A 56,089-nucleotide genomic window follows, 5' to 3' on the forward strand; every position below is an offset into this window, starting at 1 on the left:
CTGGTCGTCTTCGCCCCACAGGATTTGCGTCGGGCAACGCATCTGCGAATAACGTGTTTCGACCGCGTCGGTGTAGCGCTGATCCATTTGGGCGATCTGTCGGTAGAACGCGGCTTGTCCCGTTGCGCCGAGCCACGGCGTCACATAAGGCGCGAGTTCCTCATCCGGAATGTCGCGTGCGATGGCGCCGCGCACGTATGCCTTCACCACCGCTTCGTGGATGTACGGCGGCAGCCCGGCGAAGGCCGCGCCGTGTTCGCGCACGTGCTGCACGAACGGCGAACCCCATGGCGCGACGGCAACCGGATCGATCAGCGTGAGGCTGCGATAGTCGCACCCGTCAATGAGATGCGCGCGCAGGGCAGTCGCGCCGCCAAAATCGTGCGCGATGACGTCCGGATTCGTCAGTTGCCAATGCACGAGCAATTCCGCGAGCAACACGTTCTGCACGCCGAGCGAGACGTCCTGAGCGTCGCGTTGCTCGGATTGGCCGTAGCCAAGAAGATCGTAGTAATACACGGTGCGAACTTGCGCGAGATGTGGGGCGATGCGATGCCACACATACGAAGAAAACGGTGTGCCATGAACCAGCACCAGCGGCGGGCCGTTGCCGGTCACGCGAAAACGCACGGTTTGATGACGGAACGTATAGCTTTCGGGAAGCGGCCAGTTTTGCATGGTGATGAGCGTCGCGAGAAAGTCTGCTTACCTTAGCAGGGCGCGCCAAAGCGCGCTGACCGGCTTGTCGTAGCATTCTCAGAAAGCCTCCCGCAAAAGCTCACCTTTGATTTATTCCGCAAAGCCAGGCAAATTCAACAGAGTGTGACTCGCGGCGTCGCCGGATTGAACGGTGAGCTGCGCAGATCGCGCGCACCGTTACGAAACAAGAATAAATCACCTTGAAATAAGGTGTTTTTTTGTTGGCTGGATTCGGGAAGCCTGGTAATCGTAGAGGACGCGTCGATTCGTTATTCAACGAAACGACGCATGATCGACCAAAGCGTGCGCGTGGCAAGGGTGAGCGAATTCGGGAGCCGAAGGCGCAATCAATACCGGATGCCGCGCTCCACCACAGCGACGGCCTCCGGCTAACGCTAACGAAGCGCCAGGCGAAGTCACCGGCCGCCGGCTACTTCGCTTCAGCGCTGCGCAGCAATTGCGAGACCTGCCCGTGGTGGTGCAGGATCGCCGGGTCCGCTTGCAGGAGCGGCAAGTAGCGCGGCAGGAACGCGTTGTCGGGCTGGTCGGGAGAAAAGAGGCCAGTCACGGCTTCGACTGCGGCGAGCCGGTCGGCGGCCTCCGCTTCCTTGTCGTCGAGAATCTCGTCGACATTTGCGATCACCGTGGAGAGCGGTGTGAGCCAGCGGAACGCCGAGCCGTTGATGAGCACTTGCAGGAAGGCCGCCGGCGTCACGGGGCCGAATTCCTTTTCGTACGACGCGCGTTCGTGATCGAGAATCGCCTTATGCAGCGCCAATAGCGGTCTGCGAATCTCCGAGAGGAATTGAGTGCATTGCTGGTCGTTCATCGTGCCGCTCCTTCGGATAGTCATGCCGGATCAAACCGGGCGATCAGGTGAAGCCAGATCCATGCTAACAAAATCGCTCGAGGATGCCTCAATAAGAATGAGGCGGGGACGCGACAGGCGCCGGCTCAAGCCAATACGACAATGGTAACGCATTGATTTGAATATCGTTTCACTTCCAACAAAGGCGGCGCTACGTTTCTTTTCGCGCGGACACGCTGCGGACATGGGCGCGCTGTCAGCGAACTTCTTTATCCACGACTACAATTTCCCGATCCCTTCCAGCGCACTCGCGCTGCGCCTGATCTACTGTAGTCATTGAACTGTAGCCGCATTGCCTATTAGCACGGCTTGTCGAATAAACAGGGCAAGTCTTTGCGTTTTGGTTCGACGTCTCTGTCTAAACAGCCTCACAAACAATAAACCCCACTCGGAGCCGCCCATGACAACGTTCAACATAAACGGCCAGACTCTTACGGTCGACGCGCCGCCGGACATGCCCCTGTTGTGGGTGTTACGCGACCTTGTCGGCTTGACCGGCACCAAGTTCGGTTGCGGCATTGCCCAATGCGGCGCGTGCACCGTGCATCTCGATGGCGTCGCGGTGCGCTCGTGCGTGCTGCCGGCGGCAGCTGTCGGCGACAGGAAAATCACCACCATTGAAGCGGTCGGCAACACGCCGGCCGGCCAGAAGGTGCAGCAGGCGTGGCGTCAACTGGATGTTGTGCAATGCGGCTACTGTCAGTCGGGGCAGGTGATGTCGGCGGCTTCGCTGATCGCGAGCAATCCCAACCCGACTGATGCGGATATCGACGCCGCCATGGCCGGCAACATCTGCCGCTGTGGGACGTACAACCGCATCCGCGCGGCGATCAAGCAAGCCGCGAAGGGGGCCTGACATGTCCCAGGGATTGCTTGATGCACAAAACGGCGCACAGCCGTCGAAGGGCGGTGCAGGGGGTATTTCGCGCCGCACTTTTCTGAAGTTCGGCGTGACGATCGGTGCGGCGGCAGGCGGCGGCTTGCTGCTAGGCTTCAGCATGCCGGCTGTCAGTCAGGACCAGAAGGCCGGCAAATCAGTGATCGGCGGCGATGGGGATGAGGCGCCGCAAACGGGCGTATTCGCGCCGAACGCCTTCATCCAGATCGACACGGCGGGGAAAGTCACGCTGGTGATTCCGAAGGTCGAGATGGGGCAAGGCGTCTATACGTCGATCCCGATGCTGATCGCCGAAGAGCTCGAAGTGCCGCTCGAATCGGTCACGCTCGATCACGCGCCGCCGAACGAAAAGCTCTTCATGGACCCGTTGCTCGGCGGCCAGCTCACCGGCGGTTCGACGTCGATCCGCTACGCCTGGGAGCCGATGCGCCGTGCCGGCGCGACCGCGCGCACCGTACTGATCAGCGCTGCCGCGCAGCAATGGCAAGTCGATCCGGCAAGCTGTCATGCAGAAGCCGGTCAGGTGATTCATGTGGCCAGCAACCGCAGCGTCGGTTACGGACAGTTGGTGAACGCCGCGGCGAAACTGCCCGCGCCGCAGAACGTGCCGTTGAAAGACCCGAAAGACTTCAAGCTGATCGGCACCGCGGTCAAGCGCCTCGATTCGCCGGAGAAAGTGGACGGCACGGCTATGTTCGGACTGGACGTGCGCGTGCCCGACATGGTCTACGCGGCCATCGCGAATTGCCCGGTGTTCGGCGGCACGCTCGCCAGCGTCGACGATACCAACGCGAAGAAGATTCCCGGCGTGCGCCAGGTCGTCAAGCTCGATAACGCCGTCGCCGTGATCGGCGATCACACGTGGGCCGCCAAACGTGGTTTGCAGGCGCTGGATATCAAATGGAACGAAGGCGCGGGCGCGCAGATCGGGATGAAGCAGATCGTCGACGATCTCGCCAATGCGTCGCAGCGCAACGGTGCGGTGGCGCGTAAAGACGGTGACGTGAACAACGCGTTTTCAAACGCGAAGACACGCGTCGACGCGGTCTATCAGCAACCGTTCCTCGCGCACGCCACGATGGAGCCGATCAACTGCACGGTGCACGTGCGGCCCGACGGCTGCGATATCTGGCTTGGCTCGCAAGTGCCGACGCGGGTGGTGGATGCGGCGGTTGCCGTCACCGGTTTGCCCGCTGACAAGATCGTGGTGCACAACCATCTGATTGGCGGTGGCTTTGGCCGGCGGCTCGAGTTCGACATGGTCACGCAGTCGGTCAAGATCGGCAAACAGGTGTCGACGCCGGTGAAGGTGCTGTGGACGCGCGAGGAAGACATCCAGCACGACATGTACCGGCCGTACTACTACGACAAGATCTCCGCCGGACTCGACGCGAACGGCAAACCGATAGCATGGCAGCACCGGATTGTCGGCTCGTCGATCATGGCGCGCTTTGCGCCGCCGGCTTTCCAGCATGGGCTCGACCCCGATGCCGTGGAGGTGGCCGCGGACCTGCCGTACGACCTGCCGAATCAACTGGTCGACTATGTGCGGCAGGAGCCGCATGCGGTTCCCACCGCATTCTGGCGCGGCGTGGGGCCGACGCGCGGGACCTTCGTGGTCGAGAGTTTCATCGACGAACTCGCCGCGCAGGCGAAAGTCGATCCGGTCAAATACCGTCAGGATCTGCTGGGCAAAACGCCGCGCGCGCTGAACGTGCTCAATACCGCCACGCAGGCGGCGAATTGGGGCAGCGCGGTGCCGAAGGGCCAGGGGCGCGGTGTTTCGGTGATGCATGCGTTCGGCAGCTTCTTCTCGATGGTCGTCGACGTGGCGGTCGATCAGGGCGAGGTCGCCGTCAAACGTGTCGTGTGCGCGGTCGATTGCGGGATGGTGGTGAATCCCAACACGATCGAAGCGCAGGTGCAGGGCGGCATCATCTTCGGCATCACGGCTGCGCTCTATAGCGAGATCACGATCAAGGACGGCCGCGTGGAGCAGAACAACTTCACCGACTACCGGATGCTGCGGATCGGTCAAGCACCGCCTATCGAGGTGCATATCGTGAAGAGCAGCGAGGCGCCAGGCGGCATTGGCGAGCCGGGCACGGCGGCGCTCGCGCCCGCGCTGACGAACGCGATTTACGCGGCCACCGGCAAGCGGCTGCGGCAATTGCCGGTCGGCAGCCAACTGCAAACCGCCTGAGCCTGACTGGAGCCCAACATGAACAACACACTCAAGGGATTCGGTGCGGCGCTGTGCGTGGCGTTACCTTTCCTGACGCAAGCCCCGGCGCAAGCAGCGGATCAGGCACTGGTGCAGCGCGGCGCCTATCTGGCGAAGGTCGGCGATTGCGTCGCCTGTCATACGGCGCCGAAGGGCAAACCGTTCGCGGGCGGCCTGCCGATGACCACGCCAATGGGTCAGATCTACACCACCAACATCACGCCGGATCAGCAAACGGGCATCGGCAATTACACGGAAGAGGACTTTGCGACAGCGATGCGCGAAGGCGTCGCGAAAGACGGTCACAACCTGTATCCGGCGATGCCGTATCCGTCGTATGCGAAGGTCAACGACGACGACATGAAGGCGCTGTATGCGTACTTCATGAGCGGCGTGGCGCCGGTGCAGCAGGCGAACCGCGAGCCGGACATCAAATGGCCGTTGAACATGCGCTGGCCGTTGAAGTTCTGGAACATGGTGTTCCTGGAGAAGGGTGTCTATCAGGACAAGCCGGGCAAGGACGTCGCGTGGAATCGTGGTGCGTACCTGATTCAGGGGCTCGGGCACTGCGGCTCGTGTCATACGCCGCGCGGCATCGCGTTCCAGGAGAAGGCGCTGGATGAAAGCGGCAACGCGTTCCTGACTGGCGGACTGCTCGACGGCTGGTTCGCGGCGAACCTGACCGGTGAGCACAACGTCGGGCTGGGGCGCTGGAACGATCAGGACCTGCAGGCGTTCCTGAAAACCGGTGCCAATCGCCATGCTTCGGCATTCGGTTCGATGACCAGCGTGATCAACAACAGCACGCAGGGCATGAACGATACTGACATCGCCGCAATGTCCACGTACCTGAAGTCGCTACCCCCGGCAGGCGGCAGTGGCGCGCCGCCTTATAAATACGATCCACAGGCGACGAAGGTGTCCCTGAACCGTCCCGCGAACGATGCGGGTGCGCGTGTTTATACGGCGTACTGCATGCACTGCCATGGCGTCGACGGACGCGGCTTTGCGCCGATGCTGGCGCCGCTGGCGGGGAATCCGAACGTGCTCCAGAAGGATCCGTCGTCGCTGATTAACGTGACGTTGAACGGCACGGGGGATCTGGTGATCGACGGCATCCCCGCGCCGTATCCGATGCCGAAGTACGCGCTGGTGCTCAACGACCAGCAGATCGCCGATGTTCTGACCTTTGTGCGGGCCGGGTGGAATAACGGTGGGCCGGCAGTCACGCCGGGTGAGGTGGCGACATTGCGGAAGTCGACGCAGGCGGCGAGGTAGTCAAATCGCAGTGGCAATGAAAAAGCGGCAACCGGATGAAACGGTTGCCGCTTTTTTTGGGGGAATGCGTCTGGGCGCTACTCAGCGTTTCCGGAACCGTTCAGTGCGGCAAGGAATCGATCGATCGCAGCAAAGAACAGCCAACGGCAAGTCAGCGGTGCTGCCCCACCTTCGCACGTTTCTCCAGCACGCGCGCATACCAGGTCAACGGGAAACACATCGCGAAGTAAATCATCGCGACCATGCCGTAGATCGGGAACGGGCGGAATGCGGCGTTCGTAATCATCGTGCCGGTCTTGGTCAGTTCCGTGAAGCCGATGATCGACGCGAGCGCCGTGCTTTTCACCACCTGCACGAGGAAGCCGACCGTCGGCGCCACGGCGATCTTCAGCGCCTGCGGCCAGATGATGTAGCGCAATTGCTGGCTGAACGTCATGCCCAGACTCGCCCCCGCGGCCCACTGACCACGCGGCACGGCTTCCACGCAACCGCGCCAGATATCGACCAGATACGCGCTGGTGTAAAGCGTCAGCGTGACAGTTGCCGCAACCCAGGGCGAAACATCGACGCCCAGCAAGGGCAGGCCGAAGAACGCCAGAAAGAGCTGCATCAGCAACGGCGTGCCCTGAAACACTTCCACATACACCACGACGATCCGTCGCAGCCAAGGCAAGGGCGACACGCGCATCGCGAGCAGAATCAGCCCGACAACGCCGCCGCCGGCAAACGCGATCAGCGACAACAACACCGTCCAGCGGGCGGCGAGCAACAGATTGCGGGCGATATCCCACAGCGTGAATTCGACCATGATCAACGCTCCGTCGGCAGAGTGCGGGCGCCGCGCCACATCAGGCGGGTGCGCCAGTTACGCGGCGCGCTGTCGCTGCCGCCGCGAGCCGCGCGACCCGCGAAGAGGTTGCGGCCCAGCCGGTTCATGAGTTGCCGTAACACGATCGACAACACCAGATACGTCGCGGTGATGATCACGTAGCTCTCGAACGAGCGGAAGTTGCGCGACTGGATGAAGTTGGCTGCGTAGGTCAGATCGGGCACCGAGATCTGCGAGACCACCGCCGAGCCGAGCATCACGATCAGCACCTGGCTCAGCAGCGCGGGAAATACGTTGGCGATCGCCTGCGGCAGCACCACGTAGCGAAACACTTGCCGTCCATGCAGGCCGAGTGCTTGCGCCGCCTGCACCTGGCCGCGCGGAATCGAATCGATGCCGGCGCGCACGATCTCGATCGCATAGGCGCCGAGATTGACGGTCATCGCCAGAATCGCGGCCTGTACCTCGTCGATATGAATGCCGAGGCTCGGCAAGCCGAAAAAGATGAAGAACAACTGCACGATGAAGGGCGTGTTGCGGATCAACTCGACGTAAGTCGCGACCACCCAGCGCGCCCACTTCGGTCCGGCCACCGCGATGCTCGCGCCGCCTATGCCGACGAGACCGCCGAGCACGGTGGACACGGCGGTGAGCCCTAGCGTGACGGCGACGCCGCGCGCGAGCAACCCCGCATAGAGGCCGAAGCCGCTGAAATCGAACGCATAAGTCATGGCGTGGCGCTCATCGTGAGGTCAAACTCCGGCGTGGACCGGTCTGCCGGTCCACGCAATAAAGGTTCAGAGGTCGGCCGGCAGCGGCGCACGCAGCCATTTCTGCGAAATCGCGTTCATGGTGCCGTCCTTGCGGGCCTTGGCAATCGTTTCGTCGACTTTCTGCTTCAGACGCGGCTCGTTCTTGTTCAAACCGACGTGGTCCGGTGAGCTGAACAGCGCGAATTTCTGCTCCGGATCGTTCGCCGGATGACGCGCGAGAATGGTTGCGCCGACGTCGTTGCCGACTACCATCAACTGTACCTGACCAGAAAGAAACGCCGAAATTGCGCCGTTAGGATCATCGAACCTTTTGATGTTCGCCGTGGGCGGTGCGATCTTGGTCACGCTCAGGTCTTCCAGCGTGCCGCGTGCGACCGAAATCGACTTGCCGGCGAGGTCGGCGGCGTTCTTCACGGGCAGCGTTTTCGGACCGAAGACGGCGAGGTAGTAGGGCGCGTAAGGCTGCGAGAAGTCGATCACCTTTTCGCGTTCAGGCGTCTGACCGACTGAAAGCAGCATGTCAGCTTTGTGGTCGGCGAGGTAGGCCATGCGGTTGTCGCCGGTCACCTGCACCAGTTCGACCTTGGCGTTGAGCGCCTTGCCGATCAGGTTGGCGACGTCGATGTCGTAGCCCATCGGTTTCATGTCCGGGCCGATCGAGCCGAACGGCGGATAGTCCTCGAATACGCCGATGCGGACCGTGCCGGACTTGGCGATGCTGTCGAGCGCATCGGCATGCGCGGCAGACGGAAAGGCGCACAGTGCGCCGAGGCCGGTGAAGGCGAGCGTCGCGGCGAGGGTGGCAAAGACGCGGCGTGCGTTCGATTGGGCAACGTGGGGTTGATTCATGGTCTTTCCTCTGTCGAAAACTCGGTCTTGGAATAAGGTGCTGCGAGCGCTTTAGTACAGTGCTTCATTGGCGTACCGCAGTGACACGCTTCACGGCGCGTTTCAATGCGCCGCGCGGGCAGCGATCAGTTTGCACGCGTGCGGTGGCAATTCCGCGAGCACCGGCATGCCGAGCGCCAGCCCCGGCGTTTCGCGTGGCGTGGTCGCGGCAGTCAGCGTGAAGCCCGCGCAATCGATCGTCGCTTCGAGCGACGCCCCTACGTCGCGGATAAAAGTCACGGTACCCGCGAGCCGGTTCGGCCCTGCATCGGCAGACGCCGATTTGACGCACACGTCCTCCGGCCGGATGAGCAGACGGATATCGCTGTTGGACTCCGGCATCCGTGCCGGTTGCGCAACGGCAATGCGCCTTCCGCCCGGCAGACTAACGCCGCCCGTGCCGTCGTAGGTGACCGGCAGGATGTTACCGAGCCCGATGAAGTCAGCGACGAATTCGCTGACCGGGTCGCGATAAATATCGAGCGGTTTGCCGACTTGCGCAATCCGGCCTTTCTCCATCACGACGATTTCGTCGGCCATCGTCATCGCTTCGCGCTGGTCGTGCGTGACCATGATCGTCGTGATGCCGAGACGCTGTTGCAGGAGGCGAATCTCGACCTGCATCGCTTCGCGCAGCTTGGCGTCGAGCGCGGAGAGCGGTTCGTCGAGCAGGAGCAGTTTCGGTTGCGATGCGATTGCGCGGGCAATCGCCACGCGTTGCCGCTGGCCGCCGGAGAGTTGCGTGACCGGCCGGTTCGCCATGTGCGGCAACTGGATCAGCTCCAGCAATTCGGCGACGCGACGCGCTTGGGCGTCTTTCGCGGTCTTGCGCAACTTGAGCGGATACGCGACGTTCTGCGCGACCGTCATATGTGGAAACAGCGCGAGCGACTGAAACACCATGCCGAAGTCGCGCTGGTTGGCGGGCAGACGCGTGATGTCGCGGCCAGCGAAGTTGATGCTGCCCGAACTCGGCGTTTCCAGCCCGGCGATCATCCGCAATAGCGTGGTCTTGCCGCAACCGGACGGCCCGAGAAAGCACACCAGCTTGCCGTCGGGCACGCTCAGATCGACGCTGTCGACGGCATAGGCCGCGTTGAAGCGCTTGGTCACGGCCTGCAAGGTCAGATGGGTCATCGAATGCTCCAGCAAAAAGACGTCAACGCAGCGCGAATCGAAAGGGCGCTCAAAGCGCCACCCCTTCGTCGCCGATCAGCTTTTCGAGCAGCCAGATCAGCGCGAAGTCGATCGCGACGATGAATACGGCGAAACAGAACACGGTCGGATCGAGCGACGACACCGTGCGGCTGTAGAGCCACACCGGCAGCGTCATCGTGTCGATGCCGTACAGGAAGAACGTCACTGTGAATTCGTTGAACGAGATGATGAACGCGAACAGCATGCCGGCGAGAATGCCTGGGCGCATGAGCGGCAGGATCACGTCGATCAGCGCGCGGCTCGGGCTCGCGCCCATCACGCAGGCCGCTTCCTCGAACTCAGGTCCGATCGAGGCCACCGACGCCGCGCAATTTTTCACGGTGAACGGCAGCGCCAGAATTACATGCGCGATGATCAGGCGGAACACGCCGAGTTCGACCGGCAGCACGTTGAATACCAGTAACAGCGACAAGCCGAGCATCACCAGCGGATAGACGAGCGGCAACGCCACCAGTTGTTCGACCGCGGGTTTGCCGCGAAAGCGGTAGCGGCTCAGTGCGTACGCGGCGGGCACCGAGACGAGCGTGGCGATGACCATCGTCGAGAGCGCGACGGTCAGGCTCGTGCTGAGCGCGGCGCCCATGGAGAGCGAGTCGCTTGCATCCGGCGAGACGAAGCTGTGCCACGCCGCACGGTACCAATGCAAGCCGTAGGCGTGCGGTGGGAATTCGAGCGTGTCGGCGGCGCTGAACGACATCGTGATCATTGTCAGGATCGGCAGCGCGGCGAGGAACAGCACGATGGCGGCGAGCAGCGCAGTCGCCTTGCCGAGCTGGCCGGGCATGGTGGTTGGCAAACGCGGCAGAAGCGGTGAACGCGGGGGACGCGTCAGGCGCGGAGTCTGGATCGGCGTGCTCATGCGTGAGGCTCCTCGGCAAGATGTTGCGTCCGGCGCACGAGGCGCTGCGACAACGCCATCACGGTGAGCGTCGCGATCATCAATACGACGCCCGATGCGGAAGCGGCAGGCCAGTTCAGCAAGGGCGCGACCTGGTCGTGGACCAGCACGGCGAGCATCGGCACGCGGCGTCCGCCGAGCAGCAGGGGCACGGCGAAGGCGCTGGCGTTGTAGGCGAACACGAGCAGGGCGCCGGACACGAGACCCGGCATGGCGAGCGGCAGCAACACGTGACGCAGCGTTTGCCAACGCGTTGCGCCGAGCGTGGCTGCGGCTTCTTCATACGAGCTCGAGACCGCGCGCATCGCGCTCGACAAGGGCAGTACGGCCAGCGGAAACGCTGTCTGAATCAAACCGAGCAACACGCCGTGTTCGCGATACAGCCACATCACCGGGCGGTCGACGAGGCCGCTGCCGAGTAGCGCGTGATTGAGCAGGCCGGCTGGGCCGAGAATGATCAGCCAGCCATAACCTTGCAGCAGCAGATTGACGAGCAAGGGCAGCAGCACGCCCGCCAGCAACAGCCGCCGCGCCATTCGCGACTGGGTGCGCGCCATCGCCAGGGCGACGGGGATGGCCAGCAGCACCGCGCAAACCATGCTTTGGAACGCGAGCTTCAACGTGAGCCACAACGACTTCAGGAAATAGCCGTCGAGGAGGTCGGCGTAGTTTTGCAGCGTGAAGCCGTGCCATTCATTGCCTTGGGTGCCGAAGCTCATACGGAGCACGACGAGCGCTGCCGCGCCGAGTATGGCGAGGAATAGCAGGATCGGCGCGAGCAGAAGCCACGGACGCGCTTTCGCGAGTGCCGTGGACGCCGGGTCGTCCGGCGCGCCGGATGTGGTGCCGGGGGTGCCGGCCGTGCCGGAAGCTGCGCCCGACGCATCACCCGATGCGTCACCCGACCCAGCGTCCGACGCCGACGAGGCACGCCGCGAAAAGCGCGCGGGCATCGTGGTCATGCCGCGAAGATCTCGGTGTAGCGCTTGATCCACGCCGCTTGCACCGCGGCGAGCGACTTGTCGTCGTGCAGGACAGCTTTCTCGGCAATTTGCTGCGGGCTCGGTACGAACGCGCGGCTCTCGGCGGGAATCACCGCTTTCGAATTGACCGGGCCGTTCAGCACGTCGGCAGCCATGCGGCCTTGCACGCCGGCATCGAGCGAATGGTTGATGAAGGCGTGGATCAGATCGCTGTCAGCCGGGTGCGACTTCGGGATCACCGTGAACATGAGCTGCGTGGCGAAGCCTTCCTTCATGCCGTAGGTCACGCCCATTTTGTATTCGGGCTTGCGGATCTGGTCGGGGAAAAAGGCCGGCGAGTAGATGCCGCCGATATCGAGCGAACCGGTGCGGAACAGATCGGCCACCTGGTTCGGATTCTCGCCGAGTGTCATCACTCGATCCTTCAGTTCCAGCAACTTCTTGAAGCCGGGCTCGATGTTCTGTTGCGAGCCACCGTTCATCTTGGCGGCGATGATCGCGAGGTCTACGGCTTCGGCCCATTCGGGCGGCGGCAGGAACAGGCGTCCGGCGTACTTCGGGTCCCACAATGCTTCGTACGAAGACGGTGCCGTCTTGACCGTCGACGTGTTGTAGATCAAACCGTCCGACCACAGCAGATAACCGACGCCGAAGCCGCTCGCACCCGTGCGGTATTGCGGCGCGACGTCTTTCAGGTTCGGCAGCTTGTCGAGATCGGGTTTCATCAGCAGGCCCGCGTCACCGAGACCCGCCGCGCCGACGCCGGCCAGCGTGATGACGTCGTACGTGGGGCGATCGCCCGCGGCCTTGACCTTGGCGACCATGCCGGAGGTGCCGTCGGCGCGGTCGGCGATCACCTTCGCGCCGGTCTTCGCCATGAACGTGGCTGCGATGTTGCGCAATGCAGCGGCGCCGGTGTCGTCCGACCAGGTCAGCAAGCGCAGCGTCTTGCCTGAGAAGTTGTGCTCTTGCGCTCGCAGATTGACGAACGGCATCGGCAACGTGGACGCCGCGAGTGCCGCGCCGATCGCCTTGATGGCCTGCCTTCTACCCCGTTTGATCTCTTGCATGGCGGTCTCCTGTGTTGAACGCCTGTTGCCTGGTGAGTGTCGCTCTGACCGCTGCCGCTGCCGCTGCCGCTGCCGCTGCCGCTGCCGCTGCCGCTGCATCGCCCATGTGCGCTGCCTGCCGTACTCAACTTCAAGTACTCAACCCCTCAAGTACCTAAACTCACGCGATACCGGATGCGTTGCGTGTGGATGCACTCTAGGTTTGCCAAAATCCCCCAACAAACGAAATATGCGCATGGAGCGCATGACGGAATCTCATGGGCTGGTTGTCGTGTGGCGCTAGCGGCGGCTTCGCTGCGATCCGTGGGAACGCCAATCCAGTGGTGTATCGGGGTTAACGTCCATGATTGTTTTGCGCGTGGGACCTGCGCGGAGGTATGAGGAAAGCTCGGTTCTGGTGCGGTGTCCGGGAGGATTTGCCCTGAGTCGGTGCACGCGGGTGTGCCTGGCGGGAATCGATGGCAGGGTCATGAGCGAAATGCATGCGCGTTTGCCACGCGTAACGCGTGCAGGCATTTCTGATCGCGTATCCTGTGGGCTTAATGGGCGCGACGGCACGCAACGCCGTCTACCCACGCAATGATTTTTTCTGATTCCCGACTGGACTCATCCCGATGCGACGTCTCCCGCCGCTCAACGCGCTGCAGATTTTCGAAACTGTCGCACGGCATCGCAGCTTTACGCGCGCCGCCGACCATCTTTGCCTGACGCAAGGCGCCGTTAGCCGGCAAATCATCGCGCTCGAGGATTACTACAAGTTTCCGCTCTTCAAACGCCATGCGAAGGGGCTGACGCTGACCGCCGAAGGCGAATTGCTGCTGCCGGCCGTGAAGGAGAGCTTCGCGCGTATCGAGGAGATATCGCTGCGCCTCACGCGTCAACGCACCGATCTCGCACTGAAGGTGCCGACCTGCGTGATGCGCTGGATGCTGCCGAAGATCATGCGTTTCCAGGCCGAGTATCCCGAGTTGCACGTCCAGATCACGACCACCTGGCAGCACGACGTCGACTTCCAGCTCGAGCCGTTCGATGCGGCGATCATCTATGGTTCGTCGCCGGGTGTGGACGTGCAGGCGGTGCCGTTGTTCGAGGAGCGTCTGACACCGGTGTGCGCGCCCGATCTGCTGAAAGACAAACCGTTGGATGAGGTCGCGGATCTGGTGCGCCACACGCTGCTGCATCCAACACGTGATCACCGCGACTGGAAGATGTGGCTCGCCAAGGTGACCGAGGTGGATGCGACGAATACTCAAGGTATCGACGCCGAACACGGCCCGAGCTTCGACACGCTCGACATGGCGACCAACGCCGCTTTGCAGGGCTTCGGTGTCGCCATTAGCGACCTTGCCCTGATCGACGAAGACGTCGCGGCCAAGCGCCTTGTGCGACCGTTCGATACGGTGCTCAAGACCGGCTGGCGCTATTACTTCGTGTATCCGGATTCAGTCGCGCATCAGCAGAAGCTGAATCTGTTTCGCGACTGGATCGCGGCGCATTGGGAGGAGTAGGAGAGGAGCCCGTTGTTTGGCTAGCGCACGGGCCCCAAGCCTATCGTCAGGGCGCGAAGGACAGAAACAGATACGCCGCGAACAAGGACAGATGCACGGCGCCTTGCAGGATCGTTGTGCGCCCGCTGCTGAGCGTCAAGGTGCCGACGACCAACGTGAGCATCAGCAGCACGGTTTCCTTGCCGTCGATACCGAGAATGAGCGGCTGCCCGGTCCACAAAAACACGGCGGCCACCGTCGGAATGGTCAGTCCGATACTGGCCAGCGCCGAGCCGAGCGCGAGATTCAGGCTGTTTTGCAAGCGATCGGCGCGCGCCGCGCGCACGGCGGCCAGCCCTTCGGGCAGCAGCACCAGCGCGGCAATGATAATGCCGACCACCGCCGCCGGCGCGCCTGCGTTTTTCACCGCGGTTTCGACCACCGGCGAGAGTACCTTCGCCAGCAACACGACGGCGACCAGGCACACCACCAGCAAGCCGCCGGCTGCCAGCGCGACACCGGAACTTGGCGGGGCGGCATGGACGTCCTCGTCGGGGACGCCGGCAAGAAAGTAATCGCGATGCCGCACGGTCTGAACGAATACGAACACCCCATACAGCACCAGCGACGACACCCCGGCGAACGCCAGTTGCGACGATGACAAAACCGGGCCGACGCTGGTCGTCGTGTAGTTCGGCATGACCATGGTCAACACGGACAGCGACGCGAGCACCGCTAGTGCTGCAGCCGCGCCACGACTCTGAAAGTCCTGCTCGCGATGCCGGATGCCGCCCACCAGCAGGCAAATGCCTACGATCCCATTGCAGACGATCATGACCGCGGCGAATACGGTGTCGCGCGCGAGGCCGGCCTTTTCGGGGCCAGACGTCAACATGACTGAAACGATCAGCGCGACCTCAATCACCGTCACGGCCACAGCCAGCACCAGCGTGCCGAACGGCTCGCCGACGCGATGCGCGACCACTTCAGCGTGATGCACCGCCGTGAACACGGCTGCGCACAGCGCGACCCCAATCAGCGCGAGCAGCAGTCCGTTTTCTGGCAGGGCATACGCCACACCCAGCACGATCCAGGCGACGAAGGGCGCGGCAATGGTCCAGCGGGGCAAAACGGTCGCAGATGTGGTCATTCTGGGCTTCCTTTTGGTGCTTGGTCTCGTTGCTTGTATGGGACTGATGCGGTGCGCACGGATGGGCGCCGGCGAGATATTGAGCGGGCGGGAATGCTAACCTATCCTGTCAACAACGCACCCTAACGCATTAAATTATAAAGGATAGTTCAAGGCGGACGAGGCTTTGTCAGCCTACGGGGCGAATTGTGCCGACGCCGTGACGAAGGTGGTGAGGCAACCGGCGCCCGTTCAGCATCTGAAGGATTGAGCCACGCAGGATTGCGCGGAAAGTGCGGCGCGGTTTCGATGGGTGAAACACCATCGGTCCAGAACGCTAGGGTGAGCACGTTCAGGAAAGAGAAGAAACCGGATATTCCGATCCGGACGCACCGCCTCGTGACGAAGCGGTGCGTCCGGGTGTAGCGCTAAGACTCGCTAACGCAGATTACTGTCCGACCGGACGGATCGTCAGTGCGTTCTTGACCGACGTCACGCCAGCCACGCCTTGCGCTGCCTGAGTGGCCAGGTCGATTTGCTGCTGTTCAGGCACCGTGCCGGCCAGCGTCACTGCGCCGCTACGCGCGCGCACGGTGATGTTGGTCACGCTCAGGCCCTTGGTCTTCGACAGTGCGCTGCGCACTTTGCGTCCCAGCGCACGGTTGGCTGCCTTGACTGACTTGGCGCTAGGCGCCGACGAAGCCGCCATCGGGGCTGCCGGCGTGGCGGCCGCATCGCTGCTTTGCGCGTAGGCACTGACGGACGCCAGAACGATCAGCGCGCCGCCTACCATCTTGATTGCCTGGAATGCTTTCATTCAACTCTCTCCTATTGTCATGAACACGACGGCCCCGGGGTGGGGCCGGTGTACTGCACCAGCGGGTACTGCGGGATCAAACTGAATGGAACGCTATTGCGGGTCGTGCAACTTCTTTCAATCTGTAATCTGATGGGGCGCGCCTAAGCACACGCATGCCGGCAAAGGCTGTGCTGCAGGCCGGAAACACACGATACTCCAATTAGTTCCATGGTGAATGCGCCGCTGCCCGGAAATGAGGTTTTGATACAACGAATGGGCCGATGAAGGCAGGCCGATGGCGCACTACCGCTTGGTGCGGCGCGGCTGGGACACGCATCGGTGCGTCTGCTGCGCGTCGGTCGCGCATCCTTCGAACCCTGCGCTTCACGCTTCACAACCAGTGCGAACCCCATGCCGAATCAGCCGCTGTCCATCTTTCCATTGCTTCGTGACGATTTGCCGCTCGATGCGGTCGCACTGGCGCGCTTCATGGTGGGGAAATACCTCGTGCATGACCTGCCCGAAGGCCGTATCAGCGGCCGGATTGTCGAAACTGAGGCGTATCCGGTCGGCGATTCGACCAGCCACGCGTTTCTGGGGCGCCGTCCCTATAACGGCTCGATGTTTCTCGCCCCTGGACACGCGTATATCCGGCTGACATACGGGCTCTCGTACATGCTGAACATCTCCGCCGAGGCGGACGAGATCGGCGCCGGCATTCTGCTTCGCGCCATCGAGCCGCTGGAAGGCCTGCCTCTGATGGAAGCGCGGCGCCCCGGCGTGCCACTGCGCGACCTCGCGCGCGGTCCCGGCCGGCTCACCATGGCCTTAGGCATCGATCAGTCGTTCGACGGCCGTGATCTTTGCGCCGGGCGCGATCTGTGGATCGGGGCGATCGAGACGGGGGATATACCGATTGGCGTGACGACGCGTATCGGCTTGTCGCGCGAGATGCACCGGCCGCTGCGTTTTTTCGAACCCGGCAGCGCGTTCGTCAGCGGGCCGCGAAAACTGTTGCTACCGCCGCATGCCGACGCTTCGGCGAGTGCGCGATTTTGACCCTCAGCGACAAGCAATGCAGCAGAACACACTCAGTGCGGGCGCATTGTCGAAACATCAGACACTAAGGGTTACGATCCCGACAATTATTACGGTAAAGCGATGGCTTCAATTGTGCCAGGCGGTAAATTTCTCCAGATTCTTGCGTTTTGAGCAATTGTATATCTCGCAATTAAGGGTTTTCCCTTGATGATTGGGTGACTAGACTTGAATCACTCGCTTCCCACATCGTGTGGCAAGCGAAGCAAAAAACCAGGTCTGGAGGTAAGTCATCATGAAATCGCTCATCAAGGCAGTCGCCATTGCAGCCATTCTCGCTGCCCCTGTCGCTGCGTTCGCTCAGTCGAGCAACCAGCCTATGACTCGCGCGGAAGTCCGCAATCAATTGATCCAGTTGGAACAAGCCGGCTACAACCCGGGCGCGAGCAACGACCCGAACTATCCGGCTGACATCCAGGCCGCAGAAGCCCGTGTGCAGGCGCAGAGCCCGGCTGTCGCGCAGACGCAGGAGCCGGTCGCGAATGCCAGCGGTTACGGTGGCGCGGTGAGCGGTTCGTCGCAGTCAGGTGGCGTGGTACAGCCGATGTCCGGCCCGAAGTCGGTTTATTTCGGTAACTGATTCAGGGTGGTAGCCGGCTGGCCCGGCGAGCAGTTCAGTGTGTGCCGCCAGCCGAACGAATCCGCAGCGCCGCGCAGTGTCGCGGCCCACAATTCAAGAACCTCCGCTGCCGCAAGGTAGCTTCGCCCAAGCTTTTTCAAGGATTGGGCTTTTTTTGCGCCCTGTTTCGACAGCGTGCGACAGGCGGCGAACCCTTAAGGCCGTTCGCCGTGGATATAGAACTCGAGTTGCTGAATCGTGAACTGCTGCTCGGCGATGATGTTCTTCACCAGATCGCCGATCGATACCATGCCCACCAGCCGGTCGTTTTCGATGACCGGCAAGTGGCGCATGCGCCGTTCGGTCATCAGCGCCATGCAGTCGTCGGTGGTCTGATTGGGGCGGACGAAGCGCACGGCCTTACTCATGATGTCGCGTACCGGCGTGTCCTTCGACGAACGGTCCATCAGGACGACTTTGCGCGCATAGTCGCGCTCCGTAATGATCCCGGCAATGCTGTCCCCGTCCGTCACGACCAGTGCGCCGATGCCTTTTTCAGCCATCAGCTTGATCGCCTCGTAGACGGAATCGTCGGCCCCGACCGTGAACACGGTGGTGTTATTCGGTTTCGTTTTAAGAAGTTGTGCAACGCTTGTCATGGAGCGGCTCCGTTTCGCAGTGCAGCACGCCGATGCGGCGCGCTGTCGTGAGGGACAGGCCATTCCAGTATAGGCGTGACGCGCGGCCGAAGTACCTCGGGAATACCTGTGGCGCGCAGCGCGTGCAGCCTGGTTTAGCCTTGGCGGGTGGTGCGGCGCCACGGCGGTTCCTTGCGCGGCGCATGGGCATCCGGGTGCTGTGCGCCGATTAGCGGTAAACTCCCAGTCCATACCTTATCCCCGGATTGCTCGGGTTCATGTCAGCACCATTGTCCAACGCCATGCTCACGTCTCACGATCCGTCGCCAGCAGCAGACGGCGCAATCAACGGCGAGTGCGTCATTCTCGACGCTACCGCCACGCTCCCCACGCGCTACGGCACGTTCACTTCCTATGTGTTTCGTGTGTGCGAAAGCGGCGCCGAACATCTCGCGCTCGTGATGGGCGATGTCGCAAACAAGTCGTCCGTGTTGACGCGCCTGCACTCCGAGTGCCTGACGGGCGATGTGCTCGGCTCGTATCGCTGCGATTGCGGTGAGCAGCTCGATCTGGCGCTGCGCTATATCGCGGCCGAAGGCTGCGGCGTGCTGTTGTATCTGCGCGGCCACGAAGGGCGCGGCATTGGCCTGTCGAACAAGATCCGCGCGTACGCGCTGCAGGAGCAGGGCCGTGACACCGTCGAGGCCAATCTCGATCTCGGCTTGCCCGACGACTCCCGCGAATATGATTCGGCGGCGGGCATTCTGCGCACGCTCAAGGTGACCTCGGTGCGCCTGATGAGCAACAATCCGGAGAAGTTCGACACGCTGTCGAAGCATGGCATTCCGGTGTGCGAGCGGGTCGCGCTGGCGATTCCGATGCGCGAGGAAAACGAGCGCTATATCCGCACCAAACAGTTGAAGTTTGGGCATTATTTCGACGAGAACGAATAGGCGGCGCATGCGCGCCGGCCGCCTTGTGCAAACGGCGGCCGGTGTTGTGGCGTCGATTTCGTCGATCTAATGCGCGGGTGGGCTGGTGGCCTTCGCGGTGTCTTAGGCGTATCTATTACGCATTGAATTGAGCCTGGCCGACCCAAACATCGAGCGGACGCAAGCCTCGAGACAATGCGAGCCTCGAGCCGACCCAAGTCGGCTCAGCTCAGGCCAAGCCGCGCCGAATTGCGGCGAATCAGAACAAGCCAAAGTCGTCGTTGCTATCGGGGATCGCGTTAAGCACGTCCCTAAGCGCTCGCCAGCCGACCAGTCCCGCAAAACTTGCCGAGATTGCCGTCCAGTAGCGGGCGTTCGTGCTCGCGTGCGTTCGCGGGTTTCGATGCGCCGCGATTTTTCGCGATGCCATCGATGCGCGCAGTAGTGGGCAGGTATGCATGCCGTTCCTCCTCTTGCGAGTGTCGATTAGCGTGCCGCTGTGGTTGCGGCAGCAGTTGCGGTTGTAGTTGAAGTCGCAGCAGCGCGCGCCAGGATCGCCGCAAACACGTCTGCTAGCGCGGTCGCGCCGAAGCGGCGCTCGCTGATCTCCGTTTCAACGTCGATGCGGCCCGCGTTGTGCGCGTCGTACAGATCCATGATGAGATGCGCGTGGTTCTCGCCGAGCCCCGCGTCATGGAGCATGGCGGCCCATCCGTCACGCGGCACTGCGTAGGCCGTGATCTGACGGTGCGCCAACTCACCAAGCGTGCGTGCGACGTCCAATGGGCTAACGCGCGTTTCGCCTTCGATACTCACCACCCGTGGTGACACCTTCGCCGGCCTGTCGTCGAGCAGGAGTTCGGCGGCCAGCAGGCCGACATCCTCGGCGGCGACCGTGGGAAACAGCTTGCTCAACGGATGATGCAGCGTCGGCAGTACGCCTCGCGTGAGCGCAATCGGTAATACGCGAGCCCAGTTGTGCATGTGTTCCGCGGCGCGCAGGAACGTCAACTGCGAGGCAATCGGCGCGAGTTGCATTTCGAGGTAGTGGAACAGCGTCGTGATACCGGTGCCGCTTGCGTGTTCCGCGCCGTAGTCGGAGAGCGCAAGCAGGCGTTGCGGCGGGTTGGCGCGCAATACCTTCGCGCTCGCGTCGATCATGCGCCGCATCTCGGCCCCGGGATCTGCATGTGCGAGCGGTACGGGGCACAGTATCTGAACCGCGTAAGCGCCTTCGATAGCGCGCGCGACTGAGTCTGGATCGAGCAGATCCGCGATGACGATTTCACAGCCGATCTCCGCTAACACTTCGCCTTGCCTGTTGTTACGGACCACCGCGCGCACTTCACGGCCCGCCCGGCGCAGTGCAGCGGCGCTCACTCGGCCTACATTGCCTGCTGCTCCAAAGATCACAAACACGTTGAGCTCCTGACTGGATCGGTATGCCGTCATCTTAGGGAGAGGGGGATCGGGAAACGCGCGGGCACGGATCGTCGTGCGCAGAATCGGATGATTGTTTTCTTCTGCGGCGGCGCAGCATGCGCGTTGAGGCGGTGCGAGCCCAAGCAAAACCACGAAAAACCCAGCACAATGCACACACGTTGGCCGTCGTCTACGAGGGGAACACATGAATGCAGTGACACCGATACCGCAGCCGCACAGCGGTTCCCGCATCGCATTGCGCTCCAGCAAAACGCTTGGCTGGCAGGGCTTTGGCGCGGAGTTGGTCAGCGTGTCGGCCGGGCTGCACCGGATTCCGGCGCTCAAGCATCATCGTGTGGGCGTGCATGTCGGTGCGCCGGTCAAGGCGCGTTGCATGTGCAGCGAGCGTCGCCTCTCGCGGATTCAGGCGCATGGCGATGCCGATGTGATTCCCGCAGGCGTTGACGGACAGTGGACCGATGAATCCGCCTGTACGATTTTCAGTGTGTGGCTTGACAAAGACTTCGCGCAGAGGACCGTCGAACAGTTGGAGTTGACGACGAGCGAAGCTCAGCTTCGTCCGCAGTTCCAGATGCGCGATCCGCGCTTTCAGCATCTGGCCTGGGCGTTACGCGCCGAGCTCGAAGCCGATGATGCGTCCGATCCGCTTTACGCCGAAAGCCTGTGTACGGCGATGGTGGTGCGGCTGATCGCCAGCGCGCCGGTGCTCGACAAACTCGAGAACAAACGCCGCATGCTGGCGCCGAAGACCGCCGCTCGCGTGATCGAGTTTATCGAAGCGCATCTGGATCAGCGCCTCACGCTTGACGAACTGGCTGCGCATGCCGAGTTGAGCGTGCCGCATTTCAAGGCGCTGTTTCGCGAAACGCTCGGTATGCCGGTTCATCAGTATGTGGTGCAGCGGCGAGTAGAGCGGGCCAGAGCGTTATTGCTTCAAGGCAGGCTGAACGCGAGTCAAATCGCGCTGGAGACGGGCTTTGCGCATCAGAGTCATATGGCGCATTGGATGGGGCGGTTGTTGGGGGTGACGCCGCGGGAGTTGGTTAAAGCGGGCGCGAATCCCGGCAGCGTTATCGAACTCGATACGTTCAATGCCCGCCGCATCGCCACACCCCGCTAAACCTTAAACCCGCACCGCAGCATAGCCAGTTTGGAGTTCCCGCTCTATTGCCCTCACCCGATTTGTATAGCTAAATACGCGGACTTCGCAACCGGAGGCCGTCACATGTCGAAATCGAAGGGTTCTCGCATCGTCGCCTGGGCGATCGCTGCTGCTGTCGCTAATGCTCCGCTCGCTGTTCTTCTGACACTCGCCACGCCAGCCGGCATCGATCGCGCGGTCGCCGCGACGTCCAACACAAGCACCGACGATTACGCGGCAACCCGCTATCCGATCATCCTCGTACATGGCCTCACAGGCACCGACAAGTATCTCGGCGTGCTCGACTACTGGTACGGCATTCAGTCCGATCTCCAGCAGCACGGCGCAACCGTGTATGTGGCGAACCTCTCGGGCTTTCAGAGGGACGACGGTCCGAACGGCCGCGGCGAACAGTTACTCGCCTACGTGAAGCAAGTCCTGGCCGCAACCGGCGCGCAGAAGGTGAACCTCATCGGTCACAGCCAGGGCGGCTTGACCTCGCGGTATGTCGCGGCAGTAGCGCCGGAACTCGTCGCTTCAGTAACGACGATCGGTACACCGCATCGCGGCTCGGAATTCGCCGATTTCGTGGAGGACGTACTGCAAAAAGACCCAACGGGTCTTTCGACGCCAATCATCGGCGCCTTTGCGAATATATTCGGCATCCTGACGAGTAGCAATCACAACACCAACCAGAATGCAGTCGCCGCGCTGCAAACGCTGACCACGGCTAACGCGGCGGCATTCAACCTGCGTTATCCGAGCGCAGGCCTTGGTGCGCCCGGCTCGTGTCAAACCGGCGCGGCGACTGAAACCGTCAGTGGCAACACGCATCTGTTGTACTCGTGGGCGGGCAGTGCGATTCAGCCGACCTTGGTGTTCGGCATCCCTGGCGCCACCGACACCAGTGTTGCGCCGATCGATGCGGCTGATGTCCTCGATCCGTCGACACTCGTTTTGTACGGCACCGGCGCGATCATGCTGAGCCACCAGTCGGGGCAGAACGACGGCCTCGTCTCGGTGTGCAGCGCGCTCTATGGCAAGGTGCTCGGCACCAGTTACAAGTGGAACCATCTCGACGAAATCAACCAGTTGCTCGGCGTGCGCGGCGCGAATGCAGCGGATCCCGTCGCGGTGATCCGCACGCAGGCAAACCGCTTGAAGACACAAGGCGTGTGAACGGATGCGGCGATGGGATCGGCAGCGGGGTAGTGCACGAAGTCAGTGGCTGATTTTCGTGGCGGTGGGTGCGGTGTCGGCGGGCGCTGCGTTGTGGCTGAACCGCCCGCCGTCCACGCATGACGCGTCGGTGTTGCACGCGATGAATGCCGCGAGTTCTGCGCAGCCGGCGCTCGCTTTGAACAAGGACATGGCCGCCGGCGCGTCAATGACCGGTGCATTGCCCGCGTCGCTCGACGGTTCGACGCCGCCGCGTCTGCCAACCGATGGCCGTGGCCACCTCGCACGCACGCGTGCGGTCCGTGATTTTTTCGATTACTTCCTGACGACGCAAAACGAAATATCCGCCGCGACGCTCGACGCCCTGGTGCGCCGCCAGATCGCCGCGCAACTCGACGGCACACCGGCTGCCGACGAAGCGGTAACCGTCTGGCAGCGTTACAACGCATTTCTCGTGGCGCTCGACCAGTTGCCGCAAACCTCTCCGACTCAAAGCCAAAACCAAAGCCAGAGCGCCGCAAAGCTGGACCTCGACGCGCTGCAACTCTCGCTCGACCAGCGCGACGCGCTAGGTACCCGCCTGATGGGCGAATGGAACGAGCCGTTCTTTGGCGCTGAATCGCAGCAGCAGCACACCGATTTGGCACGCCTTCGCATCGCGTCAGATAGCTCGTTGAGCGCCGCACAGAAAGCGGCGCGTCTCGCTGCACTCGACGCGGCACTGCCGCCGGAAACACGCGCGGCCCGCGAACGAGCACGCCAGCAGCAGGCCTCGCTCGACGCGATTAGCCAGGCGCAAAAGCAGGGCGGTTCGCTAGACACGCTTCGTGCGCAGATCACGCAGACACTTGGGCCTGAAGCGGCGCAACGTGTCGTGCAGATGCAGCAAGCCGACGATGCCTGGCAAGCCCGCTACGCGGACTATTCGAGCCAGCGCGCCCAGATCGACAAGCAGGATTTGCCGCCTCAGCAACGCGACGCGCAGATCGCGCAGTTGCGCCAGCAGTTCTTCACCAATCCGAGTGACGCGATGCGCGCCGCATCGCTCGACCGCGGCAGCGGTTCAGCAAACTGAACCCGCTATTGCGACGTGGCGCGGCATCTCAACCCGGCGCGGCACCCGTCAACTGCGAGTACACGTCGTGCGACAGTTGCAGCAGAACCTTGCGATCGATCCCGCCTGACACGGCATAGCCGAAGTCACCATCGACCCAATAGAACACGTTCACCGGCCCGTCCTGATACAGCTTGAACGCGGTGGTATTGGAGTTCACCTGACGATGCGAAATGCACAGCGTCACGCGTTCGCCGTTTGGCCCGCGATACATGAACTGCGCGGTTGGCCCGTCGGCGCCCGGCAACAGACGGCCGCCCGACAGGTTGAAACCGTTCTTCGACAGAATCGGCGGATGCACATTGGTGCCGAGCTTGTTGGCCAGGTACTGCACGAAATCCTGTTCGTGGTCGGCATTCAGCTCGGCCGGACGGTCGACCGCTGGCATGTAAACCACATGCGCCACCGCGGCTTGCCGTGCGAAACCCTCGGCGCTATCCAGGCTGACAGGGCGCGTGTCCGAGTGGGCGGTGACCGGCGCCACGACGTCCTGCCCCATATGCGTGCCTACGCCGATGCCCACACCCATCACCAGCGCTGCGGCCATCCCGGCGAACTGCGGCCAGTTGGCGGCAATGCGCCAGCGGCGCCCACTGGCCGAAGGCGTCTGCAGACGTTTGGGCACGGGCTCGCTCAGCACGCGGTCATAGCGGTCATGGAACATGTTGTTCAGCGAAAAATAATCGCTGATGCGCGCCGCCAACTCGGGGTTCTGTTCGAGCGCGCGCTCCACTTCGACGCGTCGTTCGTCGGACAGCGTGCCGTCCACGTACGCGTGCAGGTCCTCTTCGCCGATCGGCGTGTGTTGGTCGCTCATCGCACCACCTGTAATTTTGCACCGGGCTGCGAGCCCGACATCAATGCCCGAAGCCTTTCGCGCCCGCGCGAAAGACGCGACATCACCGTGCCGATCGGAATGTTCAGCGCAAGGGCCACGTCGGCGTAGCTCATTTCCTCGAGACCGACCAGCAGCACGACTTCGCGCTGTTCCATGGGCAGGCGCTGCAACGCGTAGTCGAGATCGCGCATTTCCAGCGAACGGGTCTGATCGGACGGCACGGCAAATTCGCTTTCGTGGACACTGTCGTCGTCGACCGCCACGTGGACAGCGCGCGCCGACGCCTTGCGCGCCTGATTAGCGAACACGTTGTGCATGATCGTGAACAGCCACGCCCGCAGGTCGGTACCCGGCTGGAACATGCCGGTGCGGCCGAGCGCGCGTTCGAGCGTGTCCTGCACCAGGTCGTCGGCGAGGTCGCGATTGTTGATCAGCGCTCGCGCATAGCGCCGCAAGCGCGGCACATGCTCCATCAACTCGTCACGGACATCCATTTTTCATCCCAATCGTGGGGCTTCTCGTGGGGCGCCGGGTGGGCGGCCGTCGATTGAATCACCACGCGCATTCGAGATGCAAACACGCGTGGGCGCATTTTATTCCGTTGTTTTTTATGACGCTGCGAAAAAACTGGCAAAGGCTTACCGCATGGTCATGACGTCGGCGGCGCGCATCAAGCCGTGGGTGCGGGCGTCGCCGGCGACCACGAAGTGCTGCCGCTGCGCTGTCCAGGTCAGCAGGCGGATCTCGCCGATCCGGCGTGCGGCCCACTGCGGCTGGGCCGGCGCCAGCAGCGCCAGCGTGGCAATCAGCACAACGGGCCGGTTGTCCCCGTTCAGGTAGATGAATTCGCTGGCGCGTTGGAACGGGCCGAGCGATAGGACCCTTTGATCCACGAGTCGCAATCCGATCGTGGCAAGGTTGGGCGCGGACACGTCGGTTCGCGTCGGCGAGGCGGCGGAGTACGACGCGGCGACGGTCTCTGCCAGCGCCATCACGGCGGCATTGTTGAGCGCCTGACGGGACACCTGGGTGGCGGCAAGCCAGCCGCCCGCGGCCACCAGCGTCAAAACGAGCGCCGCGAGCGCATTGACCACCTTGCCCGGACGCCTCGCGGCCTTCAACCGGTCGAACCTTCTGCGCCATCCGTCGGGACGGCTCGGAACGGGTTCGTCGGTTGTTTCGAACGCTTTCTGCATCTGCGCGTTCAGCCTGCCGTAGAACGCCACCCGGCGCGCTTCCGCCGGATCCTTGCCCAGATAGTCCCGCAGAAACGCGGTGCGCTCCGGCGTTAGCGTGCCATCGGCATAGGCCTGGATGTCGGCTTCGGAAAGCGGCGAGTCGGAGGGGGCGTCGGTTGAGGTCATGGTGTCGGCGTTCGTCGGATTTCAGCTATCGAGTGGCGAACACGTGCAGGTCGGCGTTTATTCCATGCTCTTCTTGCGTTTTTTTCGATGGGGGCGCTCCGCCGTCATGACCCGACTGAACGACGTGTAAACCCATTTGCTCGCTGTTTTCTTCCAGGTTCGAGATATGTTTTTTCGACGTGAAAACGCAGGAATAAAAAACCGAAAAAGGTGGTTCTCCCTCATGCAAACCCGCACAAAACTCACTGGAGTTCATCATGAAGAAGATCACTTTTGCCGCGTTGTCCCTCGTCGTTCTCGCCGCATCGTCGAGCGCATTTGCAGAAGGCAAGACACGTGCTCAGGTGTACCAGGAATTGATCGAAGCCCAACAGAACGGTCTTAACTACGTGACCGACGCATCGTATCCGGATGTGAGTCCTGTCTTCGCGCAGCAGGTCGCGCAGCACAAGGAAGCGCTTGCCGCACAGGCAGCCGCCGCAGGTCGCGTGGCGAGCGGCAGCGCAGCGGTGGGTGACGTCAATTGACGATTTCGATATCCGGCGCGCGTAGCGGATGGACGCGCCGGACATCGAATGGAATAGATCGCTGAACCGGGTGTTAGCCGATGAGTGCATCTATCCGAGAGTCGAGGAGTCGTCGTGAAAAAACCATCCGTTCCCAACCCTGAGCCTATGTGTGTGCCATGCCGGCTCGCCGCGATCGGGGCCGTCGTTGCCGTCCTTGCCGGCGGCTTTGCCTATACGGCAGGCTGGCTGACACCCGCGCGTCTTACCGCGCCGCGTATCATCAATACGTTCGAAGCGGTGGCCGGCCAGCCGCATCCCGGCTACCGCCGCAACCATGCAAAGGGCCTGTGCGTAGAGGGGTATTTCGACAGCAATGGCGACGGCGCGGTACTCTCGCGCGCCGCCGTGTTTGCGCCCGGCCGCACGCCAGTCACAGGTCGCTTCGCGGTTCCCGGCGGCAATCCGTCCGCGCCCGACACGAGCTCGCCAGTGCGCAGCATGGCACTGCTGTTCCAACTGCAGAATGGCGAGCAGTGGCGTACGGGAATGAATTCGACACCCGTATTCGCTGTTCATACGCCCGAGCAGTTCTATCAGCAACTGGTTGCGGCGAAACCCGATGCCGCGACCGGCAAACCGGACCCGGCGAAGCTGAAAGCGTTTTACGCAGCGAATCCGGAAACCAAACCGTTTCAGGCATGGGTGAAAGCGCATCCGCCGTCATCGAGTCTGGCGAACGCCGCGTACTACAGCATCAACGCATTCCGGTTTACCGACAGTGCGGGCAATACCCGCGCCGTGCGTTGGGCGATGGTGCCTGAAACGCCGTATGCGCCGATCACAGACGCGCAAAAGGCCGGGAAGAATTTCCTCGAGGCCGACCTCGACCAGCGCCTGCAAAGCGGACCGTTGCGCTGGCATCTGATCCTGACGGTCGCGCAGCCCGGCGATCCGATCGACGACGCGACGTTGCAATGGCCTGACGATCGTCAGCATATCGATGCCGGCACACTAGTGATCGATCACTCGATGTCGCAGGAAGACGGCGCGTGCCGCGACGTCAATTTCGATCCGACCATCTTGCCGGCTGGCATCCAGCCTTCGAACGATCCATTGCTTGCCGCACGCTCGGCTGCTTACGCGCTGTCGTACAAACGCCGCACGCGCGAAGAAGCGTTACATCCTGCGATCCACCAAACGCAGGCAAACGGAGGCCAGTCATGAAGCAGACGCACGCACATTTCAGTCCGCTCGCGCGAGCCCTGCATTGGACGATGGCGCCGCTGATCGTCGCGATGTTGTTCGTCGGAGTGGGGATGGTAGCGACGGTGTCGCATGCGCATAGCACGTTGATCGCGATTCACAAGCCGCTCGGCATTGCGCTGCTGGTGTTGGTGATACTGCGCGCGAGCGTGCGTATCAGGCGCGGCAGTCCGCCGTTGCCGGTAGGCATGCCAGCGCCGCAGCGCATCGCCGCCAGGCTGTCGCATCTCGTCCTGTATGCGCTGATGGCGGCGATGCCGTTGATCGGCTGGGCGATGCTATCCGCAGCGGGATATCCGATTACGCTATATGGACCGCTGCATTTGCCGCCGATCGCGCCGCACAACGTCGAACTGTTCGCGCTACTGCGCGCACTGCACACATGGCTCGCATTCGCATTGTTCGCCACGGTGCTGTTGCATCTCGCGGCGGCGCTGTTTCATGGTTTGATGCGCCGCGATGGCGTGTTTTCCAGTATGGCGCGTGGCGCGCGTTAGCGCTTCACCCGTTCCGAGCGCGGATCATAGGGCGCCCTCAGATGGACGGTCGCCGGCAGCAGATCGCCGGCGACGTCGATCATGTATTGACCGCCGTTCAGATACGCCGCATCGGCGACGCCGTCCGGATTGTTGATATAGCCCATTGCCACCGGACAGCCGAGCGTGTGGCCGAACGCGGCCGAAGTGACGAAGCCGACCGGCTTGCCGTCACGCAGAATGGCTTCGCCGCCCCACAGCATGCGATCGGCGGCGCCGTCGGCGGTGAGTACCACCATACGGCGGCGCAGCGGTTCGGCACGCAATTTCAGCAATGCATCGCGGCCGCGGAACGGGATGTCCTTATCGAGCTTGCAGGCGAACGACAGACCCGCTTCGAACGGATTCGTATCCGGCGTCAGTTCGCGGCCCCATGCGCGAAAGCCTTTCTCGATGCGCAAAGAGTCGATTGCGTAGTAACCCGCGTTGACGAGACCGAATGCCTTGCCCGCCTGTTGCAACGTTTCGTACACGCCGACTGCGAACTCGACCGGCACATACAGTTCCCAACCGAGTTCGCCGACGTAGGTCAGGCGGGTAGCGCGCAGCGTCGCGTAGCCGAGATCGACCTCACGGCTTTGGCCGAACGCGAACGCCTCATTGCTCCAGTCCGCCTTCGAAACGCTTTGCAGCAACTCACGCGAACGTGGGCCCATCACCGCGAGCACGGCGTATTGACCGGTGACATCGACCAGCGTGCAGTGTTTGTCGTGCGGGATCGCTTTTTCGATGGTGTCGAAATCGCGCGTGGTTTGCGCGGTGCCGGTGACCAGCAGGTATTGATCGTCGGCGAGGCGCGTGAGCGTGAAATCCGATTCGTAGGTGCCGCGCTCGTTGAGCATGCCGGTATAGACCGTCGTACCGGGCGGGAGGGCTACGTCATTGGTAACGATGCCTTGCAGCACACTCTCTGCATCGCGTCCTTTGACGAGAAATTTGGAGAACGACGTCATGTCGAATAGCGCAACGCCTTCGCGACACGCGCGATGTTCGGCGCCACTCCACGGCAGCCAGTTCTGCTGGCCGAACGCGTAGTCGATCTGTGCTTCGGCCGGTGTGGGCGCGAAAAAGTTGGCGCGCTCCCAGCCCATTTTGCTGCCGAAGCAAGCGCCGTCGTCACGCAGCAGCGAATACAGCGGCGAGCGGCGAAACGGCCGCGCGCTGTCGAGTTCGCGATTCGGCCACGGCATTGCATAGTGCAGGCCGAGCGTTTCCTTTACGCGATCGTGCAGCCACGTATCGTTGCCGTTAAAGCGCGCAAAGCGGCGGATGTCGACCGGCCACAGATCCATCGTGGGTTCGCCCGCGACGATCCATTCGGCGAGCGCCATGCCCGCGCCGCCAGCCGACGCGATCCCCATCGAATTGAAGCCCGCACCCACGAAAAAGCGCCGCAATTCCGGCGCTTCGCCGAGCATGAAGTTGTTGTCCGGCGTGAAAGATTCCGGACCATTGTAGAACTGCTTGACCTGCGCCGTTTCGAGCGCCGGCACGCGCTGCAGCGCATTTTCCATCAGGATTTCGAACTGATCCCAGTCGTCGGGCAGCAACTGGAATTCGAAATTGTCCGGGATGCCGTTCATGCCCCACGGCTTCGCGTTCGGCTCGAAGCCGCCCATCACGAGGCCGCCCACTTCCTCCTTGAAATAGATGAAGCCGTCCGGATCGCGCATCACCGGCAGGTCCGGATGAACACCGGCAATGCGTTCGGTGACGATGTAGTAGTGCTCGGCCGAATGCAGCGGCACGGTCACGCCGCACAGACGGCCGACCGCTTTGGCCCACTGGCCCGCGCAATTCACGACGATGTCCGCGCCGATCGTGCCTTCTTCGCCGTCCTTGTTGCGCCAGGCGAGACCGCTGACTTCGCGTGCGCCTGTCGTGCCGTTTGACTTGTCTTCGAGCGCGGTGCGCGTGTGAATCGCCGTGACGCGGGTGTTCTCGACGATGCGTGCGCCGCGCGTGCGGGCGCCGCGGGCGAGGGCCTGGGTCAGGTCGGTGGGATTCGCTTTGCCGTCGCCGGGCAGCCAGACGGCGCCGAGCAGGTCGTCGGTGCGCATCACCGGCCAGAGATCGCCGGCTTCCTGCGGGCTGATCACATCGCACGCCACGCCGTAGGCGCGCGCGACGGCGGCGGTGCGCTTGAGTTGCGTCATCCGCTCGGCCGTGCGGGCTACCGAGAGCGAGCCGCATTGCTTCCAGCCGGTCGCGAGGCCGGTGTCGGTTTCGAGTTCGGCGTAGAGCGCGGTCGAATAGCGGATCAGTTTGGTCATGCTTTCCTGCGCGCGCAATTGGCCGACGAGCCCGGCCGCGTGCCAGGTCGTGCCGCACGACAGTTGACCCTGTTCGAGCAGAACCACATCGGTCCAACCCAGTTTGGTGAGGTGATAGGCGACCGAGCAGCCGATGATGCCGCCGCCGATGATGACGACGCGGGCGTGGGCAGGGATGGGTGTGGACATGTGTGGGAATTGGTTGAATTAACGCGCGTAGATTGCAACAAAATTTGGCAAAAAGCAACGATCGAATTGCCTGATCTGGAATCAAAAGACGCGGTGGACGCACTGGCAACAGAGGGCGTCACTACTCTTTTATAACCAAGTAGGTTAATATTGATCGGAGGCATGATTGGAAAAAAGTACGCCTCATTGCAGATTGGCGGATGCCCAAGGTTTGGCGCGCGCCGGGAAGATCAGAATCACGAAGTCGGCTGTGATAGGGGCTGCAGCACTTGGTTTCGGGCCTGCAGCAATCGTCGAGACAGTGATGTCGCTTGATCGGGGTGACTTTCGAAAGAGCATGACCACGTACGCCGACCATCGGATCTGGCAGGACGTCTACCGTGCCGTCACGGAAGCAGGCATGGTCTATTTGAAATTGACGGTGGTCGATGACGTCCTCGTCGTGTCATTCAAGGAGTGGTGAGCATGAAATGCCCGAATTGCGGAGCGGCCGAGCTGGTGCGCGATACGCGCAATATGCGCTATGTCTATAAGGGGGAGACGGCCATCTTCGAAGCCGTCACTGGCGACTATTGCCCGGCATGCGAAGAGGCGGTGCTCGACATGGACGAGGCAACCCGCACGAGTCAAATGATGCTGGCCTTCAACAAAGAGGTAAATGCATCGCAGGTAGATCCCGCATTCATTGCCGCCGTACGCAAGAAGCTCGATCTGGACCAGCGCGAGGCAGCGGAAATATTCGGCGGCGGGGTGAACGCTTTTTCGCGGTACGAGAATGGCAAGACCAGGCCGCCGCTCGCTCTCATCAAACTGTTGAAGGTGCTGGATCGGCATCCGGAGTTGCTGGCGGAAGTGAGAGCGGGCTGAGTTTTTGTGTCGGTTTCGTGTCGCAAATGTGGTTTTGTATGGGAATGCGTTGAGATTTCTTGGCGAACTATGAGGTGTTTGCTAAACTGGGTGCCGTCATCCCGGTCTCCGCCCCATGTTCTCCACCCAACGCCAAGCCGAAATTCTGCGACTCGTCCGCGAGCAGCGCACCTGCACGATCACTGATCTGGCTGGCCGCTTCGAGGTTTCCGACGAGACCATCCGCCGCAATATCAAGCCGCTGATCGCCGATGGCCTGCTCATCAAGGTCCATGGCGGCATCATGCTGCCCGAGCGTCTCGACGAGCCGCCGTTCCAGCGGCGCATGGTGGCAAGCCGCGAGGGCAAGCAGGCGATTGGCGCGCGCATCGGCGAACTTGTGCGGGATGGGGACTCGCTGATCCTCGAGGGCGGTACGACCTGCCTGCATATCGCTCAGGCGCTCACCGCTCGCTCGCGGCTCACGGTCGTGACCAATTCCATCGAAGTCGCCCGCGTGCTGGCGCCGCGCAACGGCAATCGGGTGTTCATCGCCGGGGGCGAACTGCGCGCCGACGACTCCGCCGCTTTCGGCGGCAGCGTGCTGACCTTCCTGCGGCAGTTCCACGTGCGTTATGCAATCGTCTCGGTCACGGCAATCGACATGCAAGGCCGTTTCATGGATGCGCTGCCCGCCGACGTGGCGTTTTCCGTCGCCGCCTTTGCGCAGGCCGAGCGGCGGGTGGTCGCGGCGGATCATGCGAAATTCGGTCATAGCGCGCTGGTACACGCTTTCGGTCCGGATTCGGTTGATTTGCTGGTCACCGACCAGGCGCCACCTCCAGCGCTGGCCCAGGTGTTTGCTGCAACGGGGCTGGAAGTCAGCGTCGGCGCACCTGGGCAAGCCGATGCCGAGCCGGACGCTGGAAACGGTAGTCGCATCGGCCTACCCACTGACGCTGCGCGCTAGCCCGGCCCGCCATCCGTTCCTTAAGCGACCTTCAAAGCCGCCTTCAACCTTCAAAGCCGCCTTCAAAACCGCCGTCAACGCCGCCTCCACAGCCAATTACGTCCAACGCGTAAAATGGCGGGTTACCACGGGCAATCTATGCGGGACCGAAACTGCGCGGGCAGTTGTGATTCATCGCCTACTGCGTCGCTTCCGCGTCCACGCAAAGTCGCCTTCGCCGGCTTGAAAAGGAATGGACCCTGATGTCGTCAGTTTTCTTCGATCGGGAACGGATTACGGAATGGCTGGGTGACCACACCGTCGCCAAGGCGCGCTCGGTCGGTGCCGTCACGAACATGAGATGGGACGGCGCCACGCTCAGCGGCTACGTGCAAGGTACCCGCGTGCTGCCATACCACACGCGGGTACGATTTCGGGCGGCTGGCGGCGCGCCTTGGGCGCAGAGCGACTGCACTTGCCCGGTCGGCCGAAACTGCAAGCATGTCGCCGCGCTACTGCTCGCCGAACTCGAGTATCACGACGAGATGGACCACATCACCAACGTCGACATCGACGCCGACGAGCACCCGTCAGCCGGTTACCCGCAGGCGCTGTCCGGAGGAACGGCAGTGCAGCCGTCGTCCGGCGTGCGCCCCGAACTGGTCAGCTGGCTGGAGCGTTTTCGCGCGCGCTCCGAGGCCGCCGATGCGGTTGCCCAGAAAGCGGGCGCCGCGCGTACCCAGACGCTGGCCTATCTTCTCAACTGGTCTAAATTCCATATGCGCCACGAGGTCGTGTTGTACCGGGCGCGCTGCAATCCGGACGGCACGATTGTCGAGGTCGACGAGCCCTGGGGCAATGTAGAAGCGGCCTTGCTCAAGCAACCCAAATTCGTCTCCGACGAAGACCTGTCGATCCTGCGCGGCTTGTGGCTGGGCCGCTCGCGCGAGGACTTCGGTCAGTTCATTCTGCGCGGCACGAGCGGCGCGGAGATGCTGCAAAAGCTGATCGCCACGGGGCGCCTGTTCTTTGAGCTCAAACCGGCGCCAGGCCACGAGGGGCCGACTCCGCTGTCGCGCGGTGCCGACCGGCCCGGGCGGATCGAATGGGAGCCGCTCGCGGACGAGCGCCTGCGGCCCGTGCTGTGCACCGAGCCGCGCGCCACGATGGTGTTGCCCACCGAGCCGATCTGGTACGTGGACGGCGTCGGCAATGAAGCGGGCATCGTCGAGTCGTCGTTGCCGTTCCAGCAGTTGCCGGATTACCTCGCCATGCCGCCGATCTCGCTCGCCGAAGCGCCGCTCGTCGCCTCGGTGCTGCGCGAGATTGCGCCCGATCTGCCGCTGCCGCCTACTCACGACGCCTCGTCGATCCGCGTGATCGATGTCGATCCCGTGCCGGTGCTCACGCTCAACAGCCATGCGCTACCGTCCGCGGTCAAGGCAGGGCAGCGCAAGTCCGACGCGGTTGAACTGGCCGGCGTCAGCTTCGATTACGACGGCGTCAGCATCAATGTGGACAGCAGCGTCACACTCGTGCCCGTGCCGGGCGGCGACGTGATCCATATTCGTCGGCGCTATGAAGCCGAGAAGAAGCGCTTGCTCGAATTGCGCAAGACCGGGCTGCAGAAAGTCCCGACCAGCCGCGTGTACGCATCGCGGCTTCTTCCTGACACGATGCTCGGTCTGCCCGATGCCGAATCCTGGACCGCCTTCGTCAACGACGCTGTCCCTGACCTCGTGAGCAAAGGCTGGCGTGTGACGATGGCGCCGGAGTTCCGCTACAACGTCATCGAGATCGACGCGATCGACGGCACCGCGCTGCAGGCGGGTGACGGCTGGTTCGATCTGGAGATGGGCATTCGCATCGGCGAGCGCAATGTGCGGCTCGAGCCGCTGCTCGCCGATCTGTTCCGGCGCGATCGGCGCTGGCTTGGCGGCGCCCTCGAAGCCATCGCCGACGACGAGCCGATCGAGTTGAAGACCGAGGAAAACAAGCGTCTGCGTCTGCGCGCCGACCGGTTAAAGCCGGTGGTGCGCGTGCTGGTCGACCTGTTCGACGCACTGGGCGGTGCGTTAGCCGATGGCGCGCCGCTGCGCGTGCCGTCCGTCGATGCGGGTCGGCTCGAAGCGTTGAACAGCACGGGCCGCTGGCAATTTCAGGGCGACGATTCGATTCGCCAACTGGCGCAGCGTCTGCAAGCTGGACCGGGCTTGCACGAGGTGCCGGTGCCGCGTGGCCTGAAGGCGGAATTGCGCGCGTATCAACAGCAAGGTCTGAACTGGATGCAGTTTCTACGTGAACACGATCTCGCCGGCGTCCTCGCCGACGACATGGGTCTCGGCAAAACCGTGCAGACGCTCGCGCACATCCTCGCGGAGAAAGAAGCCGGACGGCTCAACCGTCCCGCGCTGATTGTCGTGCCGACCACGCTCGTGCACAACTGGCGCGAGGAAGCGCGCCGCTTCGCACCCGACTTGAAGGTGCTGGTATTGAACGGCCCGCAGCGCAAGGAGCGTTTCGAGCAGATCGGCGAGCACGATCTGATTCTGACCACTTACGCGCTGCTGTGGCGCGATCAGAAGGTGCTCGCCGAGTACGACTATCACTTGCTGATTCTCGACGAGGCGCAGTACGTCAAGAACGCCACCACCAAAGCCGCTCAGGCGATCCGTGGATTGCGCGCGCGGCATCGACTGTGTTTGACAGGGACGCCGCTGGAGAATCATCTCGGCGAGCTGTGGTCGCAATTCGATTTTCTGTTGCCAGGTTTTCTCGGCAGCCAGAAAGATTTCACCAAACGCTGGCGCAATCCCATCGAGAAAAACGGTGACGGTGTGCGCCGCGCGCTGCTGGCGCGCCGCATCCGGCCATTCATGTTGCGCCGTCGTAAAGACGAGGTGGCGAAGGAATTGCCGGCCAAGACCACCATCGTATGTTCAGTCGATCTGGAAGGCGCACAGCGCGATCTATATGAAACGGTGCGTACGGCGATGCAGGAGCGGGTGCGTGCGGCAGTCAGCGCACAGGGTCTCGCGCGCAGCCACATCATCGTGCTCGATGCCCTGTTGAAGCTGCGCCAGGTCTGCTGCGATCCGCGTCTCGTACGGAAAATCAAGGTTGACGAGAGCCAGGGCGAACCAGGCGAGAAGTGCGACAAAGCGGAAAAGGCAGAGAAGGGCGCGCGCGTCACGCGCTCGGCCAAGCTCGATTTGCTGTTGTCGATGCTGCCTGAACTGATCGAGGAAGGACGGCGCGTGCTGTTGTTCTCGCAGTTCACCGGCATGTTGGCGCTGATCGCCGAGGCGCTCGAGGAAGCGGCGATTCCCTACGTGCTCCTGACCGGCGACACGGCGGACCGCGTCACGCCGGTCGAGCGCTTCCAGCAAGGCGAGGTGCCGCTGTTCCTGATCAGCCTGAAGGCAGGCGGCGTGGGCCTGAACCTGACCGCCGCGGATACGGTGATTCACTACGACCCGTGGTGGAACCCCGCCGCCGAGAATCAGGCGACCGACCGTGCCCATCGGCTGGGGCAGGATAAGCCGGTATTCGTCTACAAGCTGATTGCCGCGGGCAGCATCGAAGAAAAAATCGTGGAGTTGCAGGAGCAGAAGGCGGGACTCGCCGACAGCATTCTCTCCGAAGACGCCGCCGGCGCCGCCAAGTTCTCGGACGACGATCTCGACGCGCTATTTGCGCCGATGCCGGAGATTGAAAGCGGGCGGTGAGCTTTCTGAGCCAATGTGTGCATTCCAAAGCGCCAGGTTCCCCACCAGCCCGCCAATCCTTTAATTTCAATCAAACGATCTAACAATCCTTAAAGGATTTATTTTGAGACCGTTCCTATACTGAGTCGCAAATTGTCAAATCGCTGTTTCCCGACCGCCGGGGGGCGCAGCCCGATAGGACAGAGCAGACGGGGCCAACCATCGTGCGAGCGAGACCAGCCGGACTGAATAACGACCCCTTGAGGTCGATATCAATAACCGGCGCAACCTGAGAGGCATTGGGGAAAATCCCATCGAGCGGCTCGCAATAAGCGAGCCGGCCCGGATAGCCGCTTAATCGCGTCCGGGAAAAAGCAGGGCCGTTTTCGATTATGATGATCTGCCCCCTCGGTAATCAGCGCACTAAAGCCAAAAAATGCGCGCTAATTTCGAGACAAGACGGCAGCAGAGCTGAACAGGGCGCTAGGCAAGGGACCACTAGTCGAAAAAGAGTGCAGCCGAAGATGAAAACAGGGAGCTGGATCGTCGGTGCTAGAACCGGCATCCTGGCCATCTGCCGGCTCACCGGCCATCCATTACGAAGGACGATGTCGCGTTGCGGGGTTTTATGAGAATTGCAGTTCTGGATGACGATTCGGCGCAAGCCGACCTTGTTTGCCAAACGCTGTCGGCGGCCGGCCACGTCTGTCACGCCTATGGCGAGGGCCGCGAACTGGTGCGGCAGTTGCGGCGTCAGACTTTCGACCTTCTCGTGCTCGACTGGAACGTACCCGACATGTCGGGCGAAGAGGTGCTGCGCTGGGTGCGCGAAAGCCTCTCCGAGCGCTTGCCGGTCCTGTTCATGACGAGCCGCGGCCGCGAAACCGATATCACCTCGATCCTCAATACCGGTGCGGACGACTACGTCGTCAAGCCGGTTTCAGGTGCGGTCCTGCTGGCGCGCGTCGGTTCGTTGCTGCGCCGGGCATATCACCTGAAGCCGCCCGCGGCCAAAGAAGTGTTTGGTGAATTCGAGTTCGATCTGAGCGCGAAGCACGTGGTGGCGCGTGGCGCGACCGTCGCCGTGACGCAGAAGGAGTTCGAGCTCGCGCTGCTGCTGTTCCAGCACCTGAGCCGGCCACTGTCGCGCGCACACATTCTCGACGTGATCTGGAAGCAGGCGACGGACATCCCGTCGCGCACGATGGACACGCACGTGTCGATGCTGCGCAGCAAGCTCGGCTTGCGCCCTGAGCACGGCTATCGCCTGACACCGATCTACGGCTACGGATACCGGCTCGAGCGGATCGAATCCGGCGCGCCGTCCGTGGCGGCCGAAGGGCGCCCCGAAGCGGGGGATGCGTGACGGTTTCTTTCGATGGGGTAGCGGCAGGCCGCGCAGGTTCATCCGGCCGCCGCGCCGGTGCGGTGCTGGCGGCAGCCGGCCTGATCGCGATGATGTGCTTAGCGCCGGCATCGGCGGATGCGTATTCGTCCCGCGCGCCGAAGCAACGCACGAAAACGACTGCGCCAGCCTATGTGTCCTACGTGACCCACGACGGCGACACCTTGTATGAAATCGCCGGCCGCTATCTGCGCGAGCCCAACGACTGGGCCATGTTGAGTCGTCTGAATCATGTGCCCGCACCACGCTGCATGCCGGCCGGGATCACGCTGCGTCTGCCGGCCGACCGGCTCAGACAGGATCCCGAGTCGGCGCGCGTGATCGCGACGAGCGGTCCGGCCGAGCGCGCTTTCGGCAAGAATCCTTACACGCCGCTCTCGGCGGGCACGACGCTCGGCGAGGGTGACCGCATTCGCACCGGCCATAACGGCTTTGTCACGCTCGAGTTGCCGGACGGCTCGCACGTCACGGTGTCCCAGGACGGTCAGCTCGACATCGGCAAGCTGCGGCGCACCGTGCTGACCGGCTCGGGCGATCGCGTGCTCGATCTGCAGCGTGGCGAAGTCGAGAGCCAGGTCACGCATGCCACCAAAAAGGACGATCGCTTCCAGATCCGTTCGCCATCGGTTGTCGCGGGCGTGCGCGGTACGCGTTTCAAGGTCGCCTACGATGGCGACGCGCAAACCACGGCGGTCGAAGTGCTGGACGGTGCGGTCGGCGTCGACCCCGCTGCAGTCAATGGTCAGGCTTCGGCGCCGCCACCTGGCGTGCCGTTGCAGGCGTCCGCGCAACTCGTCGAGGCACGCTTTGGCAGTATCACGCGGGCAGGCGGGGCGATCGGCGGTCCGGTGGAATTGCTGCCCGCACCATCGCTCGCCGAACCGGCCAAAGTGCAGGACGGCAAAACCGTTGCGTTCGACCTCGTCCCCGCCGAGCGCGCCGTGGCCTATCGCGTGCAGATTGCGCGCGATGCCGATCAGCTCGACCTGATTCGCGATCTGCGCGTGAGCGCGCCGCACGCGGATTTCGGCGATCTGTCCGACGGCACGTATTTCGTGCGTATCGCCGCGATCGACGCGAATGGGCTCGAAGGCTTGCCCCAGGTGTACGGTTTCGAGCGGCGCCAACTTGGGTTGGCCGCGTCGGCGGGGCCGCGCGCCGGCAGCCGCGACTACGAGTTCCGCTGGTTCGTCAGCCGCTCCACGGTCGAGACGCGCTTTCGCTTCGTGCTGGCCGCGACCGCTGATCTGCGCCATCCGCTCGTCGATCGGACTGATCTGACGGGCGGCCAGATCGTGGTCAGCGACCTGCCGGGCGGCGTCTACTATTGGACGATCGTCGCGGAGCAGTTCGAAAACGGCCGCTTCTATGAGAAGAGCAGCGCGGTCCGCTCGTTTACGCTTGCCCGCTGACACTGGTAGATTCACGGGGCCGGGCCGCCAACGAGCCCGCTCCTTAGCTCGCAACCACGCCACGCTTTGCCGAACCCAACCACGCGCTTGAGCCTCGACCCGCGCGCCCGTCTCGGACGGCGCGCCGGCCGCCGCTTCCTGATCGAATGGGTGGGGATCGGCTGCCTGGGCCTTGTGGTGATTCTGCTCAGCTCGCTCGGCCGGCTGACCGCCAGCGTCGACAACCTGGTCTACGACCGTTTTCTGAGCCTGCGCGCGCAACCGTTGCTGCGCGACATCGTGGTGCTCGAAATCGACAACGCCAGCATCGCGCAGCTTGGGCGCTGGCCGTGGCCGCGCAGCGTCCACGCAAAGCTGCTCGAACAGATTGCGAAGGCGAAGCCCGCCGCGGTGATCTACGACGTGCTCTTTACCGAAGCCAATCCGGAAGACGCCCAGCTCGCTCGCGCGATCGCCCTGAGCCCCACCTATCTGCCGATGCTGCTGACACCGCCGGATAGCGCCGGCCAGCGCCTCGCGGTCGAACCGGTGGCGCCGCTAGTGCATGCCGCGGCGGGACTTGGGCATATCAACCTTGAAGTCGACAGCGACGGCATTGTGCGCAGCGTCGCGCGGTTCGAGGGCGACGCGAATTCACGCTGGCCGCAATTGATGGTGCCTGTTGCACAGGCCGTCGAGCGTGGTGTGCTGCAGTTGAACGGGCGGCCGCATGGATTGTCTTCCGGTGAGGTGTCGGCAGCGCAATCCAGTGGCGATGACGGAGGCGAAGGCCGCTTCCTGATCCCCTTTGGTCTGAATGCGCAGAACTTCGCGAAGCTGAGTTTCGCAAGCGTCCTCGCGGGCGATGTCCCTGCGGACAAGCTGCGCGGGCGTATCGTGCTGATCGGCGTGACCGCATCCGGCTTGTACGACCGTTTTGCTACGCCCGTGTCAGGCGAGTTGGGGCCGCTGCCCGGCGTCTATATCCACGCGAACGTGCTGGATACGCTGCTGACCGGCCGCGAGCTCGAGCCCGCGGAGCCATGGGTGCTGTTCGCCGCGTCGCTGGCGCCGCTTGCTGCGTTGCTCGCGGGTTTTCTGGTGCTGTCGCCGCGTCGCTCATTGCTGCTGACGGTCGCGTTGGGTGCGCTCGCCACGGCCGGCAGCGCGGCCTTGCTATACGGCGCGCGACTATGGATGTCGCCGGTGCCGGCGCTCTTCGGTTTGATCGTGGTGTATCCGATCTGGAACTGGCGGCGCCTCGAAATGACCATGGCTTATCTGCGCGAAGAGCTGCAACGCCTGGCCGACGAACCCCACCTCCTGCCGGAAACACCCCAGCGCCGCCGCGAATTCGGCGGCGACGTGCTGGAGCAGCATATGGCGTTGATGGCGCAGGCCGCGCAGCGCGTGCAGGACATGAAACGCTTCGTGTGGGACAGCCTCGACAGCATGCCCGAGCCGATCCTGGTGAGCGACGTGGAGGGCATCGTGCTGATCGCGAACCATGCCGCCAAGGCGCATTTCGCGCGCCTTGGTGCGCCGCTGCCGGAAGGCCTGCCGATGCGAGCGGTGCTGGGCGGGCTGACGCTGGTCAAGACTATCGACAGCGGTGCAGCATCAGACGCCGAAAACAATCTGCTCGCGCATGCCCAATGGCCTGCGCTGCTCGATCCCGGCCGCCGCGAGTTCGCCGCGCTGATGGCGCAAGGTGTTGAAGTGCGCGACGCCCACGAGCGCGACTATCTGCTGCGCTATGCGAATTGCACGAACGAGCAAGCTGAGACGACGGGCTGGATCGCGGGTCTCGTCGACGTATCGGCTTTGCATGCGGCCGAGCGCCAACGGGAAGACGCGTTACGGCTGCTGTCGCACGACATGCGCTCACCGCAGGCGTCGATTCTCGCGCTGGTGGAGATCGAACGGGCGCGCAGCGAGCCGGTGCTCGCGCGTGGCCTGCTGGAGCGTATCGAACGCTACGCGCAACGTGCGCTGACGCTCGCCGACGATTTCGTGCAACTCGCGCGCGCCGAGTCGCAAGCCTACGTGCTCGAACCGGTGAGCATGACCGAGCTGATGATCGACGCCAGCGACGAGGTCTGGCCGCAGGCCCACGCCAAGCGCATTACGCTGCATACCGAAACCCCCGATACGGACGGCGACGCCGCTACCGACGAGGGCCACTGGATCTGTGCCGACCGCTCGCTGATGACGCGTGCGCTCGTCAACATTCTGAACAATGCGGTCAAGTACAGTCCGCCGGACACGCGGATCACGTGCAGCCTGAAGAGCCTCGGCGGCTTCACGCAGGCGGCCGCGCCCGGCGCGGCAAAACGCGTATCCTGCACGATTCGCGACGAAGGCTACGGTATTCCCGAGGAGCAGCAGGCGGGGCTGTTCGAGCGCTTCCGGCGCTTTCACGAGACGGAGCGGCCGGAAGTGGGTGGCGCGGGTTTGGGCATGGCGTTCGTCAAAACAGTTGTGACGCGTCATGGTGGCGATGTCGAGGTGGTCAGTGCGCCTGGCAAGGGAACGGCTTTTACGATTTCCCTGCCTGCACTCGACGAAACGCAACCCGATGCGTCCGCAACGTCGCGCTCATGATGGATGAGCACTCAGCTTATTGAAGCGAGAAAACGGTGAAAACGATAATGATCTGTGCCGCGCTGGCCGCGGCGAGTCTGAGCGGATGCGCGGGTTTGAGCGCCGACGTGCACACGGGCAATTCTGCGGCCGCGTTGCAGGGTGAGCGCACCTATATGATTGCGCGCATGCCGTCGCAGGATGCCAGTGCGGATCATCCGCAATTTGAAACCATGCTGCGTGATGAGCTGGCGAAGAACGGCTTCATCGATACGTCGGGCAAGTCCGCTCACTATTTACTGTCGATTGCGTATGACACGCGGCCGGCCGTGGTCGGCGTGGGCGCGAAGGATTGCGCGCCAGGTGCGTGCGAACGCTCGCCTGAGCCGCCGTTTTCGCTGTTCGGCGGACGTGCTTATCAGCACGCGTTGACCCTGCGATTCTTCGAGCGGTCGAGTGGACAGGAGGTCTACAAAGTGAGCGCGGCCAGCAGCGATCGCGATGCGGATCCCTTGCACGCCATGCCGGTGCTCGTGAAAAGCGCTCTGGCTAAATTTCCGTTCGATGCGCCGCCCGACTGGCGTGTGAAACTGCGCACCGAGGAAGCGGGCGGCGTGCCGGATGTGGTGTCGGTCAAGCCTCTTCAGCCGTAGCAGTAAGACACCCGCGTTCGCTTTACTTCGGCGCCTGGTCGTCTTCCGGCCAGCGGTTTTCGAATACGCATTCAGCAAGCGGCATACGGCTTGCCCAGCGCTCGGTTTCCAGCATCGGCTCGCTGTAAAACTGATCGACATGGCCGAGACACAGGATCGCCACGGGCCGCGCGCCCTCGGGCATATGCAGCAGCGTGCGGACCACGTCGACGTCGAATAGCGACACCCAGCCCATTCCCAGACCCTCCGCGCGCGCGGCCAGCCACATGTTCTGGATCGCGCACGCCACCGAAGCGAGGTCCATCTCCGGCAAGGTGCGGCGTCCGAAGATGTGACGCTCGCGGCCGTCCATCAGCGCCATCACCAGCAGTTCGCCGCACTCCAGCATGCCTTCCACTTTCAGCTTCATGAACTCTTCGCGACGTTTGCCGAGTGCGTCGGCGGTGGCGAGGCGTTCGCTTTCGACTGTCGCGTGCAAAGCCGTGCGCAACGCCGGATCGGTGATGCGTGCGATGCGCCACGGCTGCATGAAGCCGACGCTCGGCGCGTGATGCGCCGCGTCGAGCAGGCGTTGCAGCACAGCAGGGTCGACCGGGTCGCGCACGAAATGGCGCATGTCGCGCCGTTCGTAAATCGCGCGGTAGACCGCTTCGCGCTCGGAATCGTTAAAAGGCTTCGCCATGGAACAGGGCGGCCGTGAAGGCCGGGTTGGAGGGCCAATAAGCATGCATATAGGTTGCCACGATCGAGCCGGCGCGGAACACGGCCTCGCCGGGGGCATCGCTATTTGGCCGGGTGGCTGAACGCAGCGGCGTGAGCGGCGTCGTCAGCTTCGAATAATGGAACGTGTGACCAGTCATTGGACCGTACCGGCTGTCGATCTGTTGCATGCCAAGCGCGGTGAAGCGCGTTTGCATTGTGGCATGACCGGGCAGCAGGCCGAGCATCGGCGTGCTGGCGCCGTGCGTGTCGGTAAGCTGGTCGAGCAGGTAAAGCATGCCGCCGCATTCGGCGACGACCGGTTTGCCCGCTGCCGCATGCACGCGAATCGTTGTGGCACTGCGCGTATTGCCGGCGAGCAATGCCGCATGCAGTTCGGGGTAGCCGCCCGGGAGGTACAGGGCGTCGGCGTGTTCCGGCAGGGCTTCATCGGCGAGCGGTGAGAAATAGTCGAGGTGCGCGCCGAGTGTTTCTAACAGCGTGATGTTGGCCGGATAGATGAACGAGAACGCGGCATCGCGTGCGATCGCAATCCGTTTGCCTTCCAGAAGACGCGGTAGTGCTTCTGGTGTGGGCGCGCCGAAATCGACCGGTGGCGGTAGTTCGGCCAACGCGGTTTGCGCGAGCGCCTCGGCGGTGCGATCCAGGCGCGTCTCCAGATCCTCGATCTCCGCGGCCTGATGCAAGCCGAGATGGCGATCGGGCAACTCGATTTCGTCGTCGCCGGTGATGTATCCACACCAGCGCAGGTCCGGCGGTAGCGCCTCTTCGAGCATCTGCGCGTGCCTTGGCGAGCCGACGCGATTAGCGAGCACGCCGTAAAACGGCACCTGCGGCCTGAAGTGCGCGAGGCCGAAGGCGACCGCACCGAAGGTTTGCGCCATCGCTTTCGCTGAAATGACGCCGAGCACCGGTACGCCGAACGCGGCCGCCAGATCGGCGCTGCTCGGCGTGCCGTCGAACAGACCCATCACGCCTTCGATCAGGATCAGATCCGCTTCCGTCGCTGCTTGCGCGAGCAGGTTCCGGCAGGCCGACTCGCCCACCATCCACAGATCGAGCGACAGTACCGGCGCGCCGCTGGCTCGCGCCAGAATCATCGGGTCGAGAAAGTCGGGACCGGTCTTGAATACGCGCACGCGTCGTCCTAGCCGCCGGTGGTAGCGCGCCAGACCCGCGGTAATCGTGGTCTTGCCTTGGCCTGACGCGGGCGCACTAATGAACAGGGCGGGGCAGGCTGCGGAGGACGTCCTCTTGAGGGGCGCCCCGAAGGCAGTCCCCGTGGGCGGCACGGACATCGCTCAGAACTCCACGCCGCGCTGCGCTTTCACGCCTTGCTCGCGATACGGGTGCTTGACGATACGCATTTCGGTGACAAGGTCGGCGGCTTCGACCAGTGCGTCCGGCGCGTGGCGGCCGGTCACCACGACGTGCAACATCTCCGCGCGCGCGTTCAATACCGACAGCACTTCGTCGAGCGGCAGGTATTCGTACTTCAGCACCGTGTTGAGTTCGTCGAGGATCACCATCTGGTAGTCGCCGCTCTCGATCATCCGGCGCGCTTCGTCCCAGCCTTTGCGCGCAGTGGCGATGTCGGCGTCGCGATTTTGCGTGTTCCAGGTGTAGCCGTCGCCCATCGTCACGAAGTCGCAATTGGCGATCGCACCGAGGAAGTCGCGCTCTGAGGTATGCAGCGCGCCTTTGATGAATTGCACGACACCGAGGCGCATGCCGTGCCCAAGCACGCGCACTGCCATGCCGAACGCGGCGGTGGTCTTGCCTTTACCGGTGCCGGTGTTGACGATCAGCAGACCTTTTTCGACGGTGGCGCTGGCCTGCTTTTTCTCGTGACCTTCGCGCCGGCGCTCGGTCATGCGTTGATGCGATTCGGGGTCGGTCTTCATGAATGGTCCTGTTCTTGAGTGTCGTTGTTTGTCTGTTCGCGGGCGGGGCGGGCGGTGGTCGATGCAATCGCCACGGTGACGCCGTCGTGGATGGTTTTGCGCACGAGTAGCTGTGCGTTGGGGGTGTTGGGCGTGACTGATGCAGCGGGGGCAACTGATGCCGATGCCGATGCCGATGCATGGGCCGCACCAGGCGCGGCAGCCGCGTCAGTTTTGGCCGCGGCGGCGAGCAAGGCGCACGGCTCGCAGACGCCGTCTATGCCGAGATGCTCGCGTGCGGCAGACGACCGAACTTCCACGGATATCGCCGCAATCTGTTCGCGGCTGAACAGCTTCAGCGGCAGCGCGTGACGTGCGCAGAATTCGAGCAAGCCGGCTTCGTAGGCTTTGATGTCGACCGAGGCAATCGCGCTGATGTCATCGAATGAATGCGCGCCGAGTGTGACACGCACAGCCGCTTCGATCTGTTCAGCCGAGCTGTGCAACCGACAACCGATGCCGATGATCAGTGTCTTCATTGGACGTCTGCTGGGTTCGCGGCATCTGAGGCGTTTGCGGCGTCCGACGCGTTTACCGTCCCGGCAGCGTTCGCTACGTTTGCCGCGCCCGCCGCGTCTAGCGCACCCACTGCGCCCACCGCTCCTGCTGCGTCCAGCGCACCTGCATCCGAATTCGCCGCGTCTCTCGCCAAAGCCAGCGACACCACGCCGCCGATCACCACGATCGCCGGCGAGCCGAGCCCGGCGCGCGCGACGGCATCCGCGAACTCGCCGAGTCGCGCGAGCGTATGCCGTTGCTCCTGACGCGTGGCCGATTCGATCGCCGCGCACGGCGTATCGGCGCTCATGCCGGCCGCGAGCAACGCGCCGGCGATATCGTTCAGCCGCCGCATGCCCATATAAATCACCAGCGTCATCCGCGTGGCGACGAGTGCCGCCCAGTCCGGCTCGCCGCTGCCGGCGCCGTGTCCGGTGACGAACACCACGCCTTGCGCGTGATCGCGATGCGTCACGGGAATGCCGATCGCCGCGGGCGCCGCAATTCCGGCGGTGATGCCGTTGATCACGTCCACTTCGATACCCGCTGCATGCAGCGCCTGCTGTTCTTCGCCGCCACGTCCGAACACGAACGGATCGCCGCCTTTCAAACGCGCGACGCTGCGCCCGGCTTGCAGGTGTTCGAGCATCTGCGCGACGATGCCGGCCTGCGGCGTCGACGGATGCCCGCCGCGTTTGCCGACGTACACAACCTGTGCGTCGGCGCGGGCGAACTGCAGCACGTCGGGGTTCACCAGATCGTCGACCAGCACCACATCGGCTTGCGCCAACGCGCGAGTCGCCTTGAGCGTCATCAGTTCGACGTCGCCGGGGCCGGCGCCAATCAACCAGGCGCGGCTCATCGTGGGGTGCATGGCGCACGCCATGTCGTGACAGGTGGAAACAGATGGGGCGCGAAGCGGCCCGAGGCGGTGGACAGTGAGATCATGCGGTACGGCGGATTACGCACGACGAAAAACGCCGCTCGCCGCGTTCTCCTGCAGGAAAACGCCAACGGCCGCGTCACATCGTGCTTTAGCGCCTTCACATCCGTCCCTCGCGGATTCCGGCGGCCGGCAGCGTGATGTTCGCTGCCTCCGCGTCTGGCCGGTATCCGGGCTGGCGGCCTCATGCGTTTTGCCTTCCCGTCCGGATTCGTCAGACAGTGGCATCAGAAACGCATGCGCGATGCGAAAGCACCGCAGGTCGCTTACCGTTGCGGGGACAGCACAGGTTGAGCGCGCCGGGCGCGGCCTGTTTCCCGTTTAACTGCACATACGAACGCATGTGCGGGCACCAAACGCGCGCATACGATAGCACACGGCAGGCCGCGCGGGCACTGCGAAAAGGCCCTGGCGCGGCCCGCGATTCCTTGACGGCACGGGGCTCTCGGCCTAAACTCGCACGCACTTTGGTGCTCGTGTGCGCGCTCGTGCGCACACAGTTAAACGGGAAACAGGGTGCCCACCTGCAATGGACCGGGTCAACCTGTGCTGCCCCCGCAACGGTAAGCGAAAAGCGGTTCCAGCTTAATTGCCTGGCGCCGCGGAGCCGGCTTCGATGTCGACGCGCAAGGCCGCGTCGGCATATAACCACTGGGCGAGAAACCACTCGCCCGGGAAGGGGAGGCGGCGCTTTCGCCAGCCCGGATACCGGCCAGACTACGAAGAACGACCACCGCGGGGATGCGGCGGCGCGTTCATGACCTCACTCCCGTTTTCTGTTTCTCTGTTGCCTCGGCAACGCCGTTGTTCGTCCCCGTGTTTGCTTTTTGTCGTGGCTTGGTGCATGTGCCCTGTTTGCCCGACCTGAACACAATTGCGCCGGCGTGCACGTGCAACTCCTACGGATCGACCTCACGATGCAAACTCAAATGCGCAAGATCCCCGTCACCATCGTCACGGGCTTTCTCGGCAGCGGCAAGACCACGCTGCTGCGGCACATTCTTCAGCATGCGGGCGGCAAGCGCATTGCGGTGATCGTCAACGAGTTCGGCGAACTCGGTATCGACGGGGAAATCCTCAAGGGTTGCGGCATCGGCTGCGATGAAAACGGTGTCGAGACCGAAGGGCAACTGTACGAACTCGCGAATGGATGCCTCTGCTGCACCGTGCAGGAAGAGTTTTTCCCGGTGATGGAAAAGCTGGTGGAGCGTCGTGAGCAGATTGATCATGTGCTGATCGAAACCTCCGGTCTCGCGTTGCCCAAGCCGCTGGTGCAGGCGTTCAACTGGCCGCAGATCAAGAATAGCTTTACCGTCGACGCAGTCGTCACCGTGGTGGACGGCCCGGCCGCGGCGAGCGGCCAGTTCGCCGAGAATCCGGTCGCCGTGGATGCCCAGCGCAAAGCCGATCCGAATCTCGATCACGAATCGCCGCTGCACGAATTGTTCGAAGATCAATTGTCGGCAGCCGATCTGGTGATTCTGAACAAAACGGATCTGCTCGACGAATCGCATCAGGCGTCTGTTGAAGCCACCATCCGCGCGGAAATTCCGCCGCAAGTGAAGATCGTGCGCGCGCAGATGGGCCAGCTCGATCTGCATGCGTTGCTGGGTCTCGAAGCGGCGTCGGAAGAAACGATTCACCTGCGTCACGACCATCACGGGTCGGCCGAAGACGCCGATCACCATCACGACGAGTTTGATTCGGTGGTGGTGCACGCGAATGTGTCGTCGCGTGAGGCCGTGATCGCCGCGTTGCAGGGGCTCGTCGAAACGAACACGATTTACCGCGTTAAAGGCTTCGCGGCTTTGCCGGGCGCGGCGATGCGTCTGGTGATCCAGGGCGTGGGCCGTCGTTTCGATAGTTACTTCGACCGGCGCTGGCAAGCCGGTGAAACGGGCCAAGGTCTGCAAAGCCGCTTTGTGCTGATCGGTGAAGACCTCGACCAGGCCGCGCTGCAGCAGGCATTCGACGCCGCATTGGGTGCCGTGGCGAGCGCCCAGCCGCAACAGGCGTAGCCGGTCATGCATCTGCTGCGCACCACGCCGGGCGGTTTTGTCGACGATACGCAAGGCGTGATCCGTATCGATCAGCAGCCCGCCGATATCGTGGTGCTCAGCTCCGCCGATACCACGCTGTCGTTGCTCGCGAGCGTGTTTTCGCGCCTGGGCGAGGTTTTTCCGAGCGTGCGGCTCGCGAACGTCACGTATTTGCGGCAACCGGCTTCAGTCGATTTCTATGTCGAAGACGTGTTGCAGCACGCGCGTGTCGTCGTGGTCGATCATCTCGGCGGCGAAGCGTACTGGCCGTACGGGATCGAGCAGGTGGTCGCGCTTGCTGAGCGCAAGCAGCAGACGCTTGCGATGTTCTCCGGCGATCTGCAGGAAGACCCGAACCTGCTCGCGCGCAGCACTGCCGACGCCGATCTGTGTCATCAGCTATGGCGTTATCTGCGTGAAGGCGGCCCGCAGAATGCCGAGGCGTTCCTGCGCTGCATCGCGCACCGCTCGCTTGGCTGGGGGCGCGAGCCTGCGCCGCCGCGCGCGTTGCCTGCCGCGACGCTCTACCATCCCGAACACGATACGCCGACCGTGGCCGACTGGCAGGCGCGCTGGCGTGAGGGCGCGCCGGTCGCCGCAATTCTGTTCTACAAGGCGCATCTGCAAGCGGCCAACACAGCCGTGTTCGATGCCCTGATCGATGCACTCGAAGCACAAGGCCTGAATCCGCTGCCGATCGCGATTACCTCGCTGAAAGATGCGATGAGCCGCGACGTCGTACAGCGGTTGTGCGCGCAACATGATGTCGCGCTGGTGCTGAATACCACCGCATTCGCCGCATCTGCCATCGACGACCCCGAGCCCCTTGCGCTCGCCGGTGACGCGCCGGTGATGCAGGTGATCCTGAGCGGCGGCAACCGCGAGGATTGGCTCAAGGACAATCAGGGCCTCAACTCGCGCGATATCGCCATGCATATCGCGCTGCCGGAGGTGGACGGACGCATCATCACGCGGGCGATCAGCTTCAAGGGACTCGCCTATCGTTGTCCGTACACTGAAGTCGATGTGGTTCGTTATCAGCCGGATTTGGAGCGCGTCGGTTTTCTCGCCGAACTGAGCCGCCGCTGGTGCCGTTTGCGCACGCTCGATAACGCGGACAGGAAGCTCGCGCTGATCCTCGCCAACTATCCAATGAGCGAAGGGCGGATCGGCAATGGCGTGGGTCTCGATACGCCGGCCTCGGTGGTCGGTATTCTGTCCATGTTGCGCGATGAGGGCTATCGCGTCGCCGGTTTGCCCGCCGACGGCGACGCGTTGTTGAAGAAGCTGACCGAAGGCGTGACCAACGATCCGGTCGTGCGTGATTTGCGCCCCGCGCTGCAAAGCCTCGCGCTCGACGACTATCTTGTGTACTTCAACGCGTTGCCCGCCGAAGCCCGCCATGCGTTGAACGCACGCTGGGGCTCGCCCGACCAGGATCCGACGTTGCGGCGCGGCCGTTTCATGATCGCGGGCTGGCGCTGCGGGCAGGTGTTCGTCGGTATTCAGCCGTCGCGTTCTCGTGAACAGGGCGATTACGCGAGCTATCACGACGCTGAACTCGTGCCGCCGCACGCGTATCTGGCGTTCTATTTCTGGCTGCGTCATCAGTTCGGCATCGACGCGGTCGTGCATGTCGGCAAACACGGCAATCTTGAATGGCTGCCGGGAAAAAGCGTCGCATTGAGCGATACCTGCTGGCCCGATCTGATCCTCGGACCGATGCCGCATCTGTATCCGTTCATCGTCAACGATCCAGGCGAAGGCAGTCAGGCGAAGCGCCGCGCGCAAGCCGTCATCATCGATCACCTGATGCCGCCGCTCACGCGCGCCGAGAGTTACGGGCCGTTGCAGGACCTGGAGCGCCAGGTCGACGAATACTATGAAGCACTGATGGTGGATCCGCGCCGCTCGAAGCTGTTGAGGCGCGCGATTCTCACGACCATCGTCGAGCATAAGCTGCATGAAGAGTTGAGTCTCGCGGCGCCGACCGGTCAGGACGACGAGGACGTGCTGTTGACACGCGTCGATGCCTGGCTGTGCGAGTTGAAGGAGGCGCAGATTCGCGATGGCTTGCATACGTTCGGACAATCGCCTGCTGGGGTACAGCGGCGCGATACATTGCTGGCGTTGGGACGCTTTCCGGTCGGCGATGGCCAGGGACGCAAGGCCGGTTTGATCGATGCATTGGCGCGCGATCTGCAGATGGATCATCTGTTTGATCCGTTGTCGGTGGATTGGTCGGCGGCGTGGGACGGTCCACGCCCCGACGTTATGCAACGTGTGAGCGATGTGCCATGGCGGCACTGTGGCGATACGCGCGAGCGCCTGGAGTTGTTAGCGGCTGAGATGTTGCGTGGCGTGTGTGGGGATGAGACGTCCGATGCGGTGCCGGCGGCTGGGACGTTGCCCCAAGCCGAACGTGTGATCGAACGGCTGCGCAACGACGTATTGCCGCGGCTCGACGCTTGCGGTCCGCAGGAGATGTTGCATCTGAAGCGCGGCCTTGAAGGACGCTTCGTGCCGCCGGGGTCGAGCGGTTCGCCGTCGCGTGGACGACCCGACGTGCTGCCTACCGGCCGCAACTTCTATTCGGTCGATACGCGCGCAGTTCCAACCCAGGCGGCATGGTCGCTTGGATTGAAATCCGCGCAGCAGTTGATCGAACGGCATCTGCAGGAAAAGGGCGACTATCCGCGAGCGATCGGGCTCTCGGTATGGGGTACAGCGACGATGCGTACCGGCGGCGACGATATCGCCCAGGCACTCGCACTACTCGGTGTGCGGCCAAAGTGGGCGCCGGGCAGTCACCGCGTGACCGACTTCGAGATCATGCCGATCGAGGCATTCGACCGGCCGCGTATCGACGTCACCTTGCGCGTGTCCGGTTTTTTCCGCGATGCCTTCGCGAACGTGATGCATCTGTTCGACGCCGCCGTGCAAGCGGTGGCCGAACTCGACGAGCCCGAAGACCTGAACCCGATCCGCGCGCGCGTGCTGCGCGAACGCGATGCGCTGATTGCGCGCGGCATGGACGCCGCCGAGGCGCGCAAGCGCGCCGGCTGGCGCGTGTTCAGTGCGCGGCCCGGCGCTTATGGCGCGGGTCTGCAGGACATGATCGACTCGCAGCAATGGCAAGCCGACGCCGATCTGGCGAACGCCTATCAGGCGTGGGGCGGTTACGCCTACACGCAAAAGGGCGCAGGCGAAGAAGCACGCCACGCGTTCGGCACACGTCTTGCCGCGATGGATGTGGTGCTGCAGAACCAGGACAACCGAGAGCACGACCTGCTCGATTCGAACGATTACTACCAGTTTCAAGGCGGTATGGTCGCAGCGGTGCGGCATCTGGCGGGCAATCAGCCGCAGATCTATCACGCGGACCATAGCAATCCGGCCGCGCCGCGCGTTCGCACGCTGCATGAAGAGATTGCGCGTGTGGTCCGCTCGCGAGTGGTCAATCCGAAATGGCTCGGCGGCGTGAAGCGCCACGGCTACAAGGGCGCCGCTGAGATCGCCGCGACGGTCGACTACCTTTACGGCTACGACGCGACCGCGCGGGTGGTCGCCGATCATCAATATGCGCTCGTCACCGATGCCTATCTGAACGACGCCGATACACGCGAGTTCTTGCAGCGGCACAATCCGCACGCCATGCATTCGATCTGCGAGCGTCTGCTCGAAGCGATGCAGCGCGGTCTGTGGCAAGCGCCCGGCGACTATCGCGCGCAAGTGGAACAGCATCTGCTCGCGAGCGAGCAGCAGATCGAAGGAATGCAAACATGAATGCAGCGACCCAACGGCCCGCTTTTCCATTTGCTGCGCTGATCGGCCAGACGCCGTTACAGCAGGCGCTCCTGCTGGCGGCGATCGATCCAGGCCTTGGCGGCGTGCTGGTGAGTGGGCCGCGCGGCACGGCGAAATCGACCGCGGCGCGCGCGCTCGCTGAGTTGTTGCCGGAAGGGCAACTGGTGAATCTGCCACTCGGCGCGAGTGAAGATCGCCTGATCGGCACGCTTGATATCGAAACCGTGCTGCGCGATGGCTCGGTGCGTTTTTCGCCTGGCTTGCTCGCGAAAGCGCATCGCGGCGTGCTGTATGTCGATGAAGTGAATCTGCTGCCCGATGCGCTCGTTGATGCGTTACTCGATGCGGCTGCCAGTGGCGTGAATACCGTCGAACGCGATGGTGTTTCGCATAGTCACGATGCGAGCTTCGTGCTGATCGGCACGATGAATCCGGAAGAAGGCGAGTTGCGACCGCAACTGATCGATCGCTTTGGTTTGATGGTTGAACTGCAGAACTGTTTTGAGCCGCAAGTGCGTCAGCAGATCGTCAAAGCACGTCTGGCGTTCGATCTCGATCTGCAGGGTTTTCGTGCTGAATATACGCAGCAACAGGAAACATATGTTCAGCGGATTCGCGCGGCACGTGAAGCGCTGCCGCAACTCGGCTTCGACGACGCCGTGCATGCGCATGTCAGTGCGCTGTGCATCGACGCGGCGGTCGATGGGTTGCGTGCCGATCTCGTGATGTTGCGTGCAGCGCGGGCATTGGCTGCGCTGGAGCAGGCCTCCGCGGTGACGACGGAGCATGTCGAGCGGGTCGCTGAGGCGGTGCTGATGCACCGGCGCCACGATCGCGAGACGCGTGCAGGTGGCGACGCACATGAGCGCGAAGCGCCGCGGCAGTCCGCCGACGATGCGGATGCGGCGCCTTCGCCAGCTTCTCAAGAGACAACGCCGGGCGCCGCTGCCGACGATAGCGATTGGGGTTACCTGCCACCGCAGCCCGCGGGCGTCGCGCCCGTCAAGGGCGTTATTCCGCTCAACGCAAAAAAACGCTGAGCCATCGGAAGGGTGCCGCCGCTGACTCGCGCAGCGGTTTTCGATGGCGGCAAGGTGCCGGTGCAGGTTCGCGTAGCCGTTTGCAAGGCGTGCCGGGCAAGCGCATTGCATGGCTGCCGACGCTCACCGCGCGGCGTCAGGACACGCTGCGCGCCGAGCATCTGCGCTTCGTGCGCGAGGCTCCGCGGGGCGGGGTACTCCATTGTTTCGTGCTCGATTGTTCCGGTTCCATGCTCGGCGGGCAGCGCCTTGCGCTGGCTAAAGGTTTGCTGATTGCGCTGTTCAATCGCGCAAGTGCCGCAAGGGCCGAGGCGGCGCTGGTGTGTTTTGGCGGTGCCGGCGCGGATCTGCGCTTCGGTCCCGCTGTGCCACGCTGGTGGAGCGAGCGGTGGCTAAGACCGGTGGGTGGAGGCGGCGGGACGCCGCTAGCGTCCGGCATGCGTCAGGCTGCGCAGGTACTGGAGCGCAGCGCCCGCCGCAAGCCCGCGCAGCAGCGCTGGTTGTGGATCCTGACCGATGGCCGCAGCGTTGACCAGCCGGCGCGGCCGCTCAACGCCGATGAAGTGGTGTTCGTCGATTTCGAGCGGGGGGCAATACGGCTGGGGCGTTGCCAGACGCTTGCCGACGCATGGGGCGCGGCGCTTTTTACGCCGGAAGAACTGATCGCCTGAGTGGCACGCGCGGCATGCCGCGCGCTGTCATGCACTTATCGTGCGCTTAATTCGAGCCGTTGGACCAATACTGTACATCGTCCTGCCGGTCGAATACGAAGACTTTCATCGCCATCTGTTGCGCGACGTCGAGTTGATCGAGTTCGAGGCCATGGGTCGACGGCTCGCCCGGCGCACTGCCTTTCTGCACATTACGGATGACCGCGGTGGTTTCGATCTCGGTTTGCTGCTCTGCCGATTTGAGGCGGAAGGCGACGCGCAGTCGTTCGCCGACTGCACCCAGCGTCCATGAAGCGGTCAGCGACATGCCGTCTGCACTGATGCTTTTGGCGAGGCCCAGACCTTCATAGGCATCGCCGGTTTCGCCGATGCCGAAGCGCACCGCGAGGTGCGCGTGGACGCGGATCGACTTGCGTTCGCGCAGGCGGCGGATCACGCCGGGTTTTGACAGCACCACGTAGTCGAATGGAGCGCGGCACACTGCCTCGACCGTGCAGACGAAGCGAAACACGGCGTGGCTGGCTATGGCGACGATCTCGACGTTTTCACCGAGGCCTAGCGGGAGGAGGCGGCCTTCCTGTAGCGGCGGCGTGACGAAGAGTGCGTGGTTGGGTGCGAAACCGATGATGCGGCATGGATGCATTGGGGCGCCGCTGCCGAGCTGGGAGCGCACGCCGATTAATGCACCTATCGTCAGGTGCATGTCCTTTAGGGTGAGTTTGCCGGTGGTGTCGGTGGGGTGGTCGGTTTGGAGTTCCGGCTGCGTGGCTGCGTCCAGCAAGTCGCCGCGGTGCGGGTGGAAGTTGTCGAAGAGGAATTTGCGCTCGTCTGTGGTCGCCAGGATTGTGCCGCTGGCGAAGAGGAGCGTGCCGTCGGGGTCTGTAATCGGCCAGTCCAGAGGGGTGCCGATTGGGACTGCCTCTGGAGTCAGGTGTGGGGATGAGGTTTCCGCTTTGAGTTCTGCTTTGGGTTCTGCGTTGGGCTCTGCCCGGGTCTCTGTTTGGGCTTCTGCTTGAGCCTCTGCTGGGTTTTCCATGGTCGGGGCCTAAATATGTGGCTGGATTACTTGTTTACGGCCGCGGTGGCGGGCAGCTTTAGGGGTTTCGGTGTTTTTGTTTACCTGCGGTGCGGCTTTGTCTTGGTCTGTTTGCGTTGCTCAGTGCTGTGTTCGTCTGTTCGGTTGTTTGCCTGTGGCGATGGCCTTTCCTTGAATTCTTGGTGGTCTATTAGCGTTCGCCCCTGTGCGGGGCGGCACTTACTTTCTTTGCCGCCGCCGCAAAGAAAGATAAGCAAAGAAAGCGGCTCACCCCGCTAGCCCATAAGCGGGTCCCTCGCACAGTTGCGGTAGTGGTGCATCTGGAATCTGTGTTCTCGCACATTCCGCCTTGGTGACAAGGCAGTCATACTTCCGGCGGCGCTGCGCGCGCCGAAGAGTGCTTCACAAAACCACTTCCCATGGTCGCGACTCTTGTTTGTCTTCGTGACTCGCGTGCAGTTTCTATTGTCCGCCCTCTGTTCTCTCGTCGCCTCAGCCACCTGTGCCACCTGGTGTCCTTGCTCCCTTCGTCTCCTCCGTGCGTTCCTTGTCTTCTGTGTATCGTGGCGCGAGATCGCTCGATAGCGCCTCTCGCTAGCAAAAATCGCAATCGTTGTTTTGGCCCAATATTACGTCGGATAACTAATCATTTTCTTGGTGCCGTGAGCAAGGCTGCTCCGGTGCCCTCAACTTTTTGAAAATATTTGCACAAGGGGGATTGACGGCATGCCGACCGTTCTC

48 protein-coding genes and 2 riboswitches (1 of these 50 cut by a window edge) are annotated in these 56,089 nt (G+C 63.0%); of the genes, 25 read left to right on the forward strand and 23 right to left on the reverse strand.

What is annotated here, in order from left to right; all coding sequences use genetic code 11:
• Together PQQ96_RS05145 and PQQ96_RS05150 are read right to left on the reverse strand one after the other, a co-directional pair.
• On the reverse strand, positions 1-678 hold the 5' portion of the coding sequence (locus PQQ96_RS05145; RefSeq protein WP_408289648.1) for an alpha/beta fold hydrolase. It extends 141 nt beyond the left edge of the window; 678 of the gene's 819 nt are visible here — the first part of the coding sequence; the start codon lies at positions 676-678; its stop codon lies beyond the left edge, outside the window.
• A gap of 451 nt (positions 679-1,129) precedes the next feature.
• Positions 1,130-1,528 (reverse strand): hypothetical protein, encoded by a 399-nt coding sequence (locus PQQ96_RS05150; protein ID WP_408289651.1) that lies wholly within the window; start codon positions 1,526-1,528, stop codon positions 1,130-1,132.
• 439 nt (positions 1,529-1,967) lie between these two features.
• On the opposite strand from PQQ96_RS05150, the gene PQQ96_RS05155 reads away from it, so the two are divergent.
• From PQQ96_RS05155 to PQQ96_RS05165, 3 genes are read left to right on the forward strand one after another with little or no spacing between them, the layout of a single operon-like run.
• Positions 1,968-2,423, forward strand: a complete 456-nt coding sequence (locus PQQ96_RS05155) for a (2Fe-2S)-binding protein (protein WP_408289654.1) — start codon at positions 1,968-1,970, stop codon at positions 2,421-2,423.
• Position 2,424: 1 nt separating this feature from the next.
• Entirely contained in the window at positions 2,425-4,668 is a 2,244-nt protein-coding gene (locus PQQ96_RS05160; RefSeq protein ID WP_408289656.1) for a xanthine dehydrogenase family protein molybdopterin-binding subunit, read from the forward strand.
• A gap of 18 nt (positions 4,669-4,686) precedes the next feature.
• Positions 4,687-5,967 carry a c-type cytochrome gene (locus PQQ96_RS05165; RefSeq protein ID WP_408289660.1) on the forward strand — a complete coding sequence of 427 codons (1,281 nt, stop codon included), beginning with the start codon at positions 4,687-4,689 and terminating at the stop codon, positions 5,965-5,967.
• Between the two features lie 151 nt (positions 5,968-6,118).
• Here PQQ96_RS05165 and PQQ96_RS05170 read toward each other — a convergent pair whose 3' ends face one another.
• The 7 genes from PQQ96_RS05170 to PQQ96_RS05200 all read right to left on the reverse strand — a co-directional run bounded on the left by PQQ96_RS05170 (position 6,119) and on the right by PQQ96_RS05200 (position 12,626).
• Positions 6,119-6,775 carry an amino acid ABC transporter permease gene (locus PQQ96_RS05170; RefSeq protein ID WP_408289663.1) on the reverse strand — a complete coding sequence of 219 codons (657 nt, stop codon included), beginning with the start codon at positions 6,773-6,775 and terminating at the stop codon, positions 6,119-6,121.
• Between the two features lie 2 nt (positions 6,776-6,777).
• Complete coding sequence (locus PQQ96_RS05175) at positions 6,778-7,527, reverse strand: amino acid ABC transporter permease (RefSeq protein ID WP_408289666.1); 750 nt, start codon at positions 7,525-7,527, stop codon at positions 6,778-6,780.
• A gap of 66 nt (positions 7,528-7,593) precedes the next feature.
• Positions 7,594-8,418, reverse strand: a complete 825-nt coding sequence (locus PQQ96_RS05180; RefSeq protein WP_408289668.1) for a transporter substrate-binding domain-containing protein — start codon at positions 8,416-8,418, stop codon at positions 7,594-7,596.
• A gap of 102 nt (positions 8,419-8,520) precedes the next feature.
• Positions 8,521-9,594, reverse strand: coding sequence for an ABC transporter ATP-binding protein (locus PQQ96_RS05185; protein ID WP_408289671.1), 1,074 nt, complete (start codon positions 9,592-9,594; stop codon positions 8,521-8,523).
• Positions 9,595-9,643: 49 nt separating this feature from the next.
• On the reverse strand, positions 9,644-10,534 hold the full coding sequence (locus PQQ96_RS05190; protein ID WP_408289673.1) for an ABC transporter permease: 891 nt from the start codon (positions 10,532-10,534) through the stop codon (positions 9,644-9,646).
• On the reverse strand, positions 10,531-11,526 hold the full coding sequence (locus PQQ96_RS05195; RefSeq protein ID WP_408289760.1) for an ABC transporter permease: 996 nt from the start codon (positions 11,524-11,526) through the stop codon (positions 10,531-10,533). The genes PQQ96_RS05190 and PQQ96_RS05195 overlap by 4 nt, the downstream gene beginning before the upstream one ends.
• Positions 11,527-11,531: 5 nt before the next feature.
• Positions 11,532-12,626, reverse strand: a complete 1,095-nt coding sequence (locus PQQ96_RS05200) for an ABC transporter substrate-binding protein (RefSeq protein WP_408289675.1) — start codon at positions 12,624-12,626, stop codon at positions 11,532-11,534.
• A gap of 614 nt (positions 12,627-13,240) precedes the next feature.
• Between PQQ96_RS05200 and PQQ96_RS05205 the strand changes: the two genes are divergently transcribed.
• A complete protein-coding gene (locus PQQ96_RS05205) occupies positions 13,241-14,134 on the forward strand; it encodes a LysR substrate-binding domain-containing protein (protein WP_408289677.1) in 894 nt (297 codons plus the stop codon).
• A 46-nt stretch (positions 14,135-14,180) separates the two neighbouring features.
• Here PQQ96_RS05205 and PQQ96_RS05210 read toward each other — a convergent pair whose 3' ends face one another.
• Together PQQ96_RS05210 and PQQ96_RS05215 are read right to left on the reverse strand one after the other, a co-directional pair.
• Positions 14,181-15,263 carry a calcium:cation antiporter gene (locus PQQ96_RS05210; protein ID WP_408289684.1) on the reverse strand — a complete coding sequence of 361 codons (1,083 nt, stop codon included), beginning with the start codon at positions 15,261-15,263 and terminating at the stop codon, positions 14,181-14,183.
• A gap of 427 nt (positions 15,264-15,690) precedes the next feature.
• Positions 15,691-16,059, reverse strand: coding sequence for a BON domain-containing protein (locus tag PQQ96_RS05215; RefSeq protein ID WP_408289687.1), 369 nt, complete (start codon positions 16,057-16,059; stop codon positions 15,691-15,693).
• Positions 16,060-16,452: 393 nt separating this feature from the next.
• Here PQQ96_RS05215 and PQQ96_RS05220 point away from each other — a divergent pair, with 393 nt between their 5' ends.
• On the forward strand, positions 16,453-17,100 hold the full coding sequence (locus PQQ96_RS05220; protein WP_408289689.1) for a DNA-3-methyladenine glycosylase: 648 nt from the start codon (positions 16,453-16,455) through the stop codon (positions 17,098-17,100).
• A gap of 274 nt (positions 17,101-17,374) precedes the next feature.
• Positions 17,375-17,719 carry a DUF4148 domain-containing protein gene (locus PQQ96_RS05225; RefSeq protein ID WP_408289692.1) on the forward strand — a complete coding sequence of 115 codons (345 nt, stop codon included), beginning with the start codon at positions 17,375-17,377 and terminating at the stop codon, positions 17,717-17,719.
• Between the two features lie 194 nt (positions 17,720-17,913).
• On the opposite strand, the gene PQQ96_RS05230 is transcribed toward PQQ96_RS05225, so the two are convergent.
• Positions 17,914-18,357, reverse strand: coding sequence for a CBS domain-containing protein (locus PQQ96_RS05230; RefSeq protein ID WP_408289695.1), 444 nt, complete (start codon positions 18,355-18,357; stop codon positions 17,914-17,916).
• Positions 18,358-18,638: 281 nt separating this feature from the next.
• Between PQQ96_RS05230 and ribA the strand changes: the two genes are divergently transcribed.
• Positions 18,639-19,289, forward strand: coding sequence for a GTP cyclohydrolase II (gene ribA, locus PQQ96_RS05235; RefSeq protein ID WP_028197221.1), 651 nt, complete (start codon positions 18,639-18,641; stop codon positions 19,287-19,289).
• 465 nt (positions 19,290-19,754) lie between these two features.
• Here the strand turns inward: ribA and PQQ96_RS05240 are convergent, their stop codons facing one another.
• Positions 19,755-20,687 carry an NmrA family NAD(P)-binding protein gene (locus PQQ96_RS05240; protein WP_408289698.1) on the reverse strand — a complete coding sequence of 311 codons (933 nt, stop codon included), beginning with the start codon at positions 20,685-20,687 and terminating at the stop codon, positions 19,755-19,757.
• Between the two features lie 208 nt (positions 20,688-20,895).
• On the opposite strand from PQQ96_RS05240, the gene PQQ96_RS05245 reads away from it, so the two are divergent.
• The 3 genes from PQQ96_RS05245 to PQQ96_RS05255 all read left to right on the forward strand — a co-directional run bounded on the left by PQQ96_RS05245 (position 20,896) and on the right by PQQ96_RS05255 (position 24,106).
• The gene (locus PQQ96_RS05245) at positions 20,896-21,831 is read left to right on the forward strand and encodes an AraC family transcriptional regulator (protein ID WP_408289701.1); all 936 of its coding nucleotides are present in this window, start codon (positions 20,896-20,898) and stop codon (positions 21,829-21,831) included.
• Between the two features lie 105 nt (positions 21,832-21,936).
• Complete coding sequence (locus PQQ96_RS05250; RefSeq protein WP_408289703.1) at positions 21,937-23,031, forward strand: triacylglycerol lipase; 1,095 nt, start codon at positions 21,937-21,939, stop codon at positions 23,029-23,031.
• Between the two features lie 4 nt (positions 23,032-23,035).
• Complete coding sequence (locus PQQ96_RS05255; RefSeq protein WP_408289705.1) at positions 23,036-24,106, forward strand: lipase secretion chaperone; 1,071 nt, start codon at positions 23,036-23,038, stop codon at positions 24,104-24,106.
• A gap of 28 nt (positions 24,107-24,134) precedes the next feature.
• Here PQQ96_RS05255 and PQQ96_RS05260 read toward each other — a convergent pair whose 3' ends face one another.
• The 3 genes from PQQ96_RS05260 to PQQ96_RS05270 form a co-directional block, all read right to left on the reverse strand.
• On the reverse strand, positions 24,135-24,962 hold the full coding sequence (locus PQQ96_RS05260) for an anti-sigma factor family protein (protein WP_408289706.1): 828 nt from the start codon (positions 24,960-24,962) through the stop codon (positions 24,135-24,137).
• A complete protein-coding gene (locus PQQ96_RS05265; RefSeq protein ID WP_408289708.1) occupies positions 24,959-25,477 on the reverse strand; it encodes a sigma-70 family RNA polymerase sigma factor in 519 nt (172 codons plus the stop codon). Before PQQ96_RS05265 ends, PQQ96_RS05260 begins: the two co-directional genes overlap by 4 nt.
• 144 nt (positions 25,478-25,621) lie before the next feature.
• The gene (locus PQQ96_RS05270; protein ID WP_408289710.1) at positions 25,622-26,347 is read right to left on the reverse strand and encodes an anti-sigma factor family protein; all 726 of its coding nucleotides are present in this window, start codon (positions 26,345-26,347) and stop codon (positions 25,622-25,624) included.
• A 257-nt stretch (positions 26,348-26,604) separates the two neighbouring features.
• Here PQQ96_RS05270 and PQQ96_RS05275 point away from each other — a divergent pair, with 257 nt between their 5' ends.
• The 3 genes from PQQ96_RS05275 to PQQ96_RS05285 all read left to right on the forward strand — a co-directional run bounded on the left by PQQ96_RS05275 (position 26,605) and on the right by PQQ96_RS05285 (position 28,616).
• The gene (locus PQQ96_RS05275) at positions 26,605-26,874 is read left to right on the forward strand and encodes a DUF4148 domain-containing protein (protein WP_408289712.1); all 270 of its coding nucleotides are present in this window, start codon (positions 26,605-26,607) and stop codon (positions 26,872-26,874) included.
• A gap of 114 nt (positions 26,875-26,988) precedes the next feature.
• A complete protein-coding gene (locus tag PQQ96_RS05280; protein ID WP_408289714.1) occupies positions 26,989-28,080 on the forward strand; it encodes a catalase family peroxidase in 1,092 nt (363 codons plus the stop codon).
• On the forward strand, positions 28,077-28,616 hold the full coding sequence (locus tag PQQ96_RS05285) for a cytochrome b (protein WP_408289716.1): 540 nt from the start codon (positions 28,077-28,079) through the stop codon (positions 28,614-28,616). Before PQQ96_RS05280 ends, PQQ96_RS05285 begins: the two co-directional genes overlap by 4 nt.
• Here PQQ96_RS05285 and PQQ96_RS05290 read toward each other — a convergent pair.
• Positions 28,613-31,117, reverse strand: a complete 2,505-nt coding sequence (locus PQQ96_RS05290) for a GcvT family protein (RefSeq protein ID WP_408289718.1) — start codon at positions 31,115-31,117, stop codon at positions 28,613-28,615. The genes PQQ96_RS05285 and PQQ96_RS05290 overlap by 4 nt on opposite strands.
• 166 nt (positions 31,118-31,283) lie before the next feature.
• Between PQQ96_RS05290 and PQQ96_RS05295 the strand changes: the two genes are divergently transcribed.
• The 8 genes from PQQ96_RS05295 (at position 31,284) to PQQ96_RS05330 (ending at position 42,651) form a co-directional block, all read left to right on the forward strand.
• Positions 31,284-31,580 (forward strand): type II toxin-antitoxin system MqsR family toxin, encoded by a 297-nt coding sequence (locus tag PQQ96_RS05295; RefSeq protein WP_408289720.1) that lies wholly within the window; start codon positions 31,284-31,286, stop codon positions 31,578-31,580.
• A gap of 2 nt (positions 31,581-31,582) precedes the next feature.
• Positions 31,583-31,984 carry a type II toxin-antitoxin system MqsA family antitoxin gene (locus PQQ96_RS05300; RefSeq protein WP_408289721.1) on the forward strand — a complete coding sequence of 134 codons (402 nt, stop codon included), beginning with the start codon at positions 31,583-31,585 and terminating at the stop codon, positions 31,982-31,984.
• Positions 31,985-32,099: 115 nt separating this feature from the next.
• Positions 32,100-32,933 carry a DeoR/GlpR family DNA-binding transcription regulator gene (locus PQQ96_RS05305; RefSeq protein ID WP_408289723.1) on the forward strand — a complete coding sequence of 278 codons (834 nt, stop codon included), beginning with the start codon at positions 32,100-32,102 and terminating at the stop codon, positions 32,931-32,933.
• Positions 32,934-33,175: 242 nt separating this feature from the next.
• Positions 33,176-36,640 (forward strand): DEAD/DEAH box helicase, encoded by a 3,465-nt coding sequence (locus tag PQQ96_RS05310; protein ID WP_408289725.1) that lies wholly within the window; start codon positions 33,176-33,178, stop codon positions 36,638-36,640.
• A gap of 607 nt (positions 36,641-37,247) precedes the next feature.
• Positions 37,248-37,985, forward strand: coding sequence for a response regulator transcription factor (locus PQQ96_RS05315; protein ID WP_408289726.1), 738 nt, complete (start codon positions 37,248-37,250; stop codon positions 37,983-37,985).
• Positions 37,982-39,436 carry a FecR family protein gene (locus tag PQQ96_RS05320; RefSeq protein ID WP_408289728.1) on the forward strand — a complete coding sequence of 485 codons (1,455 nt, stop codon included), beginning with the start codon at positions 37,982-37,984 and terminating at the stop codon, positions 39,434-39,436. The genes PQQ96_RS05315 and PQQ96_RS05320 overlap by 4 nt, the downstream gene beginning before the upstream one ends.
• 66 nt (positions 39,437-39,502) lie before the next feature.
• The gene (locus PQQ96_RS05325; protein WP_408289730.1) at positions 39,503-42,019 is read left to right on the forward strand and encodes a CHASE2 domain-containing protein; all 2,517 of its coding nucleotides are present in this window, start codon (positions 39,503-39,505) and stop codon (positions 42,017-42,019) included.
• Positions 42,020-42,066: 47 nt separating this feature from the next.
• Complete coding sequence (locus PQQ96_RS05330) at positions 42,067-42,651, forward strand: DUF4136 domain-containing protein (protein WP_408289762.1); 585 nt, start codon at positions 42,067-42,069, stop codon at positions 42,649-42,651.
• 22 nt (positions 42,652-42,673) lie between these two features.
• Here PQQ96_RS05330 and bluB read toward each other — a convergent pair whose 3' ends face one another.
• Genes bluB through cobA form a run of 5 tightly spaced genes read right to left on the reverse strand, consistent with a single transcriptional unit; the run spans position 42,674 to position 46,674 of the window.
• Positions 42,674-43,333, reverse strand: a complete 660-nt coding sequence (gene bluB, locus PQQ96_RS05335) for a 5,6-dimethylbenzimidazole synthase (protein ID WP_408289732.1) — start codon at positions 43,331-43,333, stop codon at positions 42,674-42,676.
• Positions 43,317-44,669 carry a cobyrinic acid a,c-diamide synthase CobB gene (locus PQQ96_RS05340; protein WP_408289734.1) on the reverse strand — a complete coding sequence of 451 codons (1,353 nt, stop codon included), beginning with the start codon at positions 44,667-44,669 and terminating at the stop codon, positions 43,317-43,319. Before PQQ96_RS05340 ends, bluB begins: the two co-directional genes overlap by 17 nt.
• Before the next feature lie 3 nt (positions 44,670-44,672).
• Positions 44,673-45,275, reverse strand: a complete 603-nt coding sequence (gene cobO / locus PQQ96_RS05345; RefSeq protein ID WP_408289736.1) for a cob(I)yrinic acid a,c-diamide adenosyltransferase — start codon at positions 45,273-45,275, stop codon at positions 44,673-44,675.
• Entirely contained in the window at positions 45,272-45,793 is a 522-nt protein-coding gene (locus tag PQQ96_RS05350; protein ID WP_408289738.1) for a cobalamin biosynthesis protein, read from the reverse strand. The genes cobO and PQQ96_RS05350 overlap by 4 nt, the downstream gene beginning before the upstream one ends.
• Positions 45,790-46,674 (reverse strand): uroporphyrinogen-III C-methyltransferase, encoded by an 885-nt coding sequence (cobA, locus tag PQQ96_RS05355; protein ID WP_408289763.1) that lies wholly within the window; start codon positions 46,672-46,674, stop codon positions 45,790-45,792. The genes PQQ96_RS05350 and cobA overlap by 4 nt, the downstream gene beginning before the upstream one ends.
• 225 nt (positions 46,675-46,899) lie before the next feature.
• Positions 46,900-47,127: riboswitch (cobalamin riboswitch) on the reverse strand.
• A 79-nt stretch (positions 47,128-47,206) separates the two neighbouring features.
• Positions 47,207-47,486: riboswitch (cobalamin riboswitch) on the forward strand.
• Between the two features lie 186 nt (positions 47,487-47,672).
• Here cobA and cobW point away from each other — a divergent pair.
• The 4 genes from cobW (at position 47,673) to PQQ96_RS05375 (ending at position 54,312) form a co-directional block, all read left to right on the forward strand.
• Positions 47,673-48,773 carry a cobalamin biosynthesis protein CobW gene (gene cobW / locus PQQ96_RS05360; RefSeq protein WP_408289740.1) on the forward strand — a complete coding sequence of 367 codons (1,101 nt, stop codon included), beginning with the start codon at positions 47,673-47,675 and terminating at the stop codon, positions 48,771-48,773.
• Positions 48,774-48,779: 6 nt separating this feature from the next.
• Positions 48,780-52,580 carry a cobaltochelatase subunit CobN gene (gene cobN / locus PQQ96_RS05365; RefSeq protein WP_408289742.1) on the forward strand — a complete coding sequence of 1,267 codons (3,801 nt, stop codon included), beginning with the start codon at positions 48,780-48,782 and terminating at the stop codon, positions 52,578-52,580.
• Entirely contained in the window at positions 52,577-53,641 is a 1,065-nt protein-coding gene (locus PQQ96_RS05370) for a magnesium chelatase ATPase subunit I (RefSeq protein WP_408289744.1), read from the forward strand. Before cobN ends, PQQ96_RS05370 begins: the two co-directional genes overlap by 4 nt.
• 80 nt (positions 53,642-53,721) lie before the next feature.
• A complete protein-coding gene (locus tag PQQ96_RS05375) occupies positions 53,722-54,312 on the forward strand; it encodes a vWA domain-containing protein (RefSeq protein WP_408289746.1) in 591 nt (196 codons plus the stop codon).
• A 46-nt stretch (positions 54,313-54,358) separates the two neighbouring features.
• Here the strand turns inward: PQQ96_RS05375 and PQQ96_RS05380 are convergent, their stop codons facing one another.
• Positions 54,359-55,348 (reverse strand): flagellar brake protein, encoded by a 990-nt coding sequence (locus PQQ96_RS05380; RefSeq protein ID WP_408289748.1) that lies wholly within the window; start codon positions 55,346-55,348, stop codon positions 54,359-54,361.
• Positions 55,349-56,089 lie beyond the last annotated feature (741 nt).

The sequence above is a fragment of the Paraburkholderia sediminicola genome (genome assembly GCF_046027825.1).
GTDB classification, from domain to species: Bacteria; Pseudomonadota; Gammaproteobacteria; order Burkholderiales; family Burkholderiaceae; genus Paraburkholderia; species Paraburkholderia sediminicola_D.

Coding starts and splice junctions, on each gene's coding strand:
- PQQ96_RS05150 (WP_408289651.1), bottom strand. CDS start 1,528: ATGAACGACCAGCAATGCACTCAATTCCTCTCGGAGATTCGCAGACCG.
- PQQ96_RS05155 (WP_408289654.1), top strand. CDS start 1,968: ATGACAACGTTCAACATAAACGGCCAGACTCTTACGGTCGACGCGCCG.
- PQQ96_RS05160 (WP_408289656.1), top strand. CDS start 2,425: ATGTCCCAGGGATTGCTTGATGCACAAAACGGCGCACAGCCGTCGAAG.
- PQQ96_RS05165 (WP_408289660.1), top strand. CDS start 4,687: ATGAACAACACACTCAAGGGATTCGGTGCGGCGCTGTGCGTGGCGTTA.
- PQQ96_RS05170 (WP_408289663.1), bottom strand. CDS start 6,775: ATGGTCGAATTCACGCTGTGGGATATCGCCCGCAATCTGTTGCTCGCC.
- PQQ96_RS05175 (WP_408289666.1), bottom strand. CDS start 7,527: ATGACTTATGCGTTCGATTTCAGCGGCTTCGGCCTCTATGCGGGGTTG.
- PQQ96_RS05180 (WP_408289668.1), bottom strand. CDS start 8,418: ATGAATCAACCCCACGTTGCCCAATCGAACGCACGCCGCGTCTTTGCC.
- PQQ96_RS05185 (WP_408289671.1), bottom strand. CDS start 9,594: ATGACCCATCTGACCTTGCAGGCCGTGACCAAGCGCTTCAACGCGGCC.
- PQQ96_RS05190 (WP_408289673.1), bottom strand. CDS start 10,534: ATGAGCACGCCGATCCAGACTCCGCGCCTGACGCGTCCCCCGCGTTCA.
- PQQ96_RS05195 (WP_408289760.1), bottom strand. CDS start 11,526: ATGCCCGCGCGCTTTTCGCGGCGTGCCTCGTCGGCGTCGGACGCTGGG.
- PQQ96_RS05200 (WP_408289675.1), bottom strand. CDS start 12,626: ATGCAAGAGATCAAACGGGGTAGAAGGCAGGCCATCAAGGCGATCGGC.
- PQQ96_RS05205 (WP_408289677.1), top strand. CDS start 13,241: ATGCGACGTCTCCCGCCGCTCAACGCGCTGCAGATTTTCGAAACTGTC.
- PQQ96_RS05210 (WP_408289684.1), bottom strand. CDS start 15,263: ATGACCACATCTGCGACCGTTTTGCCCCGCTGGACCATTGCCGCGCCC.
- PQQ96_RS05215 (WP_408289687.1), bottom strand. CDS start 16,059: ATGAAAGCATTCCAGGCAATCAAGATGGTAGGCGGCGCGCTGATCGTT.
- PQQ96_RS05220 (WP_408289689.1), top strand. CDS start 16,453: ATGCCGAATCAGCCGCTGTCCATCTTTCCATTGCTTCGTGACGATTTG.
- PQQ96_RS05225 (WP_408289692.1), top strand. CDS start 17,375: ATGAAATCGCTCATCAAGGCAGTCGCCATTGCAGCCATTCTCGCTGCC.
- PQQ96_RS05230 (WP_408289695.1), bottom strand. CDS start 18,357: ATGACAAGCGTTGCACAACTTCTTAAAACGAAACCGAATAACACCACC.
- ribA (WP_028197221.1), top strand. CDS start 18,639: ATGCTCACGTCTCACGATCCGTCGCCAGCAGCAGACGGCGCAATCAAC.
- PQQ96_RS05245 (WP_408289701.1), top strand. CDS start 20,896: ATGAATGCAGTGACACCGATACCGCAGCCGCACAGCGGTTCCCGCATC.
- PQQ96_RS05250 (WP_408289703.1), top strand. CDS start 21,937: ATGTCGAAATCGAAGGGTTCTCGCATCGTCGCCTGGGCGATCGCTGCT.
- PQQ96_RS05255 (WP_408289705.1), top strand. CDS start 23,036: ATGCGGCGATGGGATCGGCAGCGGGGTAGTGCACGAAGTCAGTGGCTG.
- PQQ96_RS05260 (WP_408289706.1), bottom strand. CDS start 24,962: ATGAGCGACCAACACACGCCGATCGGCGAAGAGGACCTGCACGCGTAC.
- PQQ96_RS05265 (WP_408289708.1), bottom strand. CDS start 25,477: ATGGATGTCCGTGACGAGTTGATGGAGCATGTGCCGCGCTTGCGGCGC.
- PQQ96_RS05270 (WP_408289710.1), bottom strand. CDS start 26,347: ATGACCTCAACCGACGCCCCCTCCGACTCGCCGCTTTCCGAAGCCGAC.
- PQQ96_RS05275 (WP_408289712.1), top strand. CDS start 26,605: ATGAAGAAGATCACTTTTGCCGCGTTGTCCCTCGTCGTTCTCGCCGCA.
- PQQ96_RS05285 (WP_408289716.1), top strand. CDS start 28,077: ATGAAGCAGACGCACGCACATTTCAGTCCGCTCGCGCGAGCCCTGCAT.
- PQQ96_RS05290 (WP_408289718.1), bottom strand. CDS start 31,117: ATGTCCACACCCATCCCTGCCCACGCCCGCGTCGTCATCATCGGCGGC.
- PQQ96_RS05300 (WP_408289721.1), top strand. CDS start 31,583: ATGAAATGCCCGAATTGCGGAGCGGCCGAGCTGGTGCGCGATACGCGC.
- PQQ96_RS05305 (WP_408289723.1), top strand. CDS start 32,100: ATGTTCTCCACCCAACGCCAAGCCGAAATTCTGCGACTCGTCCGCGAG.
- PQQ96_RS05310 (WP_408289725.1), top strand. CDS start 33,176: ATGTCGTCAGTTTTCTTCGATCGGGAACGGATTACGGAATGGCTGGGT.
- PQQ96_RS05315 (WP_408289726.1), top strand. CDS start 37,248: ATGAGAATTGCAGTTCTGGATGACGATTCGGCGCAAGCCGACCTTGTT.
- PQQ96_RS05330 (WP_408289762.1), top strand. CDS start 42,067: ATGATCTGTGCCGCGCTGGCCGCGGCGAGTCTGAGCGGATGCGCGGGT.
- bluB (WP_408289732.1), bottom strand. CDS start 43,333: ATGGCGAAGCCTTTTAACGATTCCGAGCGCGAAGCGGTCTACCGCGCG.
- PQQ96_RS05340 (WP_408289734.1), bottom strand. CDS start 44,669: ATGTCCGTGCCGCCCACGGGGACTGCCTTCGGGGCGCCCCTCAAGAGG.
- cobO (WP_408289736.1), bottom strand. CDS start 45,275: ATGAAGACCGACCCCGAATCGCATCAACGCATGACCGAGCGCCGGCGC.
- PQQ96_RS05350 (WP_408289738.1), bottom strand. CDS start 45,793: ATGAAGACACTGATCATCGGCATCGGTTGTCGGTTGCACAGCTCGGCT.
- cobA (WP_408289763.1), bottom strand. CDS start 46,674: ATGAGCCGCGCCTGGTTGATTGGCGCCGGCCCCGGCGACGTCGAACTG.
- cobW (WP_408289740.1), top strand. CDS start 47,673: ATGCAAACTCAAATGCGCAAGATCCCCGTCACCATCGTCACGGGCTTT.
- cobN (WP_408289742.1), top strand. CDS start 48,780: ATGCATCTGCTGCGCACCACGCCGGGCGGTTTTGTCGACGATACGCAA.
- PQQ96_RS05370 (WP_408289744.1), top strand. CDS start 52,577: ATGAATGCAGCGACCCAACGGCCCGCTTTTCCATTTGCTGCGCTGATC.
- PQQ96_RS05380 (WP_408289748.1), bottom strand. CDS start 55,348: ATGGAAAACCCAGCAGAGGCTCAAGCAGAAGCCCAAACAGAGACCCGG.